Genomic DNA, 55,800 nt, shown 5'->3' with positions numbered 1-55,800 from the left:
AAGGCGCTTCGGCGGTCCCCAGTAGCCGGTGCCGCGGCTTGTGTAGACCCACAGGCCGTTCAGTCGTGCGAGACCGGCCGTGAACGGCTGCTGGAAGCGCACAAAGAAATTCCACGGGAAGAACTGGCCACCGTGCGTGTGGCCGGATAGCTGCAGCGTAAAACCTGCTGCTGCGGCTGCTTCTGCAGAGCGCGGCTGGTGTGCGAGCAGCACCTTGATCAACACGTCGCCCGGCGCGCCGGCGAGGGCCGCAACGGGGTCGCTGCGATGCAATGGGTCGTGATGGCCCGCCGAGTAGTCAGTCACTCCGGCAATCACGGCACGCGCGCCGTCGTGTTCCACGATCACATGCTCGTTAAGCAGAACGTTTAACCCCAGGCGCCGGAATTCGTCGATCCAGGCGTTCGCGCCGGCGTAATACTCGTGGTTACCGGTCACGAGGAACGCGCCGTGACGCGCACTGAGTCGCGACAGGGGCTGCGTGTGCCTGGTCAGTTGCGGCACGCTGCCGTCTACCACATCGCCGGTGACGGCGATCAGATCCGGCTTCAGACGATTCACCGCGTCGACGATCGCATCTACATAACGGCCTTTGATGGTCGGACCCACGTGGATATCGCTGATCTGGACGATCGTGAAGCCGTCGAGTGCAGGCGGCAAATCGTCGATCGGCACTTCGATCGTGACCACCCTGGCGCGGCGCCGTGCGTTGAACAGGCCGACGAGTGTCGAGAGCAAAGCAAGCAACGGTACCGCCGCCGCCGTGCCGATGCGCCAGTGCGCGATCGCAATCGTGTTCGGCCAGATTGCATCGACGGTAAGCAGCGAGGCGAGCGCCAGATCGCGCACAAACGTCAGAACCAGTAGCGATGAGAAGAACCCCATCGCCAGCAGGCCGACCCAGGCGAGCCGGTCGCCGAGCGGCTGTTGTTTGATGGTGCGCGCCAGCATGCCGAGCGGTATCAGAAAGATCGACAGCACCAGCCATAACGCGCACAGCCATCGGCCGGTGGCATTGACCGGCATGTCGGGAATCAACCGAAATCCGACATAGATATGCAGCAGGATGCCAATCAGAATGATTCGAACAAGAAACGATGAGCGGCGCATAGGGAGGATAGAGGCGGGAAGGGGCCGATATGAGCGGAAAATCGGCGGTGGCTCGCCAACCGCAACCATGAAAAAGCGGACGAGCCGGATCATTCTACCGAGATGTGGAACCCCTTGCCGAAGGCACCAGGTTTGCTCCCAGGGGACGGTCGAATACGTTCATGTTCGACCCGGCACGCAGGTGGCGCGCTGCAGCAATTTGCCTTGTCGCGCACTGCCTGTCTGAACTGCTGCAGTGCTCTAATTAAATGGGCTTTGAATTGTGTTGTGCGTGGACTATTCTCAAATAGGACGGGTTTGTTTCAGGGCCATCGCGGCCCGGTAATGGATCGTTGTCGCCGGTTGAGGGCGAGGCAGGAGACGCATCATGAAACTGCTTGGATCAGGCAATCACGTACGCGGCGCGCTGCATGGGCATCACGTCGGACGAGAGGGCAGCCACGTCATGCTGCCGCTGGTGGGCATATCGTTGATGGCGCTCGCTCTGTATTTCGGCGTACGCGATATCGACTTCTCCGAGTTGGGCAAAAACGCGTTATTCGACGTCGTGATGCTAAGCGTTGCGCTCGGCATCGCGGGACTGTTCGGCGTCGTCGGCGCGTGGTTGCGTTCCAATGGCGACGACGCCGACGAAGGCTTCTGCTTCATCGGCGCGTTGATCGGCGCAGTCGTGTTTTATGTTGCAATCTTCAGATAAACGTACCGGCTGTCAAAGACCTGTCAGACGATCCGGGCGGCTTCGTCGAAGGAGAAGCGCGGACTGCGCGCGAACAGCTTTGACGGATCGCCGTAGCCCAGATTGATCAGGAAGTTCGACTTCACGGTCGTGCCGGAGAAGAACGCTTCGTCGACCTTGGCCGCGTCGAACCCTGACATTGGACCCGTGTCCAGGCCGAGCGCACGGGCTGCGAGAATCAGATAGCCGCCCTGCAGCGTCGAATTGCGAAAGGCCGTATCCGCGATTGCCTTGTCGTTGCCGGCGAACCAGCTGCGGGCGTCGGCATGCGGAAACAGTTTCGGCAGATGCTCGTAAAACGCCATGTCCATCCCGACGATTACCGTGACCGGCGCTGCCATCGTCTTCTCGAGATTGCCCGGCGAGAGAGCCGGGCGCAGCTTCTCTTTGCCTTCGGGCGTTTTCACGTACACAAAGCGGCCGGGGCTCGAATTGGCCGAGGTCGGCCCGAGCAGCACGAGTTCGGTGATTTGCCTGAGCACGGCGTCGTCGACTGGTTTGGCCTGCCAGCCGTTATGTGTGCGCGCTTCGCGAAAGAGCTGGTCGAGAGCCTGATCGGAAAGTGTCATGGTGGTAGTCCGTTGAAGTAGCCAGGTGAAAAAGGTGAATGACAGCGCAAGCCGCAGGCGTGAGCGTCGCCATCGTTGCCGCCATAATAGCCAGGGTTCTTACTCGCGCACGTGCCACGTGTGCAATCGCATTCAGACCATCTCATGGCGGATCTTTTCGATGACCTTCCGGCGCCCGACGTCGACTGGTACCCCGAGTGGCTTGCCCCCGAAGCGGCGGCGCAGGCTTTAACGCAACTCATCGGCGAAGTGGAATGGCGTCAGGACATGATGGGCACGCCTGCCGGTCGCGTGCCGTTGCCGCGGCTGACGGCCTGGCAGGGTGAGCCGGACGCGGTCTACGTCTACTCCGGAATTCGCAACGTGCCTCAACCGTGGACCCCGACCGTTGCCGGTCTCAGGACCGCTGTGGAGGCGGCCTGCAACGCGCGCTTTAACAGCGTGCTGATCAACCGATACCGCAGCGGCACCGACAGCATGGGATGGCACGCGGACCGCGAGCCGGAGCTCGGCGCCCGGCCGGTGATTGCGTCGATCAGCCTGGGCGTCGCGCGCACTTTCGACTTACGGCACAACGGGACCGGCGTCGTGCAGTCGTTTTCGCTGAAGGGCGGCAGCTTGCTGGTGATGCGGGGCGATACGCAGGCTAACTGGTGGCATCGCGTGCCGAAGGAGCCGCGTGTGGCGGGTGAGCGAATCAATCTGACGTTTCGCTGGGTGATGCCGCGCGGGGCAAATCGCTAGCTTGCGGGTTGGCCGTCGGCCATGTAAGCCTTGGCCCGAAGCCCGAAGCCCGAAGCCCGAAGCCCGAAGCCCGAAGCCCGAAGCCCGAAGCCCGAAGCCCCAAAACCACTCACTGCCCGCTCAAACCTGACACCGAGCACTTAAGCGCATAAAAGCATCTACCACGCGACACTCCAGCGCCACCCACCCCCGAGCGAACCGCACAGCATTACCCGCGTCCATGGCAAAGCCGAACCCGCCCGCTATACCGAAATTGGTATCGCCTGCGCGAATCATATGATTGGACGGTTAACGCCCCAGACACTACGCTACAGCACGATCCACGCACCATGAGGGCCGCAAACGCTGGGCGGGTTCGATGGATCGCCTACACAACAACGATCAGGAGACAGTCATGGCGAATACACGACGCGCCGCATGCCGTGCGTTGGGCGCACTCGCGCTTTGCTCGAGCATCGGTGCGCTGGCGCTGACAACGCCGGGCGCTTACGCGCAGGACAAACAGATCACACTCGGTTTCGCGCAGGTCGGCGCGGAAAGCGCATGGCGAACCGCCAACACCGAGTCGGTGAAATCCGCGGCGGCGGACGCGAAGATCAAGCTCAAATTCTCCGACGCCCAGCAAAAGCAGGAAAACCAGATCAAGGCGATCCGCTCATACATTGCGCAGAAAGTCGACGTGATCGCGTTTTCTCCGGTCGTCGAATCCGGCTGGGAGCCGGTGCTGCGCGAAGCGAAAGCCGCAAAAATTCCGGTGATCCTGACCGACCGCAACATCGACGTGAAGGATACGTCGCTCTACGTGACGATGATCGGCTCGGACTTCATGGAAGAGGGCCGCCGCGGTGGTCATTGGCTTGCCGATCACTATAAGAATGATGCGGGCCCGATCAACATCGCCGAACTTCAGGGAACGGTCGGCTCCGCACCTGCCAACGACCGACATTCCGGTCTGATCGAGGTGATCAAAAGCGATCCCAAGTTCAAGATTATCGCCTCGCAAAGCGGCGACTTCACACTTGCCGGTGGCAAGCAGGTGATGGAGGCGTTTATAAAAACCTATGGAAATAAAATAAATGTAGTTTATGCGCATAACGACGATATGGCGCTCGGCGCCATCCAGGCGATGGAAGAGGCCGGCATGCATCCGGGCAAGGACATCACCGTCGTCTCGTTCGATGCGACCAAGGGCGGCTTCCAGGCAATGGCCGCGGGCAAGATGAACGTCGACGTGGAGTGCAGTCCGTTGCTGGGACCGCAACTGATGTCGGCGGTCAAGGACGTAGTGGCCGGCAAGCCGCTGCCCAAGCGCATCCTGACGGAGGAAACGGTCTTCCCGATGAGCGTCGCGGCGCAGACTCTGCCGACACGCAAGTATTGAGGCGGACAGCATCGTGGCAAAGTACGGATAGCTAACTGATTAGCCATCCGTACGATAGATGTAAGACACAAGCGAAGTACGGACAGATAGCAGGGTTTCTCCAGCGGTGCCTGACCGCCTTGCTGCTTCGGCAGCAGGCGGTCTCTTTTCCGCCGAACAGGCCGGTGCCAAGCTGGCCCGCCTGTGCCCATCCGACCAACGAAGCGCCGATCGAGCGAGGTCTATGACGCATCCCGCATCGGAACCAAATCCGCCGGCCACGAAAGTCATGACAGGCGACGCTCGCGTAGGCGTCGCCTCGAATGCACGCGAGCCCATTCTGGCTACTGCCGGTATCAGCAAGACATTTCCGGGCGTGAAAGCGCTAAAGCAAGTCGACTTCTGCCTGTATCCCGGCGAGGTTCACACCCTGATGGGGCAGAACGGCGCCGGAAAATCGACATTGATCAATGTGCTGACGGGCGTAGTCGCGCCTGATGCAGGCACGATTCGTCTGGGTGGCGAGATCGTGGCGTTTGCGTCGCCGCAGGAGGCCGAGGCGGCCGGCGTGCGTACGCTGTATCAGGAAGTGAACCTGTGCCCGAACCTGTCGGTGGCGGAGAATATCTTTGCCGGCCGGCAGCCCAGGCGTTTCGGCGCAATCGATTGGCCCGACATCAAGCGTCGCGCACAGGCCGCGCTGCGTCGTCTCGACGTCACACTCGACGTCACTCGGTCGCTCGACGCTTATCCGATCGCCGTGCAGCAGATGGTGGCGATCGCGAGAGCGCTTTCGGTCGACGCACGCGTGCTGATCCTCGATGAGCCGACCTCCAGCCTCGACGACAGCGAAGTCGCCCAGCTATTCAAAATACTTCGGCATCTTAAGCAATCGGGTATCGCCATTCTGTTTGTCACGCATTTTATCGAGCAAACCTACGCTATCTCCGATCGGATCACCGTGATGCGTAACGGCGAGCGTGAAGGCGAATACCTCGCGCGAGATCTGCCGGCCGACCAGCTGGTCGCGAAGATGGTCGGTCACGAGCGCATGAGTGCGCGCTTGCGCGAAGCCGCACATGAAGGGCACGTTGCCCATGAGGGGCCAGAGAGTAAGGCGGCGGTTCAGCCGTTCGTCGAACTGCGCGGCGTCGGACGCCGCGGCACATTGCAACCGATCGACCTCGACGTGCAGCCGGGGCAAATCCTCGGCCTTGCCGGTCTGCTGGGTTCGGGCCGCACGGAGACCGCACGGCTGCTGTTCGGGGCGGACCGTGCTGACAGCGGCACGATCCTGATCAACGGACGGTCCGTGCGTTTGCGTTCGCCACGGGACGCCGTGCGTCACGGTATCGGCTATTGCGCGGAAGACCGCAAGAAAGAGGGCATCGTCGCCGAACTGTCGATCCGCGAGAACATTCTGCTGGCATTGCAAGCGCGGCGCGGCTGGTGGCGCAAGATCAACCGGAATCGCGCGCGTGAAATCGCGGACATGTGGATCGAGCGTCTTGGCATCAAGGCGACTGACGCCGAACAGCCGATCGGGTTGCTCTCCGGCGGCAATCAGCAGAAAGCGCTGCTCGCACGCTGGCTCGCCACGAATCCCAAGCTCCTGATTCTCGACGAGCCCACTCGCGGCATCGACGTCGCTGCGAAGTTCGACATCATGGACCGCTTGCTGGCGCTGTGCGCGAACGGGCTGAGCATCCTGTTCATTTCGTCGGAGATCAGCGAGGTGCTGCGTGTCAGCCACCGTGTGGCCGTGCTGCGCGACCGCCGCAAGATCGCCGAAGTGGCCGGTCAAGCATCGAACGAAGACAATATTTATCGACTCATCGCGGGGAGCGGCGAATGAAGCTATCGAACTGGTTCGTGCGCGACGGTGCGGAGCGTCCGTTGATCTGGCCGTGCGTCACGCTGGTGCTCTTGTGCGCCCTGAACCTATTGGTGAATCCAAATTTTCTTTCTCTGAGGATGCTCGACGGCCATCTGTTCGGCGCGCCGATCGACGTATTGAATCGCGCTGCGCCGCTGGTGCTGGTCGCGACCGGCATGACGCTGGTGATCGCGACACGCGGTATCGATATTTCGGTTGGCGCGGTCGTGGCGATTGCCGGGGCCGCCGCGGCCACGATACTCGCCACGCAAGCGGAGCCCAGCGCCGGAGTGATCGCGCAGGCCCTGATCGCGGCGTTGATCGTCGGCGTATTGAGTGGCATGTGGAACGGGCTGCTGGTGTCGTTCGTCGGCATGCAGCCGATCATCGCCACGTTGATCCTGATGGTCGCCGGCCGCGGCATTGCGCAACTGTTGACGGCGGGGCAGATCATTCCGATCGGCGCACCGGGCTATCTGTTCGTCGGCGGCGGTTACTGGCTTGGCTTGCCGTGCTCCGTGTGGATCGCGAGCGTTGCGGTGCTCGCCACCGCGGTGCTCGTTGAAGGCACCGCGCTCGGGCTCTTCATTCGCGCGATCGGCGTCAATCCGGTGGCGACGCGTCTTGTCGGCCTGCGCTCGAAAGCGCTGGTATTCGCGGTGTACGGCTTCTCGGGGCTGACTGCCGCGATGGCGGGGATCCTCATCAGCTCGAACGTGCGCAGCGCCGACGGCAACAACGCAGGGTTGCTGCTCGAACTCGACGCGATTCTGGCGGTGACGCTCGGCGGCACGTCGCTGCTCGGCGGCCGTTTCAGTTTGACAGGTACCGTGCTAGGCGCGCTGATCATTCAGACGCTCACTTACACGACCTATTCGATCGGTGTGCCGCCGGAAGCGACGCTCGTCGTCAAGGCTGCCGTGGTGCTCGCAGTGAGTGTGATCCAGTCGCCCTCGGCGCGCTCGCTTGCCATGTCGCTCTTCACGCAGCGCGGGGTGGTGCGATGAGACGACTTCTCGACGCCTGGGCCCATATCGTCGATCCGCGCACGTTGCCGATCGCCGTCACCGTCCTGTTGTTTTGCGCGCTGTTCGGTTTTGGCTCGGTGATGTACACCGGCTTTTTCTCCTGGCAGGTACTGCTCGATCTGCTGGTCGATAACGCCTTTCTGCTGATCGTCGCAATCGGTATGACGTTTGTGATCGTGTCCGGCGGAATCGATCTGTCGGTAGGCTCGGTGGTGGCGTTGACCACCATCGTCGAAGCGGTGCTGTCCGAGCATATGCATCTGCCGGTCTGGCTGATTGTGCCGATCGTGTTGCTGATGGGCACGGTGTTCGGCGCAGTACAGGGTGCACTGATTCACTTTTTCCGCCTGCAGGCATTCATCGTCACGCTGGCCGGCATGTTTTTCGCGCGTGGTCTGTGTTTTCTGATCACGACGCAGTCGATCACCATCAACGATCCGACGTTCCAGAAGATCTCCGCGTTTCGGCTCAATATCGGCGTCGGCTCGGTAACGGCCAATGTGTTGATCGCTCTTATCACGCTTGTCGCGGCGATCTATGTCGCGCATTTCACGCGCTTTGGGCGCAACGTGTATGCGGTGGGTGGCAATCCGCGCTCGGCGCTGCTGATGGGCTTGCCGGTCGCGCATACGCGGATCGGCGTGTATGCGCTGAGCGGCTTCTGTTCGGCGCTCGGCGGCGCGGTGTTCACGTTCTATGTGCTATCGGGTTATGGCCTGCAAGGGCAGGGGATGGAACTCGATGCGATCGCGGCGACGGTTATCGGCGGAACCTTGCTGACGGGGGGCGTCGGCTATGTGATCGGTTCGCTGTTCGGCGTCGGCATTCTGGGCACGATCCAGACGCTGATTACCTTCGACGGCACGCTCAGTTCGTGGTGGACCCGTATCGTGATCGGCGCGTTGCTGTGTGCTTTCTGCCTGCTGCAACGGCTGATCGAACGGCATGCCAAATCGGCGCGACGTCCTGGCGGAACCGGTGCTGTCGTGACACCCGGCCGCGAGCGTGAGCGCGGGCGAGGTGACGCCGCAGCGGCGTCCGATTCACATGCGATCGGACGCGCGCCGGAGCAGGCGTTGTAGCACGGCTGCGTGGTATGCGACTCAGGCGCGGAGTTCTCTCCCCCGCGTTTCTGGCAACGTCAGCGCGGCGAGGATCACGACACCGTATGCCGCCGCGGCGAATACGCCGATCGCGTGGCCTAGCGTCATGGTCTGTGAGACGTAGCCGATCAGGAACGGAAACGTCGCGCCGACGGCCCGCCCAAAGTTGTAGCAGAACCCCTGGCCGGAGCCGCGAATGCGTGTCGGAAACAGCTCGGTGAGGAACGCGCCCATCCCCGAGAAAATACCCGACGCGCAGAAACCGAGTGGAAAGCCGAGCACGAGCATCGCGAAGTTATCGAGCGGCAGTTGCGTGTAGATCAACGCGATCGCGCACGAGGCCAGCGCGAACGTAATGAAGGCGCGCTTACGGCCGATCTTGTCGCTGACGTAAGCGCCCGTCAGATAGCCGCAGTACGAACCGGCGATCACCACGCCCAGATAGCTGCCGGTGCCGATCACGCTCAGATGCCGCTCGGTTTTCAGATACGTCGGCAGCCACGTGGTCACCGCGTAGTAGCCGCCTTGCACGCCGGTCGCGAGAATGGACGCGCGCAGCGTCGTCCAGACAATATCGCCGCGGAAAATATCGAGCAGCGAAGGACGCGTTTGTGCCGCATTTTGCGCTTCTTTCTGCTGCCGATGCACCTCCGGCTCATCGACGAAGCGACGAATCCAGATGACGAACGGTGCCGGCGCAATGCCGATCGCGAACAGCACGCGCCACGCGTAATCGGCCGGTACCAATGAAAATACGGCCATGAACAGCAGCGTCGACACGCCCCAGCCGATCGCCCACCCTGCCTGCACCAGACCCACGGCCTTGCCGCGATCACGCGGACGGATCACTTCGCCGATCAGCACCGCACCGGCCGTCCACTCGCCGCCGAAGCCGAGTCCCATCAGTCCACGCGCCCACAGCAACTGCGAAAAGTTCTGCGCCAATGCGCAAGCCAGCGTGAACACCGCGAACCACAGAATCGTGATCTGCAAGGTTTTCACCCGGCCGATGCGATCCGACAGCACGCCGGCCGCCCAACCACCGAGCGCCGAACTAAGCAGGGTGACCGTGCCGATGAGGCCGGCGTCGCCGCGTGTGATGCCCCATGTCGCGATCAGCGTCGGAATCACGAAGCTCAGGAATTGCGTGTCCATCGCATCGAGCACGTAGCCGATCTTGCAGCTCCAGAACGCACGCTTCTCGCTCACGGAAATCTGCCGATACCATGCGAACGGTCCTTTCCCTGTGCCGGGCGCGTCATAGCGCTCAGTGTCTGCGGTGAGTTGCGCTTCGGTTTTCATGCCTGGGCTCCGGTCGTAGTCGGTGGCCGCATCTTGCTGCGCGGCTTGTGGTTGATTGTGGTTGAGATAGCGGGAAATAACGACGCGGCTAGAGAATCGCCAGCGTGGTGTTGGGAATATCGGTGACGAGCATGTGTCCCGGCTTGTGCGCGATGGCGAACGGCAAGCGCGCGCTTTCTATCGCGGCTTGCGGTGTGACGCCGCAGGCCCAGAACACGGGCAACTCGTCGCTGCGCATCTCGACTGCATCGCCGAAATCGGGCCGCGTGATGTCGCGGATGCCGATCAGCGAGGGATCGCCGATATGGACCGGCGCGCCATGCACCGCGGGAAAACGGCTGGTGATCTGGATGGCGCGAATCGCGTCGGCGGCTTTCATCGGCCGCATCGAGACCACACGGTTGCCGCCGAACACGCCTGCGCTCACGTTGCGTTCATGCGTTCGATACATCGGCACGTTGACCTGCTGTTCGATATGGCGCAGCGCAATGCCTTCGCGCCGCAACATTTCTTCGAACGAAAACGAACAGCCGATCGCGAACACCACCAGATCGTCGCGCCATAGTTCGTCGAGACTGCGCACTTCTTCGGCTCGTTCGCCGTGGCGGTACACGTAAAACGCGGGGACGTCGTTGCGGATGTCGAGGTCCGCGCCGAGCGACGGGACGCGCCATTCGCCCGGTTCGCCGATGCCGAGCAAGGGGCAAGCCTTCGGATTGAGCGTGCAGAAGCGCAGGAAGTCGTCGGCGTGTTGGCTGGGCAGGATGGCGAGATTGGCTTGCGCATAGTCGCCACAGTAGCCCGCAGTCGGCCCGGACAGGCGGCGGCTGCGAATCTGCTGACGAAACTCGGATGGCGTGTAGGACATGAACGGCTCGACTCCAGCTAGGTCCGGTTGACTGATGGAGTCCAGATTAGTAACGCCAAAAATATCCATCCAGCGAGTTATTCTTGTGTTTCGTTAAATTAAACTTAACGGCGTGTCAGCCGTTTTACGATAAGTTTTGCGGTATTGATCGAATGCTTTGGGTCGCTCTCGGGAGAGTGAATGCAATGAATACCCGCTTTGTCGAAACGTTTTTGACGCTCGCCCGTTTAGGCAGTTTTCGTGCGACCGCCGCTGCCATGCACGCCACGCCCGCCGCGATTTCGTTACGTATCAAAACGCTCGAAGCGGAGTTGGGCGTCGAGTTGATCGAGCGCGACGCGGCGGAATTTCAACTCACGGAGCACGGCGAACGGCTGCTTGCGCATGCGCGATCGGTGGTGCAGGCCACGCGCTCGCTGCAACTGGCCGCGCAGGACGGAACCCAGGTGGCGAAGCGGCTGCGGCTCGGCGTAGTCGAAACGGTGGTGCATAGCTGGTTGCCGGACTACATCCGGATGCTGAATGCCGAGTACAACCGCATCGTCGTGGACCTGACGGTCGACTCGAGCGCCGTACTGGGACCCCGGCTGCGCGCGGGCGAACTGGATCTGGTCATTCAGGTGGAGGAAACCGGCGAGCATGAAGCGTCGATCGTTTCGACCTTGCTGGCGAGTTATCCGGTGCGCTGGATCGCGCGCAACGACCTGATTCCGGCGAGCCGCGCGAAACATGTGCAGACGGTATTGCAGAAACCCGTGCTGACGTTCGGCCGTGGCACCGCGCCGCAAATCGCGGTGGAAGCGATCGTGGAGACGCTCGCGACGCGCGCCGGTGTGCCGTTTGCCGATACGCAGGTGACCTGCATGCCGTCGGTGGCGGTGATCGTGAAACTGTTGCGCGACGGTTATGGGATTGCGGCAGTGCCGGCCTTGTTCGTCGAACCTTTCCTGAGCAGCGGCGAACTGGGGCAATTGCAGGTGCGTCCGTTGCCGCCGCCGATCGATATTGCGATGTACTACCGGGATGACGCCGACGTGGGCGTGCTGGCGGCATCACGCGTCGCGCGCAGCGCGTGTGATCAGTATGCGAAGGCGATGGGGCGCCAGTTGATCGAGCGGCGCTGAGGCGGGCTATCAAAAAAACACGCCAAACATGTCATTCGTCTTATGCCATTTGCCGTGCTACACTGTACTAACATTGTGTTTACTTCGATGCCCCAACCGTTTAGCATTTCACTTCAGGTTCAGCCATGAAAACGACCATCCGCAGAATGGGTAATTCCCATGGTGTACTGATTCCGAAACCGATCTTGACCCAACTTGGGCTGGAGGACGAAGTGGATATGCAAGTTGAAGGAAACGCTCTGGTGATCAGGCGTCCGCAGAAAAAAGCGCGTACCGGGTGGGCGGACGCTAGCCGTTCGTTGGCAGCGTCGAAAGACGACACACTGGTAATGGGCGAGTTTCCCAACGCCGATGACGCGGGGCTCGAGTGGTAGCGCGCGGCGACGTCTGGCTGGTCGCGTTGGATCACACCGTTGGCAGCGAGATTCAGAAAACGCGGCCTTGCGTGGTTGTTTCGCCGGCCGAGTTGCACGATCACCTGCGCACGGTCATTGTCGCGCCCATGACCACGGCTGGCCGTGCGGCGCCTTTTCGTGTCCCGCTTACCTTCCTGCGCAAGAAGGGTTTGATCCTGCTCGATCAGATTCGCACGGTAGACAAGACACGGCTTGTGAAGCGCGCCGGTGCGGTGTCGGATACGGCGCTATCGAACGCGTTGTCGACGTTGCAGGAAATCTTTGTCGAGTAAGTGATGAGGCACGCGTCGGCCGGATGAGCATGTCTTAAGGCTCATCTATACGGAGGCGCCGGCGCGCCGTAGCAACCAGCTTGTCGAACGAGAAGGTACTCGCGGCAAGCGCGGTGGCGTCGGGAAAGTTCTCACGCGCAATGTCCGTCAAGACCTGGCCGGGTGGCGCTTCGATCAGCACGCGGGCGCCCATTTCCTGCATGACCGTGAGCGCGTCGAACCAACGCACGGTGAAGCGCATATTGGTCGCGAGATCGTCGCGAATGGCTTGGACCGTGTACAGAGGCCGGCCGCCGCGATTGCCGATATAGGTGCTTTGGGGCGCATGAAAAGGCACATCCTGCGCGTACGCAATGAGTTCGTCCGTCGCGTGCGCGAGCAGTTCGCAATGCGACGGCACACTGACCGCAAGACGCACAGCTTTGCGTGCGCCAGCCGCCAGAGCGCGTTCAATGAACGTGTCCAGCGCTTTATTCGTCCCCGCCATGACGATCTGACGCGGCGCATTCACATTGCCAACATAGACACGTTGATTGCCCGCGTCCGCGTGCTGCGCGGCAAGTGTTTCCAGTTGATGTTCGGTCAAGCCGGACACAGCTGCGAGACCGTAGCCGGACGGGTACGCTGTCTCCATCAATTCCGCGCGCTTGCGAACCATCTTTAACGCGTCGCCGAAGTGAACCGCGCCGCAACTGACCGCAGCGGCATATGCGCCAACCGACAAACCCGCGCTGATCTCCGGCGTGAGCTGTTCATCTGCGAGCGCACGCATGAAAGCCACGCCCGCAACCGTCAAACCAATCTGAACGGCCACGGTCGAGCGCAGTGAGTCTATGGTGTCGAGTGTCAGTACGTCGATGCTGAGCACCTGAGACGCTTCTTCGAGGGTGTCACGCACGGCGTGATGCTGTGGCAGACGGTGCAGGAATCCGTCCGACTGCGCGCCCTGGCCGGGAAACAGAAGGGCAAGCATCAGGCATCGCCGTGAGCGGGCGCCCACGGATCGGCAATCAGTTGCGGGCCGCGAGCATGGCGCGCCATCACGCGTGCTTTGCCCGCTGCCCATTCGGCCAGCGCGATTCCGCCTGCAGGCGTTTCCAGTTGCGCATCCACGCGAATGCCGGCGCGTTGTGCGATTGCTTGCAGATAACTCAGCAACTGAATGGCAGCGTGGTGTGAGAGTTTTTCCGGTGCGCGGATCAGTACATCGAGATCGCTCGATAAAGTGGCCGTGGGTGCCTGCGTAGCGAGTTCGAAACCCGTGCTGCCGGTGGGTCCCCAGACGAATTCAGACAATGTGCCGGTCGTGTCGCGTTGTAATGCGGCAAGGGCCGTGAAAGCAGGAAACGCAGTACGTTCCGCAAGAGGGCTGCGTTGCGCTAACTCTTCCGGCGGCACGGCGGTTTCGATGTCGTCCAGATGCACCCAGGCGCCGTAACGCTGCGACCGCTCCGCACCGCGCAAGCCGATTGCAACGAAGCCATCAGCGGCCAGCGCGCGTCTCACGACTGCATACGGCGCACGCTCGAAAGACACGCGAACCCACTCCGGTTCGCCGTCAAACTGCCGCAAGCGATGCAAGCGCAGCAGATCATGCGGCCGCCAGCGCGCGTCGCACGACAGCGCGTGCTCGGCTGCAAACGGCGGCGCGGCGCAGACTTGCATTACACGGCATCCCATTGTTCGGCGAGGCGGCGTCGCACTTCGATCGACGCTGCGCGATTCTTTTGGGCCGCTGCCGATTCGAGACGATGCGACAGACCGCGGTTGTCATCGCGTGCACTGTGAATATGCTCGGTCAGCACCTGACGCACGCGTTCGATTTGCGCGGCATCCGGCGCATCGGCGTCGACGCCTTCGATCAACTGATCGAGCAGACCGAGTTTGGCAAACGACGTCATCGAATACGACATCGGCACGATGGTTTCGCCGAGGGCGTCGAGTGCTTCGACGGTGCGCCGCGTGACGCGGGCGGCCGCTTCCTTGCCCATTGCATGGACCATCGTGCCGGGCGCATCGAGCGCGACGATCCGGTTGGCCTGATAGCCGTGCGCGAGGAACGCACCCGACATGGCGGGCCCGACGATCAGCGCGATCACCGGATGCCCGGCATCGCGTGCTGATGCATAGGCATCGACCGCAGCGGCGCAGGCGAGGTGAATGCCGAGCATTTCTTCGCGGTAGCCGTACGCCTGGCTTTTGACATCGACGATCGCGACGATCGGGCGGCGTGTGCCGCTCGCCTCGTCCTGTGCGATGACCTCGCGGACCGCGCGCGCGAGTTGCCAGCCTTGCTCGAGACCGACCACATTATCGGTCGCGCGCGGAAAGCGATTGTCGGGATCGGGGACGACCGTAATGAAGCGCGCGGTCTCGCCGCCGAGCGACGCATCGCCGCTCCACACGGGCGCCTTGCCGGACGGTTCGCCGGCCAGTGCATGGAACCAGCGCGCGCCGCGGCTGAGGGTGATGTCGTTCATGCCTGCTCCTTGCGCGCGTCGTTCTGGGCTTGCGGGTTGTACACGGCGCGCATTGTCTCCGGCGTGACGCTGGCTGGGTCGATCTGCGCGAGGCGATTCAGAAACGCGTCGACCTGTTCGCTGCGATGCGCGGCCGGCAGCCCTTGAGTGAATGCGGACTGCACGGCGGCGCGCACGGCGTTTGCATCGTCGTCGACCAGTTGATCGGCGAGCGCGGTCGCGGCCCGTTGTTCGCCGCCGATCAACTGCCACACGTGGCGCCGATCGCTGGCGTCGAGTTCTTCGATACCGGCTTCCTGTTCGATCACTTCGGGACCGTTCATGCCGAGCCGCCCTTGCTTCGTCACGACGAGATACGAGCACAAGGCCGCAGCAAGCGACATCCCGCCAAAGCACCCGACCATCCCCGCGATCACGCCGACCACCGGCACATGGCGGCGCAACGCGACAATCGCGGCCTGAATCTCGGCGATCACCGCGAGGCCGAGGTTGGCTTCCTGAAGCCTGACGCCGCCGGTTTCGAACAACACGACAGGGCGCACGATCTTGCCGCGTTCGCAGTCGCGCAACGCCATTTCGAGCGCCGCGGCGATCTTGCTGCCCGACACTTCGCCGATGCTGCCGCCCTGGAATGCAGACTCGATTGCGGCGACGACGGCCGGCTCGCCGTCGATGGTGCCGCGCGCGATCACGCAGCCGTCATCGGCCTGGCAGACCACACCTTGCAGCGGCAGCCACGGCGACTCGATCTTGTCGAACGGTCCGAGCAGTTCGCGGAACGAGCCGGCGTCGAGCAGCGAGCGGGCGCGTTCGCGAGCGGACAATTCGATGAAGCTTTCGCGCAGCATCGACGCGGGACGTGCAGTGGCGACAGTCATGCGGCGTCTCCCTGTTCCGCGGCTTCGATGGCTTCCGCAAGCCGCAGCGCGACGACACCGGGCGTTGCGCCGAAGTCGTTGATTTCGATCTGCGCCGCGCCGTCGTAGCGCGTGAAGAAACGGTCGAGCACGCTCTTCCAGATGTGACTGTAGCCATCGACACTGGTCCGCACGACTACGTGCGCGGTCAAAGCCGCGGCGTTTTCAGCAGGCGACAACAGGACTTCCAGATCGCCCGAACCGACTACGCCGACATGCGCTCGGGTCGTGACAGCGCGTTGCGCCGGATAGTCGAAGGTCAGATGTTCCATGAGGCTGAGCTCCCACTGGCGTCGTGATGCGCCAGCATGTCGAGAAAGAGGGTGGCGGCAAGCAGATCGGCTGCGCCGCCAGGTGATGCGTTGAGTGACAGCAGTGCGTGTTCGAGTGCGACGAGAGCGGTGTGACCGTCCGGCGTCGAGCTTCCGCCTGCTTGCAGCACGCGGCGCGCGCCGTGTTGTGCCGCGTGCAAACCGGGCAAACCCGCGCGATGCAGCAGGCAGGTGTCGTCGAGCGACACCATGATCGAGAGCAGGGCGTCGATGCGCGCGGCGTTCTCGTCGACTCCGCTGGCTCGCGCCGCGAGCAACGCGGGCAAGCCGATATCGATGACGTGCGGGAAACCGTCTTGTGCCTCGCGGCGCGCTCCGCCCACCTGATAGCGTTGCCGCGCTCGCTCGCCGTGACTATCGGCAGGCGCCGCGAAGCGATCCGGGAAGCAGGCAATCTGCGCGGCGAGCGTGCATACGTGCGACGCATTCGGATGCGTGCCACTGCCGGGCATCGCGGCACCCGCTACCAACAGGCCGATAATCCAGATCGCGCCACGATGAGCGTTGCTGCCGCCGGTGGCATGCAGCATGTCCTGCTCGCCGGCGCGGCCTATCTGCGCGAGTTCGGCACGCAAAAGCGCGGAGGGTTCGCCGCGGCGGCGCGCTGCACGTGCAAGCGCCGCGAAGGTCGGTTCGAGTGCGTGTGCCGAGCGCAGCATGGTGGCGAGATCGAGGTCGCGATGCGCGCCGCTGCCGCGCCGGTCGACCAGCGCGGGTTTCGGCGTGAGTTGCGCTTCTTCGATTAGCGCGGTGACGGCGTAGCGTGCGAGTTGTGCGTCGGACGGTGCGACCCGTAGCCTAACCGCCGGCCTTTCTGCCGTGCCTGCCGTGCGCGAAACCGTGGCGTGCTGGTGTGCTGGTGCGATGCGCCAAAGCACGTCGACCTCAGCCACCGGTTCGGCATAAGCCGTGGACCTGACCGTGCCCGTTTCTCTTCCAGTCATCGCGGCAGCACGGGACGCGAGTTCCGCCTTCGCGTCCGGCATGGCGTCGGCCTCGCACTCGAGCAAAACAGCGGGCGCCATCGTCACCAGCTCCTGAAGCGGGCCGGCGGCGTGTACAGACCACCCGACCACGTCACCAGATCGTCGATGCTGCGTGCCGCCAGCAGCGAACGCTTTGCTTCGCCACGCCGGATGCCGAGATCTTCCGGATACGCGACGATGCCGCGCCGGCGCAATTCGGCGGTCTTCTCCGGCTTCGCGCGCAGTCCGATCGGCGTCACACCGGCCACGGCAGCCAGCGCCGCGCGCCGTTCGTCGATCCCTTCGGCTTTATGCAAATGTGCGATGCCTTCTTCGGTAACGACGTGGCTTACATCGTCGCCGTAGATCATCACGGGGGCGATCGGCATGCCGCTCTTCGCACCGACCGCAACCGCATCGAGTTCATCGACGAAGGTCGGTTCGCCGCCTTTCTTGTAGGTCTCGGCCAACTGCACGACCAGCTTCTGTCCGCGCGAGACCGGACCCTGATCCTTCAGCAGCTTGAGCCACGCTTCGCTCGAATGACGTCGGCCGCGTGGATCGTGGCCCATGTTCGGCGCACCGCCGAAACCGGCAAGGCGGCCGCGCGTCACCGTCGATGAATTCGCGTCCGCGTCGATCTGCAAGGTCGAGCCGATAAACAGATCGACGCCGTATTGCCCGGCCAGCTGGCACAGCACGCGGTTCGAGCGCAGGCTGCCGTCGTTGCCCGTAAAAAAGACGTCGGGGCGTGCTTCGATGTAGGCCTCCATGCCGACTTCGCTGCCGAAGCAGTGGATGCTGTCGACCCAGCCCGATTCGATCGCGGGGATCATGGTGGGATGGGGATTGAGCGTCCAGTTACGACAGATTTTGCCTTTCAGCCCGAGCGATTCGCCGTAAGTGGGCAGCAGCAATTCGATGGCCGCGGTATCGAAGCCGATGCCGTGATTCAGCGAGCTCACACCGTACGGTTCGTAGATGCCGCGAATCACCATCATCGCGGTGAGCACCTGCAGGTCGCCGATATGACGCGGATCGCGCGTGAAGAGCGGCTCGACGGCGAACGGCCGGTCCGCCTGCACGACCACGTCGACCCACGAACCCGGAATATCGACACGCGGCAATTCATCGACGATCTCGTTCACCTGCACGATCACGATGCCGTGCCGGAACGCGGCGGCTTCCGCGATCGTGGGCGTGTCTTCGGTATTCGGGCCGGTGTACAGGTTGCCGTGACGGTCGGCTTTTTCCGCGCACAGCAGCGCGACGTGCGGCGTGAGATCGACGAACATCCGCGCGTACAACTCGACGTACGTATAGATCGCGCCGATTTCCAGTTGACCGTCTTCGAGCAGTTGCGCGACGCGCAAACTCTGCGGCCCGGCAAACGAGAAATCGACCTTGTGTGCAATGCCGCGCTCGAACAGCGTCAGATGTTCAGGGCGGCCGATGCTCGAAATCAGCAGATGCACGTCGTGAATCTTTTGCGGATCCACCTTGGCGAGCGAACGGGACAGGAAGTCGGCCTGCTTCTGGTTGTCGCCCTCGAGTGCGACGCGGTCGCCTGGCTGAATCAGCGTTTCGAGGGCATCGACGATACGGTTGGTCGGCAGCACGCCGTCTTCCAGCCACGGTGCAATGGCCGCGAGGCGCCGGTTTTTTTCGTCGCGGCGCGTGGTCCATGAGCGTGCAGTGGTGGAAGCTGCGGCGGCTTCGGCGGGTCGGTTCATCGGCGGATTCAGCTCCCGGTGGTGGTGCGCGTGCGTCTGGCGCGCGGCTTGGGTTGGTTCGCAAGCGCGGCTTCCGCCTGCGCGCGTTCGGTCAGGAAACGATGAAGCAGGTCGCCGGTGCCGAGCAGATGCGCGACGACCAGAGATTGTGCCGCGGGAATGTCGCGGCGCTGTACGGCGTCGAGCAGCGCGGTGTGTTCGTTGTCCGACTCGCCTTTGTACGACGGCAAATCGAACTTCAGGCGCAAATACCGTTCGCCGCGCCGATGCAGCGTGCCGATCATATCTTCGAGTTGCGGACGGGCGGCGGGCGCATACAGGCTCATATGAAACGCCACATTGCGCGCGACATACAACGACGGGTCCGGCTCGCGTTCGGCGGCACGGCAAAGGATGGCGGATTCCCGCAGCGTGGCGGCGGTGTGATTCGGAATGGCGAGGCCGATGGCGAGGCTCTCCAGCGCGGAGCGGATTTCATAGATTTCGCGCGCCTCGTCCGCCGACAACGGCGCGACGGTCGCGCCTTTATGCACGGCGGCTCTCGCCCAGCCTTCGCTTTCGAGCTGGCGCAAGGCCTCGCGCACGGGAATGGCGCTGACCGAGAAATGCCGCGCGATCGCGTCCTGCCGCAGCGGCGCGCCAGGCGCCAGCGTGCCGTCGACAATCGCCGCGCGCAGCGCCTCCGCGATCACACGGGACGTGCTCTCACGCGGCGGCGCCGCGGGTAAAAGCGGGCTGCGCGCCGGGGCGTCCAGGGGAAAACCATCTATTGCGTCGCTCATGATATTGAATATTATATATGAAATTGCGCACTTAACAGACGGGCAAACCCGGAAAATTACTCACCGCCCGGTGGCCTGCGATGCCCTCTCATCGTTATACGAGGCGTATCGATCCACTAGCAAGCGCGCCATCTCGTCGTTCCTTTTATGTAAGTCACGTACGCCAACCGCAGGGCCGGAGGAGCATGATGAATTCACTAACCGACCGCACGTCGGTCGCTCGGCGCCGCACGCCGCTCAATCGTTCGCAGATCGCAGGGTTTTGGGGAGCATGGGCGGGCTGGACGCTCGACGGGATGGACTCGTTCATCTACGCGCTCGTGTTGACGCCGGCGCTGACCGAGTTGTTGCCGCGCTCGGGGTACGCCGCGACGCCCGCGAATGTCGGCCTCGCCGGTTCGATTCTGTTCGCGCTGTTTCTGGTCGGCTGGGGGTTGTCGTTTATCTGGGGGCCGTTGGCGGACCGCTTCGGCCGCACCAAGGTGCTGGCGGGCACCATTTTCACGTTCGCTATTTTCACAGGGCTTGCCGCGACCTCGCACAACGTGTGGGAGCTCGGCATTTACCGCTTCATTGCCGGGGTCGGCATTGGCGGCGAGTGGGCGTTGGCGGGGACGTATGTGGCCGAAGCATGGCCGGAAGATCGCCGCAAGATGGGCGCGGGTTATCTGCAAACGGGGTACTACGCGGGATTCTTCCTCGCGGCGGCGCTCAACTATACGATCGGCGTGCATTACGGCTGGCGCGCGATGTTCCTGACCGGTGCCGTGCCGGTGGTGGTCGCCATTCTGGTGCTGCTGCGCGTGAAGGAGTCGGAAAAGTGGCAGAAAGCGGAGGCGCGCACCGTGCACGTCAAACCGCTGCGCGAAATTCTCGGGCCGACGTATCGGCGTCGCACGTGGGTCGCGTGCATTCTGCTGACCATCGCGATCGTCGGTTTGTGGGCGGGCGCGGTGTACGAGCCGTCGGCTGTGATTCAACTGGCGACGAAGGCCGGCATGGCGAAGAACGATGCGATCAGGACGGCGTCGCTGGCAACCGGCTTGCTGTCGATCGCGACGATTCTCGGTTGTCTCGCGTTACCGCCGCTGGCTGAGCGCATCGGCCGCAAGAAGACGCTGGCGATTTACTTCGTCGGCATGGCGGTGGCGATTGTCGGCAGTTTCGGCTGGGCGTTCTATCTGCCGAACGGACTCGCACCGTTTATCGCGTGGCTCTTCGTGCTGGGTTTCTTCGGCGGCAATTTTGCGCTGTTCAGCTTGTGGCTGCCGGAGCAGTTCGAGACCCGCGTACGGGCTACGGCGTTCGCGTTCTGTACGTCGTTCGGGCGGTTTGTCGGGGCGGGTGTGAACTTTCTGCTCGGCGCGGCGGTGTTGCATATGCATACGCTCGGCGTGCCGGTGGCGCTCACGGCGCTGGCGTTTATCGTCGGCTTGTTCGTGATTCCGTTTGCGCCGGAGACGAAGGGTGAGGTGTTGCCGCAGTGAGGTTGGCCGTTTGGCTGAGTGGCGGGCGTGGGCGGCGGCAGGCATGCTTTCTATTGGTTAGGCGACGTGTTCCTCCGCCGTTTTGGGTTTGTTGATTTGTACGACAATCTGTACAATGATTGCCGTTGCGCAGAGGTTTTTTCTTCTGGGCAACCGGCTCATCTGCCAGCCTCCGCGGTGCAAGAAATCAATTCGGCAGTGGAATCGTCTCTAACTTTTGACAGGAGCGACTGGAGGGAAACCTCTCAGGTCGATAAAACGAATGAACGTCCTTACTTACAGCGAGGCGCGTGCCGGCTTTAAGCAAGCGATGGACGACGTCTGCCGCGATCACACGCCTATGCTGATAACCCGACAGGGCGGAGAAAATGTGGTCATGGTTTCGCTCGAAGATTTCAATGCGATGCAGGAGACCTTGTATCTGTTGAGTTCGTCGAAGAACGCCCAGCGGCTCGCTAAATCTATCGCCCAATTGAACGCCGGCGGTGCGACTGCGCGCGAACTGCTGACCGATGAACAAACAGAAAAGCCGCAACGAGGAGGCCGCAAAGGCTGATAGTGTTTTTATGTTTACGGACGAAGCGTGGGACGACTATCTGTATTGGCAAGAGACCGATCGAAAGGTCTTGCGCAAGATTAATACGTTGCTGGAGGAGTGTCGGCGCGATCCTTATTGCGGTACTGGAAAGCCGGAAGCACTGGTGGGCAGCTTGAGCGGTTTCTGGTCAAGACGCATTACTCACGCTGATCGCCTGATCTACTTGCCGCGAGACGGAAAGATTTATGTGACCGCTTGCCGTTTCCACTACGACGACTAAAACAAAAACCGGGCGCATTGCCCGTTTTTTGTTGTTCAGCGCGTGCGGCGCGAGTGGCACGATACGGACCGTTTGCTAACTTTCATGACGTCGGCAAGCGGTGGGTGACCAGTGTGCTATCGGCGTACGACCAGCGTGCAACCGCTTGCCTCAATGCTCAATCCGCGTGATGCCGCGCCCGTCCGCTGGAGCGCAACATCGAAAGTAGCGGCCAGCCAAGATTCACGCCGAGACTCGCGATCACGATCAACGCCATGCCCGCCAGTTGCGGCAGCGACAGCGCCCGTCCATACACAACCGCATCGACCACGATCGCCGTCAGCGGATAAACGAACAGCAGTACGGCGATGATCGGCGTGGTCAGCTTCGGCAGCGCGCCATAGATCAGTACATACGACAGCCCCGTATGCAGCACGCCCATGCCGATCAGCCAGAACCACTGCATCGGCCCGATATGCACGGCAGTGAGCGGTGCAATGAACGGCAGGCACACCACGCCGACTGCGCATTGCGCAAGCGTCAGCAGATGCGGCCGCAAATTGCCGAGTCCTTTGGCAATCAGCGTGACGCACGCGTACAGCACCGAACCCACCAATGCTTCGCCGATGCCGATCAGATAGCTCGCATGCCCCTGCAGATTCTCGGTAGCCGCCACGCCTGAAGCCAGGACAAGCCCGACGAACGCGGTCGCGATCCAGCCGAGCCGGTCGGCGCCGAGGCGCTCGTTGAACAGCGCCGCGCCCATCAGCACGACCCAGAACGGCTGCACGTGAAATACCACCGTCGCCACCGCAATGCTGGTGCGATGAATCGCGTCGAAGAAACCGACCCATTGCGTGACCATCAACACGCCGGAGATCAGCGCGAGCGCGACGGTGCGCCGCGTGAAATGCGCTCGTGTGAAGAAGCCCTTCCACGCGCAATACGCGGCGAGCGAGAGGAAACCGAACAGGCAGCGAAAGAACACCAGCGTCAGCGCGCCGAGCCGCGCTTCCTCGACGAAGATACCGAGCGTGCCCATCAGAAGCCCGCCGCTGGCCAGCGTAATCGCGCCTTGTTGACGTTGGGTGAGGGACATGCCGAGCAGCTCCGTGAGAGGGAGTCACCAGTATTGCGCCGCTTGCGTAGCACCGACAAACGAATTAAATTTAGCAATTCCATAAGCTGGATTGATAAATCATGCACCCCGAATTCGACGTCGATTTGCTGCGCACCTTCGTCGCGGTGGTGGAAACGGGCAGTTTCACAAAGGCGTCGGCGACCGTGCATCGCTCGCAGGCGGCGGTCAGCATGCAGATCAAGCGGCTCGAAACCATGCTCGGTACCACGCTGTTCGCCCGCAACACGCGCAATCTCTCGCTTACGCGGCCCGGCAATACGCTGCTCGAATACGCGCGGCGGGTGCTGGCGTTGCATGAGGAGGCGTGGTCGGCGATCGTGCGGCCCGAGGTGACCGGGCGCGTGGTGCTGGGCGCACCTGACGATTACGTGTCGTCGCTACTGTCGCCGGTGTTGCGGCGCTTTTCGAATCTGTATCCGCATGTGGAGATCGAGATCGTCTGTGCGCAGAGCACCTCGCTCGCGCCGATGCTGGCCGATAACAAGATCGACCTCGCTTTCGTCACGCGTGATCGCAAATTGCGCGGCGAATTCGTGCGCAGCGAGCCGATGGTGTGGGTGGGAGCGTCAGTGGATACGCCGGTGCTGGCGACGTCGCCGCTGCCGGTTGGGCTTTACGAGCCGGGCTGTGTCGCGCGCGAGCATACGCTGGCCGCGCTGAACGGCGCGCGTATCCGCTATCGGGCGGCGTTCAGCAGCGCCAGTCTGATGGGGCTGGTGGCAACGGTGGACGCGGGGCTTTCGGTGATCGCGCTCACACGTTGCAGCGTGCCGCCGCGGCTGGCGATTCTGGGCGAAGCGCAAGGCTTGCCGAAGATCGCGCCGCTGGAAATCGTGGTGGCGCGCAGCGCCAAATCGGATCGGCCGACGTGCGATTATCTGGCCGCGCAGATGGTGCAGGATTTGTCGCTGCGGCCGCAGACGCGCGGGGCGGCGGCCTAACTACCCGGCTCAACCCCGCGGATAAGCCGTCACCTCACCATCCACCGCGAGCCGCACGTGTTCGCCCGGACGCGGCGACAGATACCCCGGCACGCGAGCGCGCACCACCGTCCGCGCGCCGGACTGCAATTGCAGCGCCACGCCCGCATCCTGCCCCTGGAAGATCACTTCCTGCACGATAGCGTCATGGGACCCCACGCCATCCGGCGTCATCTCGTCTGCACGCAGCAGACGGATCTGTTCAGGCCGCACCATCACGTCGACCGCACCGTTGCCCATCGGCTCGCCCAGCGGCAAATCGCCGAGTTCGCAGTTCACGCGATCCTGCCTGACCACGCCCGGCAGCAACACCGCTTCACCGACGAACGAGGCAAGTTCACGTGTCACCGGCCTGCGGTACAGCGTTTCCGGCGTCGCGGTCTGGATCAGCCTGCCGTTCCACAACACGGCGACCTCGTGGCCGAGCGACAGCGCCTCCGATTGATCGTGCGTGACGAGCACGGCGGTCGCACCGGCCGCGGCCAGGGCGTTCGCCACGGCTTGCCGTGTTTCGAGCCGCAGTGCGGCGTCGAGCGAGGAGAAGGGCTCGTCGAGCATCACCAGCGTCGGCGACGGCGCGAGCGCGCGAGCCAACGCCACACGCTGCTGCTGACCGCCTGACAGTTGCTGCGGTGCACGCGCGCTGAAGTTCGCCGGCAAGCCGACCAGTTCCAGCAACTCGGCCACGCGATGGCGCGCGCGCCGCTGCGTGCGCGGCAAACCGAACACGATGTTGTCCGCCACGGACAGATGCGGAAACAGCGCGCCTTCCTGCGGCACGTAGCCGATGCGGCGCTGTTCGGACGGTACATGCAGGTTGTCGCCGGCGACGCGGCGGCCGTCGATTTCGACGCTGCCGCTATCCGCGCGTTCAAAGCCGCACAACAGCCGCAGCAAGGTGGTCTTGCCGCTGCCGGACGGTCCGAGCAGCGCGAGCAGCGTGCCGCGCTCGACGGAGAGGTCGATGCCGTGCAGCACGGGATGGCCGTCGAACGATTTTTGCAGTCCGCGGATACGAAGTTCGCTCATGAAAATCCGATGTCTAGGAGCAGGGCGATAGTGTGCAACGTTTAGTTGCGTTCGCCGAGTAACGCCGACTTGCCGAGCAACGCGAACAGGAGGCCCGAGGCGAACAGCGAAATGCCGGCGAGCAGGGCGGCATAGGGCGCTGCGGCGGCGAACGCCATGGTCGATGTGTCGGCCCAGACTTGTGTCGCGAGTGTTTGCGTGTCGATGGGCGAGAGCAGCAGCGTCGCATTCAGCTCGGTAACGACCGAGATGAACACCATTGCCGCGGCTGCGCCGAGTCCGGGGCCCGCCAACGGCAATACTACGCGAAACAGGGTCTGCGTCCATGTGAGGCCGAGGGCACGCGCCGTTTCTTCGAGGCGCGGCTGCGCCTGCATGAAGGCGGCACGCACGCTCACCAGCGCCACCGGCATGAACAGCATCGCATACGCGATCACCAGCAGCGTCGCGCTTTGATAAAGCGGTTGCAACGCGTGCACTGCGAGCGACACGATCGCCAGCGCGATCACCAGCCCGGGTACGCCTTGTGCCAGAAACACGGTGCGTTCGAACAGCGTTGCGAAACGCGTCGGATAGCGCACCAGCAGAAACGCGAGCGGCACGACCAGCAGCGTGGTCAGCAGCGCGGCGGCAAGCCCGAAACCGAGCGAGGAGATCGTCGCGTTGAACAGCAGTTCGGGCGACACGTCGGCCGGGGTGACGGCAGCCGCGCCCGGTTGCGTAAGCCAGAAACCGATCATGCCGAGCGGCACGCCGAGCGTCGCGATCGCGAGCGCAGCGAAGCCGGCCACGACGATCCAGCGCCACGCGCCGAGGTCGTAGCGCAACACCGCGCGACGTGTGCCGCGATCGACGCGTTCATAACGCGCCGCGCCGCGTACCCGAAACTCGAACGCCAGCACGATCAGGCAGATCACGATCAGCAGGCACGCGAGCAATGAAGCGCCGCCGCCATCGAAACTGGTGCGGTATTCCGCGTAGATTTGCGTGGTGAAAGTGCGAAAGCGCAGCAGCGTAAACGCGCCGAATTCGGACAGTACGCCGAGCGCCACCAGCAGCATGCCGCCGAGCAGCGCCGGGCGCAGTTGCGGCAACACCACGCGAATGAACGTGGCCCAGCGGTTGCAGCCGAGTGCGCGCGCGCTTTCTTCCAGCGCCGGGTCCATGCTGCGCAACGCCGCGGCTACCGGCAGATAAACGAGTGGGAAATACGCGGCGCTCAGCACCAGCAGCGCGCCGTTGAAGTCCTGCAGATCCAGACTCAGCGACACCCACGCATAACTCGAGATGAAGGCCGGCATCGCAAGCGGCGCGGCGGTGAGCACGGCCCAGATGCGACGCCCCGGCAAATGCGTGCGTTCGACAAACCACGCGGCCGCTGTGCCGACGACCGCGCAGACGAGTGTGGTCGATACGGTGATCAGCACCGTGTTGACCAGCAGTTCGCCGACCAGCGGCCGGAAGATCAGATCGACCGCCTCGTCGATGCCGAAGCTCGCCGCGCGCCAGAAGGTAAACGCAATCGGCAGCAACACCAGCAAAGCGCTGAGTGCTGCTGCCGCAAACAAACCGCGCGGCGCGCGCAAACGGGCGCGCGCTGTGGCGGGGGTTACAGCCGGAGGCCCGGCTGACACGGCATCGCTCATTTACAGCAAGCCTGCCTGACGCAGCAGCTTGCCTGCCTGGCTGTCGTCGCCGAGTTGCTGGATCGTCAGCGCCGGCGGGCTCAGTTCAGCCAAAGGCTTGAGGATCGGGTCCGGCGCAACGCCTGCGTGCAGCGGATATTCGAACATGACGTGGCTCTTCGCCATCAACTCCTGTGCGCGTTCGCTGACCAGATAGGCCAGAAACTTCTGTGCGCCGTCCGTGTTGTGGGCCGACTTCAGCACCGCTGCACCCGACACGTTCACCATTGCGCCGGCGTCGCCGTTGCCGAAGTGATAGATCGCGCTGCGGGTTTTTGCATCGCCGATTTCAGCATGCAGACGCGCCCAGTAGTAGTTGTTGATCAGACCCGTTGCAACGCCGCCGCGATTGACGGCTGCCACCACGCCTTCGTCGTCGTCGAAAATCTGCGAGTTGGCTTTCAGGCCCTTCAGCCATGCGACGGTTTGCGCTTCGCCCTTCAACGCGAGCACGGCGCTCACCAGCGGCAGGAAGTCGCTGTCGCTCGGCGCAATGCCGACCTTGCCTTTCCATTCCGGCTTGGCCAGGTCAAACAGCGACTGCGGCAGTTGCGATGCCTGCACCTTGGTCGTGTTGTAGGCCAGCACGCTTTCGCGCGCGGTCACGCCCACCCATGCACCGGTCGGCGAGTTGAAGCGTGCCGGCACGGTGCCGAGCGTCGAGCCGTCCACCTTGTTCAGCAGGCCTTTCTCTTCGAGCAGCATCAGCTCAGGCGAATTCTCCGTGAAATACACGTCGGCGGGCGTCGCCGCGCCTTCCGCGACGATCTGCGCGGCCATCGCCGGGCCTTCGCCGTTGCGGATCTTCACCGAAATGCCCGACTGCTTTTCGAAGTCCTTGGCGAGCAGATTGACGACCTGCTCGTGCTGTGCGTTGTACAGCGTGATCGACGCAGCGTGGGCCGTCGACGGCACGGTTGCGAGCGCAGCCAGCGTGAGGGCGGCTGCGCTGCTGACGAGGCGCAGGCGGGTGCCAAACCAGGAATGAGCCATGATCCTAAAATCCGTTAGTGATGTTATTGGTCTTCGCTATGCCGCATGCCTTGCGGCATAGCGGCTTGTGTCGCGGCTTGCATTACGTCTCGAACAAGCCCGCGCCGATATACGAACCCGGCTTCGCGCCCGGCGGCACAGCGAACACCGCGCTGCCGACGTGCGTCGTGAACTGGTTCATCATGTCGAACTTGGCGAGCTTGTCGTTGATCGGAATGAAGCCGGTACGCGGGTCGCTCTGGTGAGCGACGAAAATCAGGCCCGCGTCGTACTCGGTTTCCTGGCGCCATGGCGGCCAGCGCTCGATGTAGAAGTTCGTGCTGTCGTTGTACGAGTACGAGCGGCGCAGAATCTGCGCACCGTTGTTGCTCGCCTGATTCGACAGACGCACGTGCGAGTTCTCCGGAATCACCGGATTGCCGTCCTTGTCCTCTTCCTTCAGGTCCACCGGATCGAACTCGCTCTGCTTGCCGATCGGCGCGCCGCTGTACTTGTGACGGCCGAATACCTGCTCCTGGAAACCCACCTCGGTGTTGTCCCAGTGTTCGAGCGTGATGCGGATGCGCCGCACCACCGTATAGGTGCCGCCTTCCATCCAGGGTGCGTCGGCGGTGGCGCCGGCCCAGACGAATTCGTTCATCAACTGCGGCTTCGCAGTCGACGGATTGTTGGTGCCGTCCTTGAAGCCCATCAGATTGCGCGGCGTCTGACCGCGCGGACCGGACAGGAAACCAGATTGACCCCAACGCATCGCTGCGGTGCCGTACGCGAGACGCGCCAATTGCCGGACCGCGTGAAACGCGACCTGCTGATCGTTCGCACAGGCCTGGATGTACAGGTCGCCGCCGGTTTTTTCGGCGATGAGCTGATCGCCGTTGAAGCGCGGCAGGTCGACGAGCGCGGCGGGGCGGCGCGCGGCGAGGCCGTAGCGATCCTTGCCGTCCTTCGTGAACAGACCCGGGCCGAAACCGAACGTGATCGTCAGGCCGCATGGGCCGAGGCCGAGCACGTCGCCGGAATCGGGCGCGGCTTTGGTGTTGACCGGGCTGTAGGCCGTGTCGTTGGCCTTCGCATCAGCCGGCGTATCGGCCTTGGTATCGACCTTGGTGTCGGCCAGTTCTGTTTTGGCCGCGGCGCCGGTCGGCAGCGGTGCGGCCGTGGCGCCTTGCGTCAGGCGCGCTGCGGCGTCGGTCCAGGCGCGCAGCAGGGCGATCACGTCGTCGCGCTTGTCGGTCGTCAGATCGAGCGCGGCAACGTACGTGTGACTCTGCTGTGGCGTGACGATGCCGCCTTGATGCAAGCCGTAGAACGGCTCGACCGCCATGTGCGGATCGGCGCTATGCGCCGGCGTCTTGCCAAGCGCGGCCTGGGCGGCGCCGGCCGCACCGAGGCTCGCGCCCGCTGCGACCGCCGCACTGCCGGCCTTCAGAAAACCGCGCCGTGAGGGCCGCGGGGGTTGATCGTTTGCCATGGTTACTTCACCTTCAGTTGGCCGTGGGATGTGCCGGGTTTGCGACCGGCTCTGAGGCTGGGTTCGCTTCGCTTGCTTGCCTTGCTGGTTTGCCGTCCCTGCTTGCGCCGCAGAGTTGCATCGCTTACTTCGCCAGCACCAGCGTGTTCACGTCGTCCTGCACGTAGTAGAAACCGTCGCCTTCGGGTGTCATCGCAAGACCGAACAGATCGCCGTTGCCCGGGGGCGATTGCGCCTTGTCGGTGTCGATCCAGCGTGCGTAAATCTGCTTGCCGGTGGCAGGATCGATTTCGACGATCTGGCCGTTCAGTGCGTTGGTGACGAGCAGGTGGCCGTTAGGCGCCGTGACCATTGCGAGCGGGCGATGCAGCAGGCCGTCGGCGGTCAGTTGGCGGCCCACGCCCGCGCTGGTGTCGCGCGTCATCGGATCGTCGATTTCGGTGACGCGGTTGCCGATCGCATCGGACACGTACAGCAGTTTCTGATCGCCCGACAGCGCGAGTCCGGTCGGCCCGACGAGGAACACGCCCTTGTCGGCCTGCGCGCCGAAGCCGCTGCCGACCACGGTTTCCTTCTTCACGACCGGCGGCTTACCGGCCGGCACGTCGAGGTCCAGACGCAGCACGGTGGCCTGCTTGAACACCGGCGGATTGCCGTTCGCACCGCCCACGCCGAAACCGGCGTTGCTGACGAACAGCGTCGCGCTCGTGCCGTTGTCGACGACCGCCATGTTGCCCCACGGATCGTTGATGTTCGGGCTGTTGATGGTCGACGCGACCTTGCCGTTCGGATCGATCACGATCAGGCAACCGGCGCCCTTGGTGCCGGTCGTGCCGTCATTGCTCGGCGTGCTGCCGACGATCACGTAGCCCGACTTGAGCATCGTCATCGCGGTCGACAGCCCGATGCCGCCCGGGCATTCCTTCAGATCGCGCGGCACCGTGGCGAACACCGTCATCTGTTTGGTGTCCGGGTGATAGTTGATGATCGTGCTGCCGGTGCCTTGCAGATTGGTCGAGTTGTTGAAGTTGCCGACCAGCACGTCGCCCTGCTTGACGGTACCGGCCGTGACCGGCGCGACGACCACTGCATACGGGTTCTGGTCGCCGTTTTCCGGCACGGTGTTGATCAGCGTAGTGTGATGCTTGACGGTTTCGAGGAAACCTTGCGGTTCGGCGTGCGCGACGCCGGCCGTCGCGAATGCGGCGGCGCTGACAGTTGCGGCAATCAGGGCCCGCGCGGCGCGCGGCGAAATAAGGCGCGTGGGGTTGTTCATGAGTGAGCCTCCGTGCTTGCGCACAAAGCGGTGGTTGCGGTCATGATCGAAAGCATGGGATTCGATTGGGCTAGAGCGTGTGTGATGGCTGGAAACGGCATCAGAATGTGATGTTGGTCCGCACGCCGATGACGAACGTATTGCGCAGCGGCTGCGTCGGATCGCTCGGGTTCTGGCCGGCGCCGGCATTGAACGTGTATTGCGCATCGGCCTGCAATTGCCACCACGGGTTGACCTGATACTGGTAGGTCGCTTCGAGCGTGGTTTCGCTGGTGCGCACGCCGTACGGGCCGCCACTGAATGCCAGGTTATCCTGATCGAGACCATTCGCATGGTTGCCGATCTTGATGTAGGTGAGCGCGATGCCGGCGCTGTCGTTGTCGCGTCCGGCGAACGGCGCCTTCAGCACGATGCCGAGGTTGGCGGCGAGGCTCACCAGGTTGCGGTCGCCCGGTGCGCCCATCACGCGCGCAAAGACGTTGAGACTGCGCGGCTCGTCCGGATCCGGGCGCCAGATCATCTGGTCGGCTACCGCGTAGACGCTGTAGTCGCCGTGATGATTCTGCGCAACGCCGGTACTTGCCGGGTTCGCAAGCGAGAGGCCGGTGTTGTCGTAGCGCAGATCGGCGAAGCTGCCGTTGTTGTACCAGAGGCCGACCTTGTAGGTGCCCGGCAAACCGCCGCCGCCCATGCCGACCATTTCACCGTCGGCCGGCTGGTTGATCGCGTACTGCAACTCGCCGATGAACAGCGTGCCGTTATGCAGGTTGAAGTTGGTGCCGCTCTTGTTGTTCGGATTGTTGCCGAGCGGATCGCCGTCGAATACGCCGGCGAGCGCCGTCAACGAAGGCGTGATCTGTCCGCGCACGCGCACGCCGAGATCGGCCAGCGGATAAGCGGGACCGCCGGACGGCATGTCATAGGACGGCAGGGCGGGCCAGCCGAACATCGTATTCACGAACAGCGCCGAATTCGTGCTGGTGATGAATTCCTGATCGATACTTTGCTGACCGACCTTGACGTCGATGCGCTTGTTCAGGAACGACTGCTGATACCACAGTTCCCACAAGCGGGTCGTATCGTCGGCTTCGATGCCGCTCGCCGTGTTCAGCGTGCCCAGTTTGTTGGCGCTGAGGTTGGCGCCGTGGATCTGCAATGCGCTGACGTTGAACAGGCCGCCTGGCAAACCGAACGCTTTTTGCGTATCCATTTGGACGGTTGCTGTCGTGAGACCGTCGTAGTCCGCGCCGCGGGCGAGGCCGCCGCGGACATTGGCGAGCACTTCACTGGTTTCGGTGAGCGCGAACGTCACCCCATATTTACCGAGCCAGGGGCGCAGGCCGCCGATGTCGCCGAGCATCGTCGGGCGATTCCAGAAGCCGGTCCATTGATTCGTTTGAGTCGCCTTGATGTTCAGGTCGGCTTCCGGCGCTTCCGGTGCGGCATCGGGATTGGCGTCGGCCATTGCTGTGCCGGCAGTCAACGTGGCCCAGGCGAAAGCCGTGCAGAGCGCGGCGTGACGTATCGAGAGCAAACGCGAGCGGCGCGAGGCGGAGTCGCGAAACGAACGCGCCTGGCCGGCGGGTTCTCTTGATTGGGCGAACTTCATCGAAATCCTTATTTGTGTTGTATCGACTCATCTGGGCATCGTGGCGGTACATCACGGTGTGCCTGCGATTTACCGCATCGGTTCGCGACGCCGGATGCAGCAGATGGCGAGATCGTACGCATGCGAAATAGGTGCGTCAACACAAATGAGAACGATTCGCATCAATATTACTGATGTGTAATTCCGAGATTTACGTACTGCTGCTAAAGGTTGTTTTGATGTAAGTTAAATCGAATAAAAACGTAATGAATAAGTAGGATTGTGGTCGTATCAAACCGATGCAGGAGGAGCGGGTGTCATGCGGAGTAGTCACCGGCCCGCGCAGAGGTGGCGCCAATAGGCCAGGACGGACGACTACGAAGACAAGGAGAGGCGGGCGTCCTGGGCAGGCAACAAAAGAAGCTATGATCATCTTCGAAGCCACGCCGTCATGCGAAGCCCTTGAATGCTCAACGCTCAAAACCATACCGGACGACACCGATGTCACACACCGTGAATCTGGAAAATTACTTCGCCCGCATAGGCTACACAGGGCCTCGTGCGGCGACGCTGGAAGTACTTCAGGAGCTCCACAAACTGCACCCCCGGGCGATTCCCTTCGAGAACCTGAATCCGCTCACGCGCCGTGCGGTAAAACTCGATATCGAGTCAGTCGAAACCAAGCTGATCACTCAACACCGTGGCGGCTACTGCTTCGAACAGAATGCACTCTTCGCGAACGTGCTGACGCAGTTAGGCTTTAAAGTCACGCCGCTATTGGGCCGGGTCTTGTGGGGCCGCGAATCCGATGCTGTTCCTCCGCGCACGCATATGATCCTGCGTGTCGACATGGCAAGCGGCGCATGGATCGCCGATGTCGGTTTCGGCAGCGTGACGCTAACAGCGCCGCTGCGCCTGATCGCGGGTAATGCGCAGCCTTCCGAACTAGGCACGTTCCGCCTCGCCGATGCTTCGCACGACGCGCTCTGCCTCGAAGTTCAATCCCACGATGAAAGCTGGGCGCGCGTCTACCGTTTCGATCTGCATCCGGTCGAATGGATCGATTACGAGACCTCGAACTGGTATACGTCGACCGCGCCGGATTCCATCTTCCTGAGCAACCTGATCGTTTGCCGGGTTCTCGCAGAATCGCGCCTGACACTGCTTAACGACCAACTGAACGAGCGCGCTGCGGACGGCCGGCTCGTCCGCGAACGGCAACTAGGAAGCGCGGATGAACTTGCAAGCTGCCTGCGCGATCAATTCGGTCTGAACACGGGCGACATCGACATTGCGGAAGTATTCGGGCGCGTGCGCACACCGGCGGCAGGCGCCGTCTGAGGCAGGAGCGTAAGCGCTGGCACCTGTAACCGCGAATGGCCACCAGGAACCTACCAACAACCGCCGCGAGCGCCACGAACTCATCATGATTACGCGCCTCATTCTGCAAACGCTGGCCTGGCTGACATGCATGGGCGCGCTGCTGTTCGGCGTCGCGGGTACCCTCGCATGGCCTGCCGCCTGGTGGTATCTGATCGAGACGGGTGGTTTGAGTTTGTGGGTCGGCCTCTGGCTGGCACGCCACGACCCGGGTCTCCTCGCCGAGCGTCTCGCGCCGATCGTTCAGGCGCAGCAAAGCCGTTGGGACCGCTTCTTCATGATCGGCGTGACGCTGATATGGACCGCCTGGCTCGTCCTGATGGCGCTCGACGCGATGCGCTATCACTGGTCGGCGCCGTTTCCGGTATGGCTGGTGAGCTTCGGCTCGCTCTGCATCTTCCTCTGTCTCTTCATGTGCCGGTTCGTGTTCCAGGCCAATAGCTTTGCCGCGCCGGTCGTGAAGGTCCAGACAAGCCGAGGTCACAAGGTGATCGATACCGGCCCCTATGCCCATGTTCGTCATCCGATGTATTCCGCCGCGCTGCTATTGTTCATCGGCACACCGTTGCTGCTCGGTTCGTGGTGGGGGCTTGCCTGTGTCCCGCTGCTGGTGATCGGCATCGGCTGGCGCGCGGTACGCGAAGAGCGTGTACTGGCAGAGCAACTCGACGGCTACACCGCCTACACCTCACGCGTGCGTTACCGCTTCGTCCCGTTCATCTGGTAGGCGCGCAATGCGCCAATTCGAAGCGCGTCAACCTTTCAATCACCAACCTGTCTAGACAAAACGCACCACGCTGACGCACACGGTCACGAACGGTGCATTGTCGCCGCACGTTCAAAGCTCCCTTAAAAGCCTTGTCGCACGGCATCGTATAGGGGCTTACCCGATGATTTCGGCGATTTCGAACAAATCCTCTTGCGGCTGCTTTTTGACTCATGCAGACTTGTCTATACAAATTAAGCGGCAGTTAAAAATCCAGTTCGACGGTTTCCTCAATCAAAGGAGTTTCGACGTGAAAGTGAAGCGCACGACGTTAGCAAAAGCATTGATGGGCGCCGTTATCGGCGCCGCGACGATTTTCGCGGCACCGGTGCAGGCGAAAGACTGGAAGACGGTGACGATCGCGCTGGAAGGCGGTTACGCACCCTGGAATCTGACCTTGCCGGGCGGCAAGCTGGGCGGCTTCGAACCCGAACTGGTCGCCAACCTGTGCGAGCGCATCAAGCTGCAGTGCAACCTTGTGGCGCAAGACTGGGACGGCATGATCCCGGGTCTGCAAGCCGGCAAGTTCGATGTTCTGATGGACGCGATCTCGATCACGCCGGAGCGCGAAAAGATCATCGCGTTTTCGCGGCCGTACGCCGCCACGCCGGCCACGTTCGCCGTGGCTGACGCGAAAGTGCTGCCCAAGGCCGCGCCGACGGCTGCCGTCGTCAAACTGTCGGGCGATCCGAAAACCGATCAACCCACCGTCGACGCCCTGCGCAAGCAGTTGAAGGGCAAGACCATCGGCATTCAGTCGGGCACGGTCTACACCAAGTTCATCAACGACGGCTTCAAGGACGTCGCCACGATCCGCGTCTACAAGACCTCGCCTGAGCGCGACCTCGATCTGGCCAACGGCCGCATCGACGCATCGTTCGACGACGTGACCTACTACGCCGCCAACATCGACAAGAAAGAGACTGCGTCGATCGTGATGGCCGGCCCGAAGATCGGCGGCCCGATCTGGGGTCCGGGTGAAGGCCTCGCGTTCCGCAAGCAGGACGCCGACCTGAAAGCGAAGTTCGATACCGCGATCGGCGCCGCGCTTGCCGACGGCACCGTCAAGAAGCTCTCTGCCAAGTGGTTCAAGACCGACGTCACGCCTTGATGTGCCTGAGCGCTCAGAAGTAACGGCAGGCGCGGCGTGAAACACCGCGTCCGCCGGCTGGTTTCGATCCGCTGTCATGGATGAGAGGTAGGGAATGGCTCTGATAGAGATGCTCGGCTTCGGGCCGGAAGGCTGGGGCGGCGTGTTGCTGCTTGCGGCATTGATGACGGTCGCGCTGACACTGGCCGCGCTCGCGGTCGGCGCCGTGTTCGGCGCGCTGGTCGCGGCGGCCAAGCTGTCGCGCTTTCGCACGCTGCGCGTGATCGGCGATGTGTACACCACCGTGTTTCGCGGCGTGCCTGAACTGCTCGTCATCTATCTGTTCTATTTCGGCGGCTCCACGCTCGTGACCACGATTGGTCAATGGTTCGGCGCGGACGGCTTTGTCGGCGTGCCGCCGTTCGTGATCGGCGCGCTCGCGGTCGGCATGATTTCCGGCGCGTATCAGGCCGAGGTGTATCGCTCGGCGGTGCTCGCGGTATCGCGCGGCGAACTCGAGGCGGCGCGTTCGATCGGCATGCCCACCATGACGATGGCGCGCCGCATTCTGATTCCACAAGTGTTGCGTTTCGCGTTGCCGGGTATCGGCAATGTCTGGCAATTGAGCCTGAAAGACTCGGCGCTGATTTCCGTCACGGGTCTTGCCGAACTGCTGCGCACCAGCCAGGTGGCGGCGGGTTCGACGCATCAATACTTCACGTTCTTCGTGGTGGGCGGCGCGCTGTATCTGCTGATGACCAGCATCTCGAACCGGATCTTCAACCACGCCGAAGCGCGCGTGGGCCGATCCTTCAAGCGCAACTTCGCGCGCAACTGACGGGGACCGGACATCATGCATTTCGACTTCGATTTCCTGCTCGACACGCTTCGGCAACTGATTGCGGCCGTGCCGACCACGCTCGGGCTGTTCTTCTGCTCGCTGATTCTCGGCGGCTTGCTCTCGCTCGTGATCGTTACGATGCGCGTGTCGCCGCACTGGCTGCCGAATCGCTTCGCGCGGGCTTATATCCTCGTATTTCGCGGCTCGCCGCTGCTGATCCAGATGTTCCTCGTCTACTACGGCATGGGCCAGTTCGGCGTGATTCGCGAGAGCTTCCTGTGGCCGGTATTGCGCGAGCCGTACATGTGCGCGGTTTTATCGTTGGCGCTGTGCACTGCTGGATATACCGCCGAGATTATCCGCGGGGGTTTGATGGCTGTGCCGGTCGGTCAGATCGAAGCGGGCTATTCGATCGGCCTGTCGGGTTTCGCGTTGCTGCGCCGCGTGATCGGTCCGATTGCGTTGCGCCAGTGTTTGCCCGCGTATTCGACCGAGGCCGTACTGCTCGTCAAATCGACCGCGCTCGCCAGTCTCGTCACCGTGTGGGAAGTGACCGGTGTCGCGCAGCAGATCATTCAGCAAACGTATCGCACCACGGAAGTGTTCATCTGCGCGGCGCTGATCTATCTGTTCCTGAATTTCGTCATCGTGCGTTTGCTCGGTTTCCTCGAGGTACGTCTGTCGCGCCATCTGCGTGCGGCGCCGGCGTCAAGCCCGTCGCCGAGCCGGCCGGTTTCCACCACGACTGAAGCACGCCGCGCCGCGCCCTGAACGGCCGAACATTTTGCAGAATCTGGAGAATCCCATGAACGCTACGGCACCTGTTGCACTGTCGGTCAAGAACATCCATAAGTCGTTCGGCGACCACCACGTGCTCAAAGGCATTTCGCTCGACGCCCATCAAGGCGACGTGATTTCGATTCTCGGCGCGAGCGGCTCCGGTAAAAGCACTTTTCTGCGCTGCCTGAATCTGCTCGAAACGCCGGATGACGGCTCGGTAGCGCTCGGTGGCGAAGAACTGAAAATGAAGCGGCGCGGCGACGGCAAGCTGCAACCCAGCGACCGCCGTCAGGTGGACCGGGTGCGCTCGCAGCTCGGCATGGTGTTTCAGAACTTCAATCTCTGGTCGCATATGACCGTGCTGGAGAATCTGATCGAAGGGCCGATGCGTGTACAAAAGCGCAGCCGCGCCGAATCGGTTGAAGAAGCGGAAGCGCTGCTCGCGAAAGTCGGCCTCGCGGAAAAACGCGGTCACTATCCAGCCCATCTGTCCGGCGGTCAGCAGCAGCGTGTGGCAATTGCGCGGGCTTTGGCGATGCATCCCAAGGTCATGCTATTCGACGAGCCGACTTCGGCACTCGACCCCGAACTGGTCGGCGAAGTGCTGCGGGTGATGCGCTCGCTCGCCGAAGAGGGCCGCACGATGCTGGTCGTCACGCACGAGATGGGTTTCGCGCGCCATGTGTCGAATCGCGTGATGTTCCTGCATCAAGGTCAGGTGGAAGCAGACGGTACGCCGGACGAAGTATTCGTCGAATGCAAGTCGGACCGCTTCCGCCAATTCGTGTCGAGCCACCAGGATCGCACGACTAACTAACTGATCGGCGCACGCAGATCACCACTTCTTCACTTCACCGGGCAGCGCACTATCATGGCCGTGATCCGTTCCGATTGTTCTCTTAACTGGCGTCAGGTTGCAGCGGTTGCCGCCGGCGAGCCGCTTGAGCTTTCCGCCGACGCTCGTGCACGGATCGCCGCATCGCGCGAGCTGGTCGAGCAGATCGTCGCGCGCGGCATTCGCGCGTATGGCGTGAATACCGGCGTCGGCGCATTGTGCGACGTGATCGTGTCGCCGTCCGAACAGCACACGCTGTCGCGCAACATCCTGATGAGTCACGCAGTCGGCGTCGGCGTGCCGCTCGGTGCGGCTGAAACGCGCGCGATCATGGTGGCGGCCGTCAACAATTATGCACACGGACATTCGGGAATTCGCCTCGAAGTCGCCGACCGGCTCGTCGCGTTGATCAACGCGGATTGCCTGCCCGAAGTGCCGACGTTCGGCTCGGTCGGCTATCTGAGCCATATGGCGCATATTGCGCTGGTCTGTATCGGCGAAGGCCATGTGCGTTATCGCGGCGAACGGCTCAAAGGGCGCGACGCATTGCAGATGCTCGGGCTCGAACCCCTGGTGCTCGAAGCCAAGGAAGGCCTGAGCCTCGTCAACGGCACGCCGTGCGTGACAGGTCTCGCGGCGCTGGCATTGGCGCGCGCCGAGCGCCTGCTCGACTGGTGCGACGTGGTTGCCGCGATGAGCTTCGAGAATCTGCGAGGCCAGATCGCCGCGTTCGATGCCGAATCGCTGGCGCTGCGCATCTCGCCCGGCCTGAGTCTGGTCGGCGAACGGATGCGCACGGTGCTCGCGGACAGCGGCATCCTCGCGGCGGTGGTCGGGCAGCGCACGCAGGACCCGTTGAGCTTGCGGACCATTCCGCACGTGCACGGCGCCGCGCGCGACGTGCTGGCCGCGACCGCCGACGTGCTCAACCGCGAGCTCGCGTCGATTACCGACAACCCGATCGTCGCCGGCACGCCGGAAGCACCGCGCGTCTATTCGCAGGCGCATGCGGTGGGCGCCTCGATTGCTCTGGCGATGGACAGCCTCGCCACCGCGATCGCACAAGTCGCGGCAATGGCCGAACGGCGTCTCGACCGCCTCGTCAATCCGCTCGTGAGCGGTTTGCCGGCGTTTCTCGCGGAGCCGGGCGGCACCTGTTCGGGCTTCATGATCGCGCAATACACGGCGGCTTCGCTGGTCGCGCAGAACCGGCGCCTCGCGATGCCCGCGAGTCTCGATGGCGGCATCACGTCCGGCCTGCAGGAGGACCACCTGTGCCACGCCACGCCCGCCGCGTTGAAAGCGCTGGAGATCGTCGACAACGCCGGGCGCATCGTCGCGATCGAATTGCTGGCGGCTGCACAAGCTTACGATCTGCAAAGCATCGACGCAGCACGCGCACCGCACACGGACGCGCTCTGGCATCGCGTGCGCCAGGCCGTGCCGACCTATCGCGACGACCGGCCGCTCGCGGATGACATGACAATCGCGTTTCGCATGATCGCTGACGGAACGCCGCCACCGCTGCCAAACCCGGGTAATATGCGGCCCGGGCTGGACGCTTCAGTTGGCGGCGCGGGTCTTGCCGCATTGGCGAGCGTGACGGGCGTGGCCACTACGGGCAAGCTCGGTGCCGACCCGGCGGCCAACGACGGCCGGGCGACGGCCCACGCAGGTTGAAGGACTTGAAGGACTTGAAGGACTCAGTTGCCGGAGCTGGGTCGATGCACTCGAGTTTGATGCAGCTGGATTGATGGAGACAACGCCGGTGAGCAGGCTTACCCGCCGGTGAACCGGCCTGACGTGTACCACCCGTGTACCATCCGCGTACCACCCACGAGGTCGACGTGAACACTATTACAAACGCGCAAACCGCAGACACGCAGGACCGCCCTGACCGTAGCCATGAGACGCCCGCGAAGGCGATGCCCGCCTATGAGCAGATCAAGCGCTATGTGATCAGGCGCATCAGCGAAGGGGACTGGAAGCCGGGCGGCTTGATCCCATCCGAAACGGAGCTGGTCAAGGAATTCGGCGTCGCGCGCATGACGGTATCGCGCGCGCTGCGCGAACTCACCACCGAACGCGTACTGACGCGTGTGCAAGGCTCCGGCACGTTCGTCGCGCCGCAGCGCTACGAATCGACGGTGCTTGAAATCCGCAATATCGCCGACGAAATCGCCGCGCGTGGCCATCGCCATTCAGCGCGTGTGCTGACGCTCGAACCGAGCGACGATCCACAGGCGCTCGAAGCACTCGGTCTCGCCGGCGGCCCGGCATTTCACTCGTGCATCGTGCACAGCGAAGAGGGCGAGCCGATTCAGTACGAGGATCGCTACGTCAATCCGAAGGTCTTCCCCGACTATCTGCAACAGGACTTCACTGTCGAAACACCGAATCACTACATGGTGCGGCTCGCGCCGATCCAGCGCGCGGAGTTTCGCATCTATGCGCAGAAGCCGGACGCGTATGTGCGTCGGCATCTGATGATGGATATCGGCGAGCCTTGTTTGCAGCTATGGCGCCGTACATGGGTTGGTGACGATGTGGCGACGTCGGTGCAGTTGTGGCATCCGGCATCGCGTTTTCATCTGGCGGGCAACGTGTGAGTGGTGGGGCGCGGGCGAGGGGACGAGGGCGCGGCATTCGCGCCGCTAGCCCTGGCGTTGCGACAGATCCGGCGTGAACCGGCAACCCAGCCGGTACCGCGAGCCCGGGTGCACGAAGCGCGCGAACGTGACCGCAACGCCGCTCGTCCAGGTGCGGCGCATCAGCGTCAGGCACGGTTCATCGGTACGAATCTCCAGCAACGCGGCTTCGGCATGCGTCGGCAGACCCGCGTCGACGACATGCTCGACGTCGTGCGCCGGAACGGTCTCGTACAGATACTCGGACGGCCTCGTCGTGGAGAAATCCTGCTTGAGGAAGTCAGGCGCCGTGACCGGATTGACGTAGCGGTCTTCGAGCTGCACCGGCAAACCGTTCTCGCGATGCACGCAAATCACATGAAACACCGAAGCGCCGGGTGCAAGCCCTAAAGCGTTCGACACGGTCACCGGTGCGGTTTCGCGTTGCGAAAGGACTGTGTCGTAGCTGTATTCGTGACCGCGCGAGCGGATCTCGTCGCCGATATGGGCGATCATCAGCAATGTCGATTGCGGCTTGCTTTGCGCGACGAAAGTGCCGACGCCGGACACGCGGGTGACGAGGCCTTCGTCGGCGAGTTCGCGCAGCGCGCGGTTCACCGTCATGCGCGATACGCCGAGTGTCCCGACCAGATCCAGCTCGGACGGCAGACGTTCACCCGCTTGCCGCGCGCCCGATTCGATGATCTGGCGGATGTGGTTTTTGACCTGTTCGTAGCGGGCGGCCGGTGCGTCGTTAGCCATGCGCGTGGCTTTTGTCGCCGCGGCAGACGGGTGGTCGTGAGCTTTGCTGCGAACGGTGGAGGACATCGGCGGCCCTTGCGCTACAGTCCGCGCGAAACGGACAAATCACACGAACCGGGCGAACCAGGAGAGCACCTGTGCAGGTTCATACCGGCTCCACATCGTCGGGGCCGCGCGCCCAGAAGGCATTTCGATCAAAGTAGTTTTGCAGGAACTGCCGCAAACGCGGCTGTCCGGCGTCATGAAAAACTTCGCGCGGTTTGCCTTGCACGGCGATGCGCCCCTGGTCGATGAACATCACCTTGTCGGCCACCTGGGCGGCAAAGCCCATTTCGTGCGTGACCACGGCCATTGTCATGCCGTCGCGCGCGAGCTGCTTCATGACCTGCAGCACTTCGCCGACCAGCTCGGGATCGAGTGCCGAGGTCGGCTCGTCGAACAGCATGATGTGCGGCTCCATTGCCAGTGCGCGTGCAATGGCGACGCGCTGCTGCTGGCCACCCGAGAGTTTCGACGGATACGCATCGCCCTTGTGCGCGAGGCCGACTGTTTCCAGCATCGCGTTGGCGCGGCGGCGCGCTTCTTCACGCGACAGATGGCGCACACGCAGCAACGACTCCATCACATTGCCGAGCGCGGTCATGTGCGGCCACAGATTGAATTGCTGAAACACCATGCCGACGTTGCGCCGCACGCGGTTGATCTCGCTTTGTGACGCCCGTACGCGTTTTCCATTGCGCTCGCTATAGCCGAGCAGTTCGCCTTCGATACGCACGTCGCCCTGATCGTAGGTTTCGAGCGCGGCAAGGCAGCGCAGCAGCGTGCTCTTGCCCGAGCCCGACGGGCCGATGATGCAGACCACTTCGGAGCGGGCGATCTCGAGATCGACGCCGCGCAGCACTTCGACTTCGCCGAAACGCTTGCGCAGGTCGCGCACTTCGATCAGCGGCGCGCCGGGCGGCGTTGCGAAGGCGGAGGTGGTTGCGGAAGATGGCATGTCGGCGATTGCGTTCATAGAGTGGTCCGGATTCCGTTCATGCCATGAAGCGCGCGATGCGGGTTTCAGCCCACATGCCTACACGCGAGGTCAGTTCGACCAGTGCGAGATAGCACACGCACAGCACCAGCAGCGTTTCGACGAAAGCGAAGGTGGCCGAGCCGATGCCGGTCAGCACGAACGTGAGTTCGGGTACGGTGACGATCGACAGCACCGCGGTTTCCTTGCTCAGCACGATAATCAGATTGGTTAGCGCGGGCACGATCAGCACCAGCATCTGCGGCACCTGAATGCGCAAGACGGCTTGCCAGCGAGTGAGTCCAAGACAGGATGCCGCTTCGAGATGACCCGGCGGCACCGATTGAAAGCCCGAACGGAAGGCTTCGGCGAAATACGCGCTGCCGTAGAGCCCCAGGCCGAGCACGCCGGCTGTCATCGGTTCGAGCGTGAGGCCGAAGGAAGGGCCGCCGTAGTACAGCAAAAACAGTTGCACCAGAAACGGTGTGCCGCGAAATAGCTCGATATAGAAGCGCAATACGCCGCGCACCCAGCGTCCGCAAAACAGTTGCAGCACGGCGATCAGAAAGCCGATCAGGATGCCGATTGCCACGCCCGCGGCCCAGGTGCCGAGCGTGGTCGCGAGACCGGCGGCGATCGGTTGCAGGTTGTGCGTGATAACGGTGGGGTCGAGCTTTTGCATGGCCTATTTCAATCTCAAGCTCAAGGTGGGTCAGGCGTGCTGCAAACGGTATTCGGCGGCATGCGCGACGAGCGCCAGCGTGCCGCAGATCACGAAGTAGATCAGCCCGGCGGCAACGTAGGCTTCGAGCGGCCGATAGGTGCTGGCCGCGATGTTCTGCGCGGTGCGCGTCAACTCGGCCACGCCCACCACCGAAATCAGCGACGAAGCCTTGATCAGCAGCACCATTTCATTGACGAGCGAGGGCAGCGTCATGCGGAACGCCTGCGGCACCAGAATGCGCCGCAACATATCGAACGGTGAAAGCCCGAGCATGCGCGCGGCTTCGAGTTGACCCGGTGGAATACTGAGGAAGCCGCCGCGCAGAATTTCGGCGATATAGGCGGCGGAACATAGCGACACGGCGCTCACCGCCGCGACGATCGGCGAGACATTGATGCCGGCGAACGGCAGCAGGTAGTACACCAGCAGCAATTGCACCAGCATCGGCACGCCGCGAAAAAAGAACACGTAAGCGCCGCCGAACATACGCGCCGGACGCTTCGGAGAGAGGCGCGCGGCACACACGCCGATCGCGACGAAGAAGCCGATCAGGAGACCGGTCAGCGAAATTCCGATGGTGGCCAGCGCCGCGTGCAGCAGCAGCGGCAAACCCTGGAGGAAGACGGTTGTGCTGAACATAAGCGTCGCACTCGCTAGAACGGGGAGGGCGATGCGGCTCGTCCGGAGGCGCGCATCGCGTACTTCAAAAACACTTGCGTTAAAACATCAGGCTCTCAAAGCATTTGGCCGTCTTGCATCGAACGTCAGGCTATCCATGCATCTGGCCACCCTTGCGTCGAGCCATCAATAGTTCGGCGTGGGCATCGTGGTCGGTGCATCCATTGCGACGCCGAACCACTTTTTCTGCAAGGTTGCGAGACGTCCGTCGCCATGCATCTTCACGAGTGCGGCATTGAAGGCATCGGCGAGCGGCTTGCTGTCCGCGTCTTTACGCAGGCAGTAGGCAAAGTACACTTTCGCGCCGAACGGCGGCTGCACCACGGCGAAGGCTTCGGGGCGCTGTTTGGCGACGTACGCGATGTTGGTCATCGAGTTCGCGACCGCCGCGATACGGCCGGCGGCGAGATCGGCGTAAGCCTGATTGTTGTCGACGTATTCGCGGATTTCAGGCGGCTTCGGCAGGGTGGCCACGTAGGCCTTCAACTGGTCGAGCTGGGCTGAGCCTTTGCCCGCGCCGACCGTTTTGCCGGCGATATCCGACGATTGCTTGACGGATGAGTCGTTGGCCCGCTTGAGCAGCGCGTCGGTGGCGTCCGCGATCGGCAGGGTGTACGTGTAGCGTTCCATGCGCGCTTTGGTGACCGTCAGCGGACCGCCCACCATGTCGAACTTGCCGGCTTCGAGACCCGGCAGCACGCTCGGCCACGGCAAGTCGATGAAGCGCACCTTCACGCCCAGTTCCTTGCCGATCTCGGCGAACAGGTCTTTATTGAAGCCCGCTTGCTGGCCGTTTTCCAGGAAGTCGAAGGGCGCGAACTGCATCTCGGTGCCGACGACCAGTTCGCCGGCTTTCTTCACTTTGGCGAGCTGGTCTTCCGCGTGGGCGGTGACGCTTGCCGCGCACAGCGCCAGCATGACCAAACGACACTTCCAGCCTGCAAGGATGCTCATGGGATTCTCCGGTTGGCAAAGCGGTGTCGCGCGAAAGCGGTTCGTCAGATGGACCGGCGCGAGTCATGCGATGCAGTATATACCGCAGTTTTCGCGCGAAATAAATAAACGCGCGAGTAGAGAAAAGCCCTTACGTGAAGCCCCGCGAAGCAACTTGCGGGTACGCTTTTGGCGGTATATACAACTGGAATGCACGAGGCAGGCGCGCTTGTCGTGAGCGATTTGCAAGCCTCTTTCGTCGGTTGAATTGATTAGCGCTCCAGGGAGCAATGCAATGCCCGTGACCCGCATTCCGATCATCGATCTTGCCGGCGTGCGCGCCGGCGACCCGCAGGCTTTGACGCGCGTGGCGCACGAAATCCGCGAAGCGTGCACGACGATCGGCTTCTTCTACATCGTCAATCATGGCGTGCCGCAAGCGGCAATCGATGCGGCCGAACAGGTGGCGCGCACGTTCTTTGCGTTTCCGGTGGAGACGAAGCGGCGCGCGGCGGTCAATCAAAGGCATCGAGGTTTCAACGCGCTCGGCGACGCCACCATGTATCAGGCCAAGCGCCCCGACTACAAGGAGTTCTTCAGCATCGGACTCGAGTTGCCGGAAGACGATCCCGACGTGCTGGCCGGGCAGGCGCTGCGTGGACCGAACAACTGGCCGGATTTCATGCCGGAGTTGCGGCCCGCGCTCTATGGTTATTACGAAGCGCTCGCTGCATGCGGGGCCGATCTGCTGCGGGCCGTGGCGGTGAGCCTCGGTGTCGACGAGCATTTCTTCGCGCCGCGCTATACGAAGCGGATGCAGCGCACGCAGATGGTCTACTATCCGCCGCAACCGCCCCAGTCGGACGCGGATCAGTTCGGCGTCGCACCGCATACCGACTACGGCTGCATTACCTTGCTGTGGCAGGATCAGGTGGGCGGCTTGCAGGTGCGTGAGATCGCCAACGATACGTGGGTCGATGCGCCGCCGATCGAAGGCAGCTTCGTCGTGAACGTCGGCGATCTGCTGGCGCGCTGGACCAACGATCGCTTCCGTTCCACCTTGCATCGCGTGATCAATGCGTCGGGGCGCGAGCGCTATTCGATTGCGACGTTCTATGATCCCACTTACGGTGCGACGGTCGATCCGCGCGAGCTCGGCACGAGCGACGCCGACCTCAAGTACCAGCCGGTTGCTGCGGGTAACTACATCCTCGGGCGGATCAACGATTCGATGGGGTATCGGAAGAAAGCGGCAGCTGAAGGGACACAAGGAACCACCGCATGACAGATAACAGTTCGGCAGGCGACGTGGCGAGCGGCGCGGGCAATGACGCAACCCACGGCGCAGCGCCGCTTTCCGCAACACTCGACGCGCTGCGTGCCGCGCTCGGCGCCGACGCGGTGCGCGTCGGCGAGCAGATCGGCGAACGCGCGCTGACCGACTGGACACGCCACGAGCCGACGCGTCCTGCTGCACTGCTCCTGCCGCGCAGCACGGAAGAAGTCTCGCGTGCGTTGGCGATTTGCCACGCAGCGTATCAACCGGTGGTGCCGCAGGGCGGCATGACCGGTCTCGCGGGCGGCGCGATTGCGCGTGCGACCGATATCGCGCTGTCGCTCGAACGGCTCACCGGCATCGAAGAAATCGACACTGCCTCGGCGACGCTAACCGTGCGCGCCGGCACCACGTTGCAAACCGCACAGGAGGCCGCTGCCGAAGCGGGTTTCGAACTCACCCTCGATCTCGGCGCACGCGGCTCGTGCCAGATCGGCGGCAATCTGGCGACCAACGCGGGCGGCAATCGCGTGATCCAGTCGGGTACCGCGCGCGATCAGGTGCTTGGGCTCGAGGTCGTGCTTGCCAATGGCGACGTGCTGACTTCGCTCGGCAAGATGGTCAAGAACAACACCGGCTACGACCTGAAACACTGGTTCATCGGTTCGGAAGGCACGCTCGGCGTGATCACGCGCGCGGTGCTGCGGCTCCATCCTCAACGCGCTTCGCGCCACACGGCACTTGTTGCGCTCGACGGTTACGGCGCCGCCGTGAACCTGCTGCGCCGCCTGTCGACGCGCTTCGGCAACGACATCGGCGCGTTCGAGATCATGTGGCCGGATTTCTACGATTTCGGCGTAAAACTGACGGGCACCCGCTCGCCGTTCGCCGACTCGCACCCGCTGTATGCGCTGATCGAACACGCGAGCTTCGACGCCGGCGACGACGGTGAGCGTTTTTCCGAAGCGCTGACTGAAGACCTCGATTCAGGAGCGATCCGCGACGCGGTGATCGCGCAATCGGTGGCCGACGTGCGCGCGTTATGGGCGATTCGCGAATGCACCGCCGAGTTTCCTGTGCGGCTGGACGCGATCAATTTCGACGTGAGTTTGCCGATCAGCGAGATCGGCGCGTTCGTCGACCGCTGTCGCGCGGCGCTCGATCAGCGCTGGCCAGGCAACGCGTCGTATTTCTTCGGGCATATCGGCGATTCGAATCTGCATGTCACCGTCGACGGTCATTCGATCCCTGGTGTCGATCACCGCGAGGTGTATGCGTTCGTCTACGAGATGCTGGGACCGTTGCACGGGTCGGTGTCGGCGGAACACGGGATCGGTTTGCTCAAGCGCGAGTTCTTGCCGATCTCGCGCTCGCCGGCTGAATTGGCCGCCATGGCCGCCATCAAACATGCGTTGGACCCGCACGGCATTCTGAATCCGGGCAAGCTGTTTTGAGCAGGACGTGCCGCGCGATTTACTGCGGTGCGTCTACGGCGTGCGTCAGCAGTTCGCTGGCGTAACGGCGGTACAGCCATGACAGCGAAGCCGCTGCGAACACGATCAACACGGCATTCAACAACGCCTGAACGATCGCGATGACGGCCACCGCCTGGGTTTGATGCGTGGCCTGCATGTGGGGGCCGGCGATGAAAAGAAAAATGGCGCTTAGCACGAAGAGCGGCAGATACGTGACGAAGCCCACGCCGATCATGCTCCACACGTGCCCGCGGCTGTCTTTCCAGGCGGCGCGCAGTGCAAGCCTGCTGCCGAGCGCAATGGACGGATAGATCAGGATCAACCGCATGGTGATGAACAGGTAGATCACCAGCATTGGCAGGTAGACCAGAAAACCGAGCCGGAAAACGCGCATGGCGACGTAACCCAGAGTGGCGAACACCAGCATCGACAGCACGACAGTCAGCGAGACGAGCGCGTAGCGGCCGAGCGGCTTGCCATTGAGCGGCACGAGCGGCTGCACGCCTTCGCCGAGCAGCACGAAGCGATGGACCTTGATCGTCAGCGTGCCGCCCACCACCATTTGCAGCGCGACCCAGACGAGCGGCAACAGTCCCTGGCCGAGATGTGTCGCCGTGTCGAGGCCGTCGGCGGCCGTGGCCGGAGGGTGCGGGTGGGCCAGCAGCGACGTGCAGGCCAGTACCGCGCAAACGCCCAGGAACAACCAGGGCATCTGCGTAACCGCTTGCCACGAACTGATCCATCCTTTCTTGACGCAGGCCCCGAAGGTCAACTGTTGCATAGTTTTTCGCGAAATCGCTTTAATGTGTGAAGCCCCTCAGCGTGGCGTACATCGAAATCGGAGGAGGGGGCCGATGCAGTTTTTCAAGGCAAGGTGGTGGATGAGATGAGCCGTGCTTGCCGGACACGCGCTCACCGCTTCGTCAGCTTCGTCAATGTGTTGTGACGGAGTCCAATCCGGTCGATGTGACCTCGGGTTGTACAGCGGGCGAGGCGAGGTAGTCGAGCAGCGCCTTGGCCTCTTTCGGATGCTCCGCATTCACCGGAATGCCCGCGGCGAACCGCGTGACGGATTGCACCGACTCCGGAATCTTTCCAACGAACGTCACGCCCGGCACGGGTAGCAACTCGCTGATCTGCTGGAATCCCACTTCGTAATCGCCATTGGCGACCACCGACGCGACCGGGATCTTCGGAATCATCTTTGCTTTGGCTTTCACCTGATCCTCGATGCCGAGCTTGCTGAAAAGCTCGCGCTCGATATAAACACCGCTCGCGCTGTCCGAGTAGGCGATCGATCGGGCATGCAGCAAGGTCTCTTTCAGCGCATCGACCGAGCCGATGTCCGGTTTCGGCGCGCCGCTGCGCACAACCATGCCGATGCGGGAATCGGCCAGTTCGACGCGCGATCCGGGAACCACCTTGCCTTGCTTGATCAGCTCGTCCAGTGCGTAGCCGACCATGATGACCACGTCCGCGTGTTCGCCGCGTTCGAGCCGGTTCGGAATGGCTTCCGGCGATTTGCCCATGGAAGGCCCGAGGATGGTGTCGAGCGTATTGCCGGTCGACGCCGCGAATTTGGGGCCGAGCAATTTGTACGCGGCCGTGAAGCCGCCCGAACTCATCACATGAAGTTCGGCTGCCTGTACGTTTGCCGTTGCAACGGTGCTGGCCAGCAGCCCAGCGCTCAATATGGTCAGAAAGAAGGTTTTCATCCGAATAAGCGTGGGAGTCCGATGGAAGTAAGGGCGTGATGGGCTCACAAGGCCGGGGTGCGTGTCGACCGTAAGCGCTGCAACCCGCCCCTATATACCATACCTGGACCGGAGCCGGAACAGCGAGCGCCGCGCAGGCCATGCGCGTGTCCACCGGCTTTCCGATCCTATGGCGACGTCCTGCTCAACCTTCATCAATGGGCGTTCAGATACCGCGCAATCACCGGATAGACGTCCACCGCCGCGTCTTTGCCGAAGATACAGTCAATGTGGCCGTAGCCGGGAATCAGATGCCGTTCGTAAGGCTGGTCGGGAAAGTGCTTGACCAGCATGTCGTACGTGAGCTCCGTACTCTTCGGCAGATAGGTTTCGTTTTTTTCGCCGTGGATGAAGCCGATCGGCAGGCGCATGCCCTCCAGACCTTTCATGCCGTCCGTGCCCGTCAGATAGACGTCCTCGCCCTGGGCATCGACGACCTTGCCCGCTCGCACCATGGCGGCCAGATGCTTGAACACCTCGACGTCGTGGATGCCGAGCAATTCCTGCAGGTTCGCGTGAAGCGTCTCGCTCAATTTCCCGTGTTCGTAGAGCAGGCCGTACAGGAAGGTCGCCCGGTGACAGATCGGGCTGCCGCAACCTTGCTTGTGATTGATCGGGTAGAGCCGTAGCGCTTCATCGAGCAGGTTCTGGGGCCACGATCTGTGCTCCGTAAAGGCGGTCAGGTCGAGTACGCCGAGATGCGCCATGATGTCCGGCACGTGCAACCCGCACTTGATCTTTTCCAGTGTGCCCGGCACCGGGTGGGCCGAGACCTGCGATATGACTGCCGAGCGCACGCCCTCGAGGCCGTATAGCAGCGACATGGTCAACGCCATTCCACCCATGCAATGGCCCAGCGCCTGAATATCCTGCACGCCGGTCAACTCCCGCACTTTGGCGACCGCGCTCGGAATGTCCTCGCGAGCGACCTTATCGACGTTGGTCGGCACCAGCACGCTTGGCATTTCGATGCTGACGCGCAGATCGACGAGCCATACGTCGTAGCCGGCCGCACAGAGAAATTCCACCAGGTTGGTTGCGATCAGATCGGTGGAATAGATCCGGCTCGATACGCCCGAGCCGTGAATCAGCAGCACGGGACGCAGCGGTTTGTCGGCCGGTCCGGCGTAGCGCGTGAGCCGCAGGGTGGTCCCGTCGGGTGTGTCGAAGAAGACCACTTGCGGCACGGGCGCGCGCAGCGCGCGCTTCAGACGCGGTGCCGCCTTCGGATCATAAAACTGCAAAGGTGCGGCCACGCCGCCATATTCGGTGAACAGCACGCCTGCGAAAAACTTGCCGAACTTGAGGGTCCATTCAAGGCGCGTGGTCAGATCGGGCGTGTTGGTGACTTCGAGCGTGCGTTGCTGTTTGAGGAAATTTTCCGGCGTGATGATCAGCGTTGCTTTGCCGATCGCCGGTGCATCCGCTGCGTCCGACGCGCGGATTTCTGCGTAGAGCGTGTTGGTCTGCTCCCACAGATTGATCGGCGACGTACGCGTGATGATCTTCTGCCCACTCAGGTAGTACGTTTTGCCTTCGGTGGAATTGAGCGTCATGCGGTAATTCATGTTGCGCTCGTCCACGTCCGATTCGTTGACCACGAACAGGTTGAAGGTGCCGTCGCTGATCGTCATGGGTTGCGCGGAAAACGCGGGGCAAGTCAGCGTGCCGGTGGTGTGGGCCAGATGTTGCGGATTGCTGAGCATATCGGCCAGATCGTCCGATTCGACGGTCAACGTGAATTCAATCGGACTGGTGGCGGCGTCGCCCACAACGGCCGGCGTATAGGTGCCGATCATCGTTTCGGTGAAACGCAGGCCGATCTTTTGCGGCTGGGGCGTAGCGGCGGTTCCCTTGGACAGATAGTCGATCGTCCAGCCTCGCGCGTTGGCGAGCAGCGCGCAATTGCGTTCCGCCAGCGCGGAAATCGTCAGCAGCGGATTGACGCCGAGCGACATGGGCATGACCGCGCCATCCATCACGTACAGGCCGTCGTGCACGGCATTCCCTGTCGTGTCGCTGAAAACGCGCCCCTGCTGGTCGACGACACCACGCTCCGCATCCTCGCCCATCCCGCAGCCGCCGAGCGGATGCACGGTGACGGTACGGTTCCCGAGCAGGTTGGTCGAAATCGGATTGCGCACGTATTTGCCGCCCAGCGGCACCTGCGATTTTTCGAGCGTTTCTTCGACGGTACGGTAGATCGGCTGCTTGCCGGCGTTCGGCCAGTCGATGCGCGCCCTGCCTTTGTCATCCACGCGGATCTGGCCGCTTTCGTCGTCATGCGCCATGACCAGATAGGCTTGCGTGTGGTTCAGGGCGCCGTGGTAGGGACCGCGCAGGAAGCTCTCGATCACGCGCGCGTCGTAGCCGAGCGGTTCCCCGTCCGGTTGCGGCGCGGGAATGTCGACGCCGTCGAGCGGCGCGGCGCCGCCGAGCAGGCCCACCATCGCGGCGCCGATCGGCCCGGCGAGCGATCCTTCTTCGATCACGAAGCCGTCTTTGACATCAGGGGTGTTGCGGTGGTCGATGATGCCGGTAATGGTCGGCCCGACCGGCGGAATGTCGCCTTTCAGATGCGCACCCCAGCCGACGCCGTTGATCACCTCTTCGGTGTTGTACCCGAAGGACAGGACGTCGCCGTTCCCGGTGAAGTGTTTGCCGAGCATGGCCGAAACGCTCAGCCCCGCCTCACGCGAGCGCAACAGCAGGGCGGTCGAGCCGATCGTGCCGGCCGACACGATGACGATATCGGCGCTCACGAACAGATCGGGCGCGTCGTAACTCTCGCGGCCCAGTGTCACCTCCTGAAAGCGCACGATCCACTTTTGCGTGGCTGCGTCGCGCAACACGGAATGCACGGCTGTGCCCGTGAAAATATGGGCGCCGTGCGCGACCGCATCGGGCAGATAGTTCATGTGCGTCGAATTTTTCGCGTCGTAGTTGCAACCCGAGTTGCAATCGCCGCATCCGACACAGGCTTTCTGTTCGACGCCCGCAGCGTTGATGCGATCCTCGAACGTGACCGTGACCGGCGGGGGATAAAAACGGCCTTCCATGCCGAGCGCCTGCGCGGATTGTTTGAGCGCCAGCAGCTTCGGCAATTGCAGGAAATCGCCCGATACCGGCGACGGTTGCAGCATGGCGCGCGCAAGTTCATAGCCCTTGTCGCGTCCCGCCTTGTCGGCGCGCAGCGCTGCGGGCCAACGATCGTCGTCCCATAACCGCGGCTCGGCTTCGAGCGCGACGTTCGCGTTGATCAGCGAGGTGCCGCCCAGCCCGCAGCCCACCACAGCATTCACATCTTCATTCACGTGCACTTCGAGCAACGCGAGCGGTGAGCCGATTTGCGCGAGCGCGGTGTTGTATTGCACCTGCGCGGCGCCTTCGACGGGCGTGCGCGGATAGTCGCCGGCCATGAATTCGCGTCCGCGTTCCAGCACGCACACGCTTCGGCCGGCGCGCGCCATACGGCTCGCGGCAATCGCGCCGCCATAACCCGAACCCACTACCACCACCTCGTAATGCGATTGCATCGCCGTCAGGGCGCTCGATAAGCGGTTCATTAAGACCACCTCGTCAGGAAGGGGATGCCGGGTGGGGGAGCCCGGACTTCGGAAGGAAGACGGTGTGCGGCTAAAGCTTTTTTATCGTAGGCGGTGCGCGATGACAAAAAAAGGCGCATCGTACGTGGCGCGCGGGGCTTGCGTGCAGCGTGCTTGACTCCCTGGTGGGAACAGAGCCGCCGCCGGGCGACGTCAGTGTCGGGATGCGTTATTACGCGGCCACTTCATTCATTTCGCTGTCGCTCGATTCGGCGGCGAGCAGGTTCAACGCGAGCAGAATCGCTTCGCGATTTTCGATGTCGATTTCGATGCCGAGCACGTCGATCAGCCAGCGGCCGATCTTGGTATTGGAAAATTCGTCGGCGCCGGCCGTCTTTTTCATGGTGACGCCAAGTTTGACGGCACGATAGTGATACGAGGGCACACGATGCTGAGCAGCGACTGCCGACAGACCGCCTTTTGCTTCCGAGCACCAGCCGAGGCTGCCGGCCAGCACGATGCGCTCCGGCTCGTCGAGGCTGTCGATAAAGGTGCGCGCCGCGAGCCGCACGCGTTGTTCGTCGAGGCCGTACTGCAGCAGGACGCTTTCGACGGGGTCTTCCAGCGCTTGCGCGTGCAGATCGATTTCCTGCGCCATGCCTTCGTTTTCCATCGACACGTTGCGTTGATGGCAGGCGCTGCGCAGGCAGTCGATCAGGTAACGGCGAAAATACGCGCACAGTGCGTAGCCGTTGGACGGCGCGCTGTCGGCACAGGCATTGGTTTCCGTGTGGCCGGGCGCGAGGCGCAATACTTTCGAGTAGATGAACTGCGCGACCAGCTCTTCCTTGTCGTCGCCGAGTGCCTGCAATTCAAGCGGATGATAAGTGCGCAGCGCACGTTTCACCAGATCGACCATCGACACCATTTCGTCGGCGGACAACTGGGTACGCCGACGCCACAGGTCGGGCAGGATCGCATCGTCGAGATTGCGGACGAACGCGTGGCTCGGAACTGCGCCCATGAAAACCTCCATAAAGGGGTAGAACCAGGAGCGCGGGAGCCTCGACTGCAGGCAAAGAAGGGGGTGCTGGAACTTTTGAGCCGCGCTGGAATGTGATGCCAGTATGGTTTCCGGCGGCGGCTTCGCCTATATGGATTAAGTGGTAGCTGATGGGTAAACTGCCGGGTAAACCATCCGTACGCTTGCCTGTTTACCGTTTGAAAGCCGTGCGCCGCACCAGAAAGCGCAGCGACGGTGGAGCACCGCGATACCTGATGCAGCGGCTCCCGCGTGGCGCGCGGCCGGCCCTGCACGGGGCGAGCCACTAACTCCGGTCGACAAAGGAGACCGCCTGATGCGGGCTGACCCAATCCAGCGTGCAATCGACGAGGACCTGGTGCGCGTGCTGTACGCACAAGATCCGATCGCCTTCTTTTCGCACTGGTTCTCGATGGCGGTGCTGGTGGCGATCTACTGGCCGAACATCCCGTCGCCGCGGCTGTTCATCGCGTGTTTCGGGTTTTATGCGGTGGCCAATTGCGGCAGCCTCGCGCTGTGGATCTGCAATCGGCGCTACCCGCACCTCGTGACGCCGCGCGGCTGGATCAACCTGCACGCGTTGCGCGGCGTGCTGCTCTACAGTGCGCCCGGCATCGCGGTGTGGTTCGCGTTCCAGAGCCCGCAAACCGATTTGCCGCTGCTGCATACCGTGATGCTCGTCACGCTGGCGGCCGGCGTGTTCATGTCGAACGGCTTCGATCTGCTGAATTTCTCGACTGCCATTCCGTTTCTGCTGTTTCCGTCCATCGTGCTGCATTTCGGCTCGCATACGTTCGATCGCACGATTCTGGCGATCGTCCTGGCGTTTTTCTTCTGTGCGATCAACGTCTATGCGCTGAGCTATCGCAAGCTGTTCCAGAAGGTCGTGCAGGCGCGCGTCGATCAGCAATATCTCGCGGAGTCGCTGGCGGCGCAAAAGCGGGTCGCCGAAGAGGCCAGTCTTGCCAAAACACGGTTTTTTGCGGCCGCGAGCCACGATTTGCGGCAGCCGCTGCATGCGATCGGATTGCTGGCGGCTTCGCTCAACGACACGGCGGCGACGCCCGTGCAGCATGCGAAGACCGCTGAGCACATCGTTTATAACGTCGAGGCGTTGAACCAGCTGTTCAACCAGGTGCTCGATCTCGCCCGGCTCGAAAGCGGCGTGACCCAGGTGATCCGCCTGCATTTCCGGCTTTCCGAACTGTTCGAGCGGATCAGCAGCCAGTATCTGCCGCAGGCCGCGGCCAAGGGGCTGGCGTTGCGGATCGCGCCGGCCTCGGTGGTCGTGCATGACGATCCGGTGCTGCTCGAGCGCGTGCTGAGCAATCTGCTCTCGAACGCGGTGCGCTATACCGAGGAAGGCGCGATCTGGGTCGGCTATCGCCGGGCCGGGCGTCTTTCCGGCGGCTACATCGAGGTGCGCGATTCCGGCATCGGCATTCCCGCCGAAGAACATAAGCGCATCTTCGAAGAGTTTTACCAGGTTGCCAATCCGCAGCGCGATGCGCGCCAGGGCCACGGTCTGGGCTTGCCGACAGTGAAGCGCCTCGTCGAAATGCTCGGCGGCGAGTTGCAACTGCGCTCGGCGCCGGGCCGCGGCTCGGTGTTCCGCTTTCCGGTGCAGGCGGGCGATGCCGGCGGGATTGTCGCGAGCCTGAACGAGACGGTGGGGGGCGGCCCGTCGGCGCAAGGGCGGCGCGTGCTGTGCATCGACGATGAACCGTCGATACTCGAAGGTCTCGCCAGTCTGCTGGGCCGCTGGGGTTGCACCGTGCGTGGCGCGCGTGACGAGGTCGACGCACTCGTCGCGCTGGAAGACGGTTTCGTGCCGGATGCCGTGTTATGCGACTACCAGTTGGCGAATCACCGAACCGGCGCGCAGGCGCTGACGGCCGTGCGCAATGTCCTCTCAAGGGCCGGGCATGAAGGCGTGGTGACGTTGCTGATTACCGGCGACATGGCGTCGGCGGAACTGGCCGCGCTGGCGCTGCAGGGGATTCCGGTGCTGCATAAGCCGGTCACGCCGGCACGCCTGCGGCGCACGCTGGAAATGCTGTGGCAGCAGGCGGAGTTGGATAAGGGGCGGCCGGCGGCTGCGCCGGAGCTGCGC

The 55,800-nt window shown here is 62.9% G+C and carries 52 protein-coding genes (2 of these 52 only partly in view); 24 read left to right on the top strand and 28 right to left on the bottom strand.

Annotated features, from left to right (window positions below):
- Nucleotides 1–1,110: the 5' portion of a metallophosphoesterase gene (locus ACOSV0_RS31885; protein WP_434111424.1), read on the bottom strand. 54 nt of this gene lie to the left of the window's left edge; the window shows 1,110 of its 1,164 coding nt (coding positions 1–1,110); it begins with the start codon at nucleotides 1,108–1,110; its stop codon lies beyond the left edge, outside the window.
- Nucleotides 1,111–1,477: 367 nt separating this feature from the next.
- On the opposite strand from ACOSV0_RS31885, the gene ACOSV0_RS31880 reads away from it, so the two are divergent.
- On the top strand, nucleotides 1,478–1,807 hold the full coding sequence (locus ACOSV0_RS31880) for a hypothetical protein (protein ID WP_434111422.1): 330 nt from the start codon (nucleotides 1,478–1,480) through the stop codon (nucleotides 1,805–1,807).
- Between the two features lie 23 nt (nucleotides 1,808–1,830).
- Here the strand turns inward: ACOSV0_RS31880 and ACOSV0_RS31875 are convergent, their stop codons facing one another.
- Nucleotides 1,831–2,415 (bottom strand): malonic semialdehyde reductase, encoded by a 585-nt coding sequence (locus ACOSV0_RS31875; RefSeq protein WP_434111420.1) that lies wholly within the window; start codon nucleotides 2,413–2,415, stop codon nucleotides 1,831–1,833.
- Nucleotides 2,416–2,559: 144 nt separating this feature from the next.
- Here ACOSV0_RS31875 and ACOSV0_RS31870 point away from each other — a divergent pair, with 144 nt between their 5' ends.
- The 5 genes from ACOSV0_RS31870 (at nucleotide 2,560) to yjfF (ending at nucleotide 8,505) form a co-directional block, all read left to right on the top strand.
- Nucleotides 2,560–3,159 carry an alpha-ketoglutarate-dependent dioxygenase AlkB family protein gene (locus ACOSV0_RS31870; protein WP_434111418.1) on the top strand — a complete coding sequence of 200 codons (600 nt, stop codon included), beginning with the start codon at nucleotides 2,560–2,562 and terminating at the stop codon, nucleotides 3,157–3,159.
- Between the two features lie 394 nt (nucleotides 3,160–3,553).
- Nucleotides 3,554–4,540, top strand: a complete 987-nt coding sequence (locus ACOSV0_RS31865) for an ABC transporter substrate-binding protein (RefSeq protein WP_434111416.1) — start codon at nucleotides 3,554–3,556, stop codon at nucleotides 4,538–4,540.
- A 223-nt stretch (nucleotides 4,541–4,763) separates the two neighbouring features.
- Nucleotides 4,764–6,374, top strand: coding sequence for a sugar ABC transporter ATP-binding protein (locus tag ACOSV0_RS31860; protein ID WP_434111415.1), 1,611 nt, complete (start codon nucleotides 4,764–4,766; stop codon nucleotides 6,372–6,374).
- Nucleotides 6,371–7,402 (top strand): ABC transporter permease, encoded by a 1,032-nt coding sequence (locus ACOSV0_RS31855; RefSeq protein WP_434111413.1) that lies wholly within the window; start codon nucleotides 6,371–6,373, stop codon nucleotides 7,400–7,402. Before ACOSV0_RS31860 ends, ACOSV0_RS31855 begins: the two co-directional genes overlap by 4 nt.
- On the top strand, nucleotides 7,399–8,505 hold the full coding sequence (gene yjfF, locus ACOSV0_RS31850; protein ID WP_434111411.1) for a galactofuranose ABC transporter, permease protein YjfF: 1,107 nt from the start codon (nucleotides 7,399–7,401) through the stop codon (nucleotides 8,503–8,505). Before ACOSV0_RS31855 ends, yjfF begins: the two co-directional genes overlap by 4 nt.
- A 21-nt stretch (nucleotides 8,506–8,526) precedes the next feature.
- Here the strand turns inward: yjfF and ACOSV0_RS31845 are convergent, their stop codons facing one another.
- A complete protein-coding gene (locus ACOSV0_RS31845) occupies nucleotides 8,527–9,828 on the bottom strand; it encodes an MFS transporter (RefSeq protein WP_434111409.1) in 1,302 nt (433 codons plus the stop codon).
- Nucleotides 9,829–9,916: 88 nt separating this feature from the next.
- Nucleotides 9,917–10,696, bottom strand: coding sequence for a putative hydro-lyase (locus ACOSV0_RS31840; RefSeq protein ID WP_434111407.1), 780 nt, complete (start codon nucleotides 10,694–10,696; stop codon nucleotides 9,917–9,919).
- 185 nt (nucleotides 10,697–10,881) lie between these two features.
- On the opposite strand from ACOSV0_RS31840, the gene ACOSV0_RS31835 reads away from it, so the two are divergent.
- From ACOSV0_RS31835 to ACOSV0_RS31825, 3 genes are all read left to right on the top strand, one after another.
- The gene (locus ACOSV0_RS31835; RefSeq protein WP_434111406.1) at nucleotides 10,882–11,820 is read left to right on the top strand and encodes a LysR family transcriptional regulator; all 939 of its coding nucleotides are present in this window, start codon (nucleotides 10,882–10,884) and stop codon (nucleotides 11,818–11,820) included.
- A gap of 125 nt (nucleotides 11,821–11,945) precedes the next feature.
- Nucleotides 11,946–12,194, top strand: a complete 249-nt coding sequence (locus ACOSV0_RS31830) for an AbrB/MazE/SpoVT family DNA-binding domain-containing protein (protein WP_434111405.1) — start codon at nucleotides 11,946–11,948, stop codon at nucleotides 12,192–12,194.
- Nucleotides 12,188–12,508: a type II toxin-antitoxin system PemK/MazF family toxin gene (locus tag ACOSV0_RS31825; RefSeq protein ID WP_434111403.1), complete on the top strand. Its 321-nt coding sequence runs from the start codon at nucleotides 12,188–12,190 to the stop codon at nucleotides 12,506–12,508. The genes ACOSV0_RS31830 and ACOSV0_RS31825 overlap by 7 nt, the downstream gene beginning before the upstream one ends.
- 34 nt (nucleotides 12,509–12,542) lie before the next feature.
- Here ACOSV0_RS31825 and mdcH read toward each other — a convergent pair whose 3' ends face one another.
- The 8 genes from mdcH to ACOSV0_RS31785 are packed head-to-tail and all read right to left on the bottom strand — an operon-like array spanning nucleotide 12,543 to nucleotide 19,717.
- Nucleotides 12,543–13,481, bottom strand: coding sequence for a malonate decarboxylase subunit epsilon (mdcH, locus tag ACOSV0_RS31820; RefSeq protein WP_434111401.1), 939 nt, complete (start codon nucleotides 13,479–13,481; stop codon nucleotides 12,543–12,545).
- A complete protein-coding gene (locus ACOSV0_RS31815; RefSeq protein WP_434111399.1) occupies nucleotides 13,481–14,173 on the bottom strand; it encodes a malonate decarboxylase holo-ACP synthase in 693 nt (230 codons plus the stop codon). Before ACOSV0_RS31815 ends, mdcH begins: the two co-directional genes overlap by 1 nt.
- On the bottom strand, nucleotides 14,173–14,988 hold the full coding sequence (gene mdcE / locus ACOSV0_RS31810) for a biotin-independent malonate decarboxylase subunit gamma (protein ID WP_434111397.1): 816 nt from the start codon (nucleotides 14,986–14,988) through the stop codon (nucleotides 14,173–14,175). Before mdcE ends, ACOSV0_RS31815 begins: the two co-directional genes overlap by 1 nt.
- On the bottom strand, nucleotides 14,985–15,866 hold the full coding sequence (locus ACOSV0_RS31805; protein WP_434111395.1) for a biotin-independent malonate decarboxylase subunit beta: 882 nt from the start codon (nucleotides 15,864–15,866) through the stop codon (nucleotides 14,985–14,987). The genes mdcE and ACOSV0_RS31805 overlap by 4 nt, the downstream gene beginning before the upstream one ends.
- Nucleotides 15,863–16,177 carry a malonate decarboxylase subunit delta gene (locus tag ACOSV0_RS31800; protein ID WP_434111393.1) on the bottom strand — a complete coding sequence of 105 codons (315 nt, stop codon included), beginning with the start codon at nucleotides 16,175–16,177 and terminating at the stop codon, nucleotides 15,863–15,865. Before ACOSV0_RS31800 ends, ACOSV0_RS31805 begins: the two co-directional genes overlap by 4 nt.
- A complete protein-coding gene (locus tag ACOSV0_RS31795; protein WP_434111391.1) occupies nucleotides 16,165–17,262 on the bottom strand; it encodes a triphosphoribosyl-dephospho-CoA synthase in 1,098 nt (365 codons plus the stop codon). The genes ACOSV0_RS31800 and ACOSV0_RS31795 overlap by 13 nt, the downstream gene beginning before the upstream one ends.
- A 2-nt stretch (nucleotides 17,263–17,264) precedes the next feature.
- Nucleotides 17,265–18,935, bottom strand: a complete 1,671-nt coding sequence (gene mdcA, locus ACOSV0_RS31790; RefSeq protein ID WP_434111389.1) for a malonate decarboxylase subunit alpha — start codon at nucleotides 18,933–18,935, stop codon at nucleotides 17,265–17,267.
- Between the two features lie 8 nt (nucleotides 18,936–18,943).
- A complete protein-coding gene (locus ACOSV0_RS31785) occupies nucleotides 18,944–19,717 on the bottom strand; it encodes a GntR family transcriptional regulator (protein WP_434111387.1) in 774 nt (257 codons plus the stop codon).
- A 188-nt stretch (nucleotides 19,718–19,905) separates the two neighbouring features.
- On the opposite strand from ACOSV0_RS31785, the gene ACOSV0_RS31780 reads away from it, so the two are divergent.
- From ACOSV0_RS31780 to ACOSV0_RS31770, 3 genes are all read left to right on the top strand, one after another.
- Nucleotides 19,906–21,204 carry an MFS transporter gene (locus ACOSV0_RS31780; protein WP_434115936.1) on the top strand — a complete coding sequence of 433 codons (1,299 nt, stop codon included), beginning with the start codon at nucleotides 19,906–19,908 and terminating at the stop codon, nucleotides 21,202–21,204.
- A 262-nt stretch (nucleotides 21,205–21,466) separates the two neighbouring features.
- A complete protein-coding gene (locus ACOSV0_RS31775) occupies nucleotides 21,467–21,760 on the top strand; it encodes a type II toxin-antitoxin system Phd/YefM family antitoxin (protein WP_175054819.1) in 294 nt (97 codons plus the stop codon).
- 10 nt (nucleotides 21,761–21,770) lie between these two features.
- Nucleotides 21,771–22,022, top strand: a complete 252-nt coding sequence (locus ACOSV0_RS31770; protein WP_434115934.1) for a Txe/YoeB family addiction module toxin — start codon at nucleotides 21,771–21,773, stop codon at nucleotides 22,020–22,022.
- Nucleotides 22,023–22,179: 157 nt separating this feature from the next.
- Here ACOSV0_RS31770 and ACOSV0_RS31765 read toward each other — a convergent pair whose 3' ends face one another.
- Nucleotides 22,180–23,100, bottom strand: a complete 921-nt coding sequence (locus ACOSV0_RS31765; RefSeq protein ID WP_434111385.1) for a DMT family transporter — start codon at nucleotides 23,098–23,100, stop codon at nucleotides 22,180–22,182.
- A gap of 101 nt (nucleotides 23,101–23,201) precedes the next feature.
- On the opposite strand from ACOSV0_RS31765, the gene ACOSV0_RS31760 reads away from it, so the two are divergent.
- Nucleotides 23,202–24,083, top strand: coding sequence for a LysR family transcriptional regulator (locus tag ACOSV0_RS31760; RefSeq protein WP_434111384.1), 882 nt, complete (start codon nucleotides 23,202–23,204; stop codon nucleotides 24,081–24,083).
- A gap of 9 nt (nucleotides 24,084–24,092) precedes the next feature.
- Here ACOSV0_RS31760 and ACOSV0_RS31755 read toward each other — a convergent pair whose 3' ends face one another.
- From ACOSV0_RS31755 to ACOSV0_RS31730, 6 genes are all read right to left on the bottom strand, one after another.
- Complete coding sequence (locus ACOSV0_RS31755; protein WP_434111383.1) at nucleotides 24,093–25,151, bottom strand: ABC transporter ATP-binding protein; 1,059 nt, start codon at nucleotides 25,149–25,151, stop codon at nucleotides 24,093–24,095.
- 41 nt (nucleotides 25,152–25,192) lie between these two features.
- Nucleotides 25,193–26,797 carry an ABC transporter permease gene (locus tag ACOSV0_RS31750; protein ID WP_434111382.1) on the bottom strand — a complete coding sequence of 535 codons (1,605 nt, stop codon included), beginning with the start codon at nucleotides 26,795–26,797 and terminating at the stop codon, nucleotides 25,193–25,195.
- Complete coding sequence (locus tag ACOSV0_RS31745; protein WP_434111380.1) at nucleotides 26,798–27,829, bottom strand: iron ABC transporter substrate-binding protein; 1,032 nt, start codon at nucleotides 27,827–27,829, stop codon at nucleotides 26,798–26,800.
- Between the two features lie 82 nt (nucleotides 27,830–27,911).
- Nucleotides 27,912–29,300 carry a Dyp-type peroxidase gene (locus ACOSV0_RS31740; protein WP_434111378.1) on the bottom strand — a complete coding sequence of 463 codons (1,389 nt, stop codon included), beginning with the start codon at nucleotides 29,298–29,300 and terminating at the stop codon, nucleotides 27,912–27,914.
- 124 nt (nucleotides 29,301–29,424) lie between these two features.
- Nucleotides 29,425–30,576 carry a hypothetical protein gene (locus ACOSV0_RS31735; protein ID WP_434111376.1) on the bottom strand — a complete coding sequence of 384 codons (1,152 nt, stop codon included), beginning with the start codon at nucleotides 30,574–30,576 and terminating at the stop codon, nucleotides 29,425–29,427.
- A 100-nt stretch (nucleotides 30,577–30,676) separates the two neighbouring features.
- The gene (locus ACOSV0_RS31730) at nucleotides 30,677–32,185 is read right to left on the bottom strand and encodes a carbohydrate porin (protein ID WP_434111374.1); all 1,509 of its coding nucleotides are present in this window, start codon (nucleotides 32,183–32,185) and stop codon (nucleotides 30,677–30,679) included.
- Nucleotides 32,186–32,665: 480 nt separating this feature from the next.
- Between ACOSV0_RS31730 and ACOSV0_RS31725 the strand changes: the two genes are divergently transcribed.
- From ACOSV0_RS31725 to hutC (ACOSV0_RS31690), 8 genes are all read left to right on the top strand, one after another.
- Entirely contained in the window at nucleotides 32,666–33,505 is an 840-nt protein-coding gene (locus tag ACOSV0_RS31725) for an arylamine N-acetyltransferase family protein (RefSeq protein ID WP_434111372.1), read from the top strand.
- An 85-nt stretch (nucleotides 33,506–33,590) separates the two neighbouring features.
- A complete protein-coding gene (locus ACOSV0_RS31720) occupies nucleotides 33,591–34,271 on the top strand; it encodes a methyltransferase family protein (RefSeq protein WP_434111370.1) in 681 nt (226 codons plus the stop codon).
- Between the two features lie 325 nt (nucleotides 34,272–34,596).
- On the top strand, nucleotides 34,597–35,421 hold the full coding sequence (locus ACOSV0_RS31715) for a transporter substrate-binding domain-containing protein (RefSeq protein WP_434115932.1): 825 nt from the start codon (nucleotides 34,597–34,599) through the stop codon (nucleotides 35,419–35,421).
- Nucleotides 35,422–35,515: 94 nt separating this feature from the next.
- Nucleotides 35,516–36,238: an ABC transporter permease gene (locus ACOSV0_RS31710; RefSeq protein WP_434111368.1), complete on the top strand. Its 723-nt coding sequence runs from the start codon at nucleotides 35,516–35,518 to the stop codon at nucleotides 36,236–36,238.
- 15 nt (nucleotides 36,239–36,253) lie between these two features.
- Nucleotides 36,254–37,012: an ABC transporter permease gene (locus ACOSV0_RS31705; protein WP_434111366.1), complete on the top strand. Its 759-nt coding sequence runs from the start codon at nucleotides 36,254–36,256 to the stop codon at nucleotides 37,010–37,012.
- 34 nt (nucleotides 37,013–37,046) lie between these two features.
- Nucleotides 37,047–37,838 (top strand): ABC transporter ATP-binding protein, encoded by a 792-nt coding sequence (locus ACOSV0_RS31700; RefSeq protein WP_028197383.1) that lies wholly within the window; start codon nucleotides 37,047–37,049, stop codon nucleotides 37,836–37,838.
- A gap of 54 nt (nucleotides 37,839–37,892) precedes the next feature.
- The gene (locus ACOSV0_RS31695) at nucleotides 37,893–39,536 is read left to right on the top strand and encodes an HAL/PAL/TAL family ammonia-lyase (RefSeq protein WP_434111362.1); all 1,644 of its coding nucleotides are present in this window, start codon (nucleotides 37,893–37,895) and stop codon (nucleotides 39,534–39,536) included.
- 245 nt (nucleotides 39,537–39,781) lie between these two features.
- Nucleotides 39,782–40,465: a histidine utilization repressor gene (hutC, locus tag ACOSV0_RS31690; RefSeq protein WP_434115930.1), complete on the top strand. Its 684-nt coding sequence runs from the start codon at nucleotides 39,782–39,784 to the stop codon at nucleotides 40,463–40,465.
- A 45-nt stretch (nucleotides 40,466–40,510) separates the two neighbouring features.
- Here the strand turns inward: hutC (ACOSV0_RS31690) and hutC (ACOSV0_RS31685) are convergent, their stop codons facing one another.
- From hutC (ACOSV0_RS31685) to ACOSV0_RS31665, 5 genes are all read right to left on the bottom strand, one after another.
- Nucleotides 40,511–41,311, bottom strand: coding sequence for a histidine utilization repressor (hutC, locus tag ACOSV0_RS31685; RefSeq protein WP_434111360.1), 801 nt, complete (start codon nucleotides 41,309–41,311; stop codon nucleotides 40,511–40,513).
- Nucleotides 41,312–41,390: 79 nt separating this feature from the next.
- Nucleotides 41,391–42,260: an amino acid ABC transporter ATP-binding protein gene (locus tag ACOSV0_RS31680; RefSeq protein ID WP_434111358.1), complete on the bottom strand. Its 870-nt coding sequence runs from the start codon at nucleotides 42,258–42,260 to the stop codon at nucleotides 41,391–41,393.
- A gap of 19 nt (nucleotides 42,261–42,279) precedes the next feature.
- Nucleotides 42,280–42,942 carry an amino acid ABC transporter permease gene (locus tag ACOSV0_RS31675; protein ID WP_408213264.1) on the bottom strand — a complete coding sequence of 221 codons (663 nt, stop codon included), beginning with the start codon at nucleotides 42,940–42,942 and terminating at the stop codon, nucleotides 42,280–42,282.
- 30 nt (nucleotides 42,943–42,972) lie between these two features.
- Nucleotides 42,973–43,623, bottom strand: coding sequence for an amino acid ABC transporter permease (locus ACOSV0_RS31670; RefSeq protein WP_434111355.1), 651 nt, complete (start codon nucleotides 43,621–43,623; stop codon nucleotides 42,973–42,975).
- A 165-nt stretch (nucleotides 43,624–43,788) separates the two neighbouring features.
- Nucleotides 43,789–44,616 (bottom strand): transporter substrate-binding domain-containing protein, encoded by an 828-nt coding sequence (locus tag ACOSV0_RS31665; protein WP_434111353.1) that lies wholly within the window; start codon nucleotides 44,614–44,616, stop codon nucleotides 43,789–43,791.
- A 274-nt stretch (nucleotides 44,617–44,890) separates the two neighbouring features.
- Between ACOSV0_RS31665 and ACOSV0_RS31660 the strand changes: the two genes are divergently transcribed.
- Both ACOSV0_RS31660 and ACOSV0_RS31655 read left to right on the top strand, forming a co-directional pair.
- Nucleotides 44,891–45,880: an isopenicillin N synthase family dioxygenase gene (locus ACOSV0_RS31660; protein ID WP_434111350.1), complete on the top strand. Its 990-nt coding sequence runs from the start codon at nucleotides 44,891–44,893 to the stop codon at nucleotides 45,878–45,880.
- On the top strand, nucleotides 45,877–47,325 hold the full coding sequence (locus ACOSV0_RS31655; protein WP_434111348.1) for an FAD-binding oxidoreductase: 1,449 nt from the start codon (nucleotides 45,877–45,879) through the stop codon (nucleotides 47,323–47,325). The genes ACOSV0_RS31660 and ACOSV0_RS31655 overlap by 4 nt, the downstream gene beginning before the upstream one ends.
- Before the next feature lie 19 nt (nucleotides 47,326–47,344).
- On the opposite strand, the gene ACOSV0_RS31650 is transcribed toward ACOSV0_RS31655, so the two are convergent.
- The 4 genes from ACOSV0_RS31650 to ACOSV0_RS31635 form a co-directional block, all read right to left on the bottom strand.
- Complete coding sequence (locus ACOSV0_RS31650; protein WP_434111346.1) at nucleotides 47,345–48,127, bottom strand: hypothetical protein; 783 nt, start codon at nucleotides 48,125–48,127, stop codon at nucleotides 47,345–47,347.
- A gap of 151 nt (nucleotides 48,128–48,278) precedes the next feature.
- Nucleotides 48,279–49,061 carry a substrate-binding domain-containing protein gene (locus tag ACOSV0_RS31645; RefSeq protein WP_434111343.1) on the bottom strand — a complete coding sequence of 261 codons (783 nt, stop codon included), beginning with the start codon at nucleotides 49,059–49,061 and terminating at the stop codon, nucleotides 48,279–48,281.
- Nucleotides 49,062–49,255: 194 nt separating this feature from the next.
- A complete protein-coding gene (locus tag ACOSV0_RS31640) occupies nucleotides 49,256–52,666 on the bottom strand; it encodes an alpha/beta fold hydrolase (protein ID WP_434111341.1) in 3,411 nt (1,136 codons plus the stop codon).
- A gap of 211 nt (nucleotides 52,667–52,877) precedes the next feature.
- Nucleotides 52,878–53,669 carry a hypothetical protein gene (locus ACOSV0_RS31635; protein WP_434111339.1) on the bottom strand — a complete coding sequence of 264 codons (792 nt, stop codon included), beginning with the start codon at nucleotides 53,667–53,669 and terminating at the stop codon, nucleotides 52,878–52,880.
- A 334-nt stretch (nucleotides 53,670–54,003) separates the two neighbouring features.
- Here ACOSV0_RS31635 and ACOSV0_RS31630 point away from each other — a divergent pair, with 334 nt between their 5' ends.
- Nucleotides 54,004–55,800: the 5' portion of an ATP-binding response regulator gene (locus ACOSV0_RS31630; protein WP_434111336.1), read on the top strand. 105 nt of this gene lie beyond the right edge of the window; the window shows 1,797 of its 1,902 coding nt (coding positions 1–1,797); it begins with the start codon at nucleotides 54,004–54,006; the stop codon falls past the right edge of the window.

Origin of the sequence: Paraburkholderia caffeinilytica (genome assembly GCF_051027425.1) — a bacterium.
Classification (GTDB): domain Bacteria; phylum Pseudomonadota; class Gammaproteobacteria; order Burkholderiales; family Burkholderiaceae; genus Paraburkholderia; species Paraburkholderia caffeinilytica_A.
This window is presented reverse-complemented; position numbering and strand designations above follow the sequence as displayed.

Excerpts from the sequence above, each read along its gene's own strand:
- ACOSV0_RS31750 (WP_434111382.1), bottom strand. The coding sequence starts at position 26,797 with ATGAGCGATGCCGTGTCAGCCGGGCCTCCGGCTGTAACCCCCGCCACA.
- ACOSV0_RS31665 (WP_434111353.1), bottom strand. The coding sequence starts at position 44,616 with ATGAGCATCCTTGCAGGCTGGAAGTGTCGTTTGGTCATGCTGGCGCTG.
- ACOSV0_RS31645 (WP_434111343.1), bottom strand. The coding sequence starts at position 49,061 with ATGAAAACCTTCTTTCTGACCATATTGAGCGCTGGGCTGCTGGCCAGC.
- ACOSV0_RS31865 (WP_434111416.1), top strand. The coding sequence starts at position 3,554 with ATGGCGAATACACGACGCGCCGCATGCCGTGCGTTGGGCGCACTCGCG.
- ACOSV0_RS31675 (WP_408213264.1), bottom strand. The coding sequence starts at position 42,942 with ATGCAAAAGCTCGACCCCACCGTTATCACGCACAACCTGCAACCGATC.
- ACOSV0_RS31695 (WP_434111362.1), top strand. The coding sequence starts at position 37,893 with ATGGCCGTGATCCGTTCCGATTGTTCTCTTAACTGGCGTCAGGTTGCA.
- ACOSV0_RS31755 (WP_434111383.1), bottom strand. The coding sequence starts at position 25,151 with ATGAGCGAACTTCGTATCCGCGGACTGCAAAAATCGTTCGACGGCCAT.
- ACOSV0_RS31835 (WP_434111406.1), top strand. The coding sequence starts at position 10,882 with ATGAATACCCGCTTTGTCGAAACGTTTTTGACGCTCGCCCGTTTAGGC.
- mdcE (WP_434111397.1), bottom strand. The coding sequence starts at position 14,988 with ATGAACGACATCACCCTCAGCCGCGGCGCGCGCTGGTTCCATGCACTG.
- ACOSV0_RS31725 (WP_434111372.1), top strand. The coding sequence starts at position 32,666 with ATGTCACACACCGTGAATCTGGAAAATTACTTCGCCCGCATAGGCTAC.
- ACOSV0_RS31840 (WP_434111407.1), bottom strand. The coding sequence starts at position 10,696 with ATGTCCTACACGCCATCCGAGTTTCGTCAGCAGATTCGCAGCCGCCGC.
- ACOSV0_RS31860 (WP_434111415.1), top strand. The coding sequence starts at position 4,764 with ATGACGCATCCCGCATCGGAACCAAATCCGCCGGCCACGAAAGTCATG.
- ACOSV0_RS31760 (WP_434111384.1), top strand. The coding sequence starts at position 23,202 with ATGCACCCCGAATTCGACGTCGATTTGCTGCGCACCTTCGTCGCGGTG.
- ACOSV0_RS31770 (WP_434115934.1), top strand. The coding sequence starts at position 21,771 with ATGTTTACGGACGAAGCGTGGGACGACTATCTGTATTGGCAAGAGACC.
- ACOSV0_RS31830 (WP_434111405.1), top strand. The coding sequence starts at position 11,946 with ATGAAAACGACCATCCGCAGAATGGGTAATTCCCATGGTGTACTGATT.
- ACOSV0_RS31875 (WP_434111420.1), bottom strand. The coding sequence starts at position 2,415 with ATGACACTTTCCGATCAGGCTCTCGACCAGCTCTTTCGCGAAGCGCGC.
- ACOSV0_RS31800 (WP_434111393.1), bottom strand. The coding sequence starts at position 16,177 with ATGGAACATCTGACCTTCGACTATCCGGCGCAACGCGCTGTCACGACC.
- hutC (WP_434115930.1), top strand. The coding sequence starts at position 39,782 with ATGCCCGCCTATGAGCAGATCAAGCGCTATGTGATCAGGCGCATCAGC.
- ACOSV0_RS31880 (WP_434111422.1), top strand. The coding sequence starts at position 1,478 with ATGAAACTGCTTGGATCAGGCAATCACGTACGCGGCGCGCTGCATGGG.
- ACOSV0_RS31780 (WP_434115936.1), top strand. The coding sequence starts at position 19,906 with ATGAATTCACTAACCGACCGCACGTCGGTCGCTCGGCGCCGCACGCCG.
- mdcH (WP_434111401.1), bottom strand. The coding sequence starts at position 13,481 with ATGCTTGCCCTTCTGTTTCCCGGCCAGGGCGCGCAGTCGGACGGATTC.
- ACOSV0_RS31710 (WP_434111368.1), top strand. The coding sequence starts at position 35,516 with ATGGCTCTGATAGAGATGCTCGGCTTCGGGCCGGAAGGCTGGGGCGGC.
- ACOSV0_RS31655 (WP_434111348.1), top strand. The coding sequence starts at position 45,877 with ATGACAGATAACAGTTCGGCAGGCGACGTGGCGAGCGGCGCGGGCAAT.
- ACOSV0_RS31805 (WP_434111395.1), bottom strand. The coding sequence starts at position 15,866 with ATGACTGTCGCCACTGCACGTCCCGCGTCGATGCTGCGCGAAAGCTTC.
- ACOSV0_RS31775 (WP_175054819.1), top strand. The coding sequence starts at position 21,467 with ATGAACGTCCTTACTTACAGCGAGGCGCGTGCCGGCTTTAAGCAAGCG.
- ACOSV0_RS31650 (WP_434111346.1), bottom strand. The coding sequence starts at position 48,127 with ATGCAACAGTTGACCTTCGGGGCCTGCGTCAAGAAAGGATGGATCAGT.
- ACOSV0_RS31855 (WP_434111413.1), top strand. The coding sequence starts at position 6,371 with ATGAAGCTATCGAACTGGTTCGTGCGCGACGGTGCGGAGCGTCCGTTG.
- ACOSV0_RS31720 (WP_434111370.1), top strand. The coding sequence starts at position 33,591 with ATGATTACGCGCCTCATTCTGCAAACGCTGGCCTGGCTGACATGCATG.
- ACOSV0_RS31745 (WP_434111380.1), bottom strand. The coding sequence starts at position 27,829 with ATGGCTCATTCCTGGTTTGGCACCCGCCTGCGCCTCGTCAGCAGCGCA.
- ACOSV0_RS31680 (WP_434111358.1), bottom strand. The coding sequence starts at position 42,260 with ATGAACGCAATCGCCGACATGCCATCTTCCGCAACCACCTCCGCCTTC.
- ACOSV0_RS31640 (WP_434111341.1), bottom strand. The coding sequence starts at position 52,666 with ATGAACCGCTTATCGAGCGCCCTGACGGCGATGCAATCGCATTACGAG.
- ACOSV0_RS31765 (WP_434111385.1), bottom strand. The coding sequence starts at position 23,100 with ATGTCCCTCACCCAACGTCAACAAGGCGCGATTACGCTGGCCAGCGGC.
- ACOSV0_RS31870 (WP_434111418.1), top strand. The coding sequence starts at position 2,560 with ATGGCGGATCTTTTCGATGACCTTCCGGCGCCCGACGTCGACTGGTAC.
- yjfF (WP_434111411.1), top strand. The coding sequence starts at position 7,399 with ATGAGACGACTTCTCGACGCCTGGGCCCATATCGTCGATCCGCGCACG.
- ACOSV0_RS31785 (WP_434111387.1), bottom strand. The coding sequence starts at position 19,717 with ATGAGCGACGCAATAGATGGTTTTCCCCTGGACGCCCCGGCGCGCAGC.
- ACOSV0_RS31740 (WP_434111378.1), bottom strand. The coding sequence starts at position 29,300 with ATGGCAAACGATCAACCCCCGCGGCCCTCACGGCGCGGTTTTCTGAAG.
- hutC (WP_434111360.1), bottom strand. The coding sequence starts at position 41,311 with ATGTCCTCCACCGTTCGCAGCAAAGCTCACGACCACCCGTCTGCCGCG.
- mdcA (WP_434111389.1), bottom strand. The coding sequence starts at position 18,935 with ATGAACCGACCCGCCGAAGCCGCCGCAGCTTCCACCACTGCACGCTCA.
- ACOSV0_RS31715 (WP_434115932.1), top strand. The coding sequence starts at position 34,597 with ATGGGCGCCGTTATCGGCGCCGCGACGATTTTCGCGGCACCGGTGCAG.
- ACOSV0_RS31730 (WP_434111374.1), bottom strand. The coding sequence starts at position 32,185 with ATGAAGTTCGCCCAATCAAGAGAACCCGCCGGCCAGGCGCGTTCGTTT.
- ACOSV0_RS31735 (WP_434111376.1), bottom strand. The coding sequence starts at position 30,576 with ATGAACAACCCCACGCGCCTTATTTCGCCGCGCGCCGCGCGGGCCCTG.
- ACOSV0_RS31795 (WP_434111391.1), bottom strand. The coding sequence starts at position 17,262 with ATGGCGCCCGCTGTTTTGCTCGAGTGCGAGGCCGACGCCATGCCGGAC.
- ACOSV0_RS31700 (WP_028197383.1), top strand. The coding sequence starts at position 37,047 with ATGAACGCTACGGCACCTGTTGCACTGTCGGTCAAGAACATCCATAAG.
- ACOSV0_RS31845 (WP_434111409.1), bottom strand. The coding sequence starts at position 9,828 with ATGAAAACCGAAGCGCAACTCACCGCAGACACTGAGCGCTATGACGCG.
- ACOSV0_RS31660 (WP_434111350.1), top strand. The coding sequence starts at position 44,891 with ATGCCCGTGACCCGCATTCCGATCATCGATCTTGCCGGCGTGCGCGCC.
- ACOSV0_RS31705 (WP_434111366.1), top strand. The coding sequence starts at position 36,254 with ATGCATTTCGACTTCGATTTCCTGCTCGACACGCTTCGGCAACTGATT.
- ACOSV0_RS31670 (WP_434111355.1), bottom strand. The coding sequence starts at position 43,623 with ATGTTCAGCACAACCGTCTTCCTCCAGGGTTTGCCGCTGCTGCTGCAC.
- ACOSV0_RS31635 (WP_434111339.1), bottom strand. The coding sequence starts at position 53,669 with ATGGGCGCAGTTCCGAGCCACGCGTTCGTCCGCAATCTCGACGATGCG.
- ACOSV0_RS31815 (WP_434111399.1), bottom strand. The coding sequence starts at position 14,173 with ATGCAAGTCTGCGCCGCGCCGCCGTTTGCAGCCGAGCACGCGCTGTCG.